The organism is Mesobacillus harenae (assembly GCF_013343715.1).
Lineage (GTDB): Bacteria > Bacillota > Bacilli > Bacillales > Cytobacillaceae > Mesobacillus_A > Mesobacillus_A harenae.
The window spans coordinates 171,912-229,582 of sequence record NZ_JABUNR010000012.1 but is presented as its reverse complement, the minus strand read 5'-3'; the positions used below and the strand labels follow the sequence as shown (position 1 = coordinate 229,582).

Annotated in this window: 54 protein-coding genes (1 of these 54 only partly in view); 3 read left to right on the top strand and 51 right to left on the bottom strand. The window is 43.3% G+C overall.

All coding sequences use genetic code 11. The features are described from left to right. The 25 genes from HRJ06_RS15795 to HRJ06_RS15675 form a co-directional block, all read right to left on the bottom strand. Positions 1 to 1,529 carry the 5' portion of a hypothetical protein gene (locus HRJ06_RS15795; protein WP_174733909.1) on the bottom strand. Its footprint begins 376 nt before the window's first position, so only the first 1,529 of its 1,905 coding nucleotides appear in the window; it begins with the start codon at positions 1,527 to 1,529; its stop codon lies beyond the left edge, outside the window. Between the two features lie 18 nt (positions 1,530 to 1,547). After that, positions 1,548 to 2,330, bottom strand: a complete 783-nt coding sequence (locus tag HRJ06_RS15790) for a ribonuclease HII (protein WP_174733908.1) — start codon at positions 2,328 to 2,330, stop codon at positions 1,548 to 1,550. A gap of 70 nt (positions 2,331 to 2,400) precedes the next feature. Then, positions 2,401 to 3,291: a ribosome biogenesis GTPase YlqF gene (ylqF, locus tag HRJ06_RS15785; RefSeq protein ID WP_174733907.1), complete on the bottom strand. Its 891-nt coding sequence runs from the start codon at positions 3,289 to 3,291 to the stop codon at positions 2,401 to 2,403. A gap of 67 nt (positions 3,292 to 3,358) precedes the next feature. Beyond that, a complete protein-coding gene (gene lepB / locus HRJ06_RS15780; RefSeq protein ID WP_174733906.1) occupies positions 3,359 to 3,910 on the bottom strand; it encodes a signal peptidase I in 552 nt (183 codons plus the stop codon). A 229-nt stretch (positions 3,911 to 4,139) separates the two neighbouring features. Then, positions 4,140 to 4,484, bottom strand: coding sequence for a 50S ribosomal protein L19 (gene rplS / locus HRJ06_RS15775; protein WP_174733905.1), 345 nt, complete (start codon positions 4,482 to 4,484; stop codon positions 4,140 to 4,142). 129 nt (positions 4,485 to 4,613) lie between these two features. Beyond that, positions 4,614 to 5,357, bottom strand: a complete 744-nt coding sequence (gene trmD / locus HRJ06_RS15770) for a tRNA (guanosine(37)-N1)-methyltransferase TrmD (RefSeq protein WP_242035269.1) — start codon at positions 5,355 to 5,357, stop codon at positions 4,614 to 4,616. Further along, on the bottom strand, positions 5,354 to 5,869 hold the full coding sequence (rimM, locus tag HRJ06_RS15765; protein ID WP_174733904.1) for a ribosome maturation factor RimM: 516 nt from the start codon (positions 5,867 to 5,869) through the stop codon (positions 5,354 to 5,356). The genes trmD and rimM overlap by 4 nt, the downstream gene beginning before the upstream one ends. A gap of 8 nt (positions 5,870 to 5,877) precedes the next feature. Beyond that, entirely contained in the window at positions 5,878 to 6,270 is a 393-nt protein-coding gene (locus HRJ06_RS15760) for a YlqD family protein (protein WP_174733903.1), read from the bottom strand. Positions 6,271 to 6,718: 448 nt separating this feature from the next. Beyond that, positions 6,719 to 6,949 (bottom strand): KH domain-containing protein, encoded by a 231-nt coding sequence (locus HRJ06_RS15755; protein ID WP_174733902.1) that lies wholly within the window; start codon positions 6,947 to 6,949, stop codon positions 6,719 to 6,721. 11 nt (positions 6,950 to 6,960) lie between these two features. Continuing rightward, a complete protein-coding gene (gene rpsP / locus HRJ06_RS15750; protein WP_174733901.1) occupies positions 6,961 to 7,233 on the bottom strand; it encodes a 30S ribosomal protein S16 in 273 nt (90 codons plus the stop codon). Positions 7,234 to 7,383: 150 nt separating this feature from the next. Next, positions 7,384 to 8,736 (bottom strand): signal recognition particle protein, encoded by a 1,353-nt coding sequence (gene ffh, locus HRJ06_RS15745; protein ID WP_174733900.1) that lies wholly within the window; start codon positions 8,734 to 8,736, stop codon positions 7,384 to 7,386. Between the two features lie 13 nt (positions 8,737 to 8,749). After that, on the bottom strand, positions 8,750 to 9,082 hold the full coding sequence (locus HRJ06_RS15740; RefSeq protein WP_174733899.1) for a putative DNA-binding protein: 333 nt from the start codon (positions 9,080 to 9,082) through the stop codon (positions 8,750 to 8,752). A gap of 117 nt (positions 9,083 to 9,199) precedes the next feature. Further along, positions 9,200 to 10,195, bottom strand: a complete 996-nt coding sequence (gene ftsY / locus HRJ06_RS15735; protein WP_174733898.1) for a signal recognition particle-docking protein FtsY — start codon at positions 10,193 to 10,195, stop codon at positions 9,200 to 9,202. Between the two features lie 18 nt (positions 10,196 to 10,213). After that, complete coding sequence (gene smc, locus HRJ06_RS15730; RefSeq protein ID WP_174733897.1) at positions 10,214 to 13,780, bottom strand: chromosome segregation protein SMC; 3,567 nt, start codon at positions 13,778 to 13,780, stop codon at positions 10,214 to 10,216. 20 nt (positions 13,781 to 13,800) lie between these two features. Continuing rightward, complete coding sequence (gene rnc, locus HRJ06_RS15725) at positions 13,801 to 14,580, bottom strand: ribonuclease III (protein WP_174733896.1); 780 nt, start codon at positions 14,578 to 14,580, stop codon at positions 13,801 to 13,803. 163 nt (positions 14,581 to 14,743) lie between these two features. After that, complete coding sequence (locus tag HRJ06_RS15720; RefSeq protein ID WP_174733895.1) at positions 14,744 to 14,977, bottom strand: acyl carrier protein; 234 nt, start codon at positions 14,975 to 14,977, stop codon at positions 14,744 to 14,746. A gap of 86 nt (positions 14,978 to 15,063) precedes the next feature. Next, positions 15,064 to 15,807: a 3-oxoacyl-[acyl-carrier-protein] reductase gene (gene fabG / locus HRJ06_RS15715; protein ID WP_174733894.1), complete on the bottom strand. Its 744-nt coding sequence runs from the start codon at positions 15,805 to 15,807 to the stop codon at positions 15,064 to 15,066. Then, on the bottom strand, positions 15,807 to 16,751 hold the full coding sequence (gene fabD, locus HRJ06_RS15710) for an ACP S-malonyltransferase (protein ID WP_174733893.1): 945 nt from the start codon (positions 16,749 to 16,751) through the stop codon (positions 15,807 to 15,809). Before fabD ends, fabG begins: the two co-directional genes overlap by 1 nt. Before the next feature lie 23 nt (positions 16,752 to 16,774). Next, the gene (gene plsX, locus HRJ06_RS15705; protein ID WP_174733936.1) at positions 16,775 to 17,776 is read right to left on the bottom strand and encodes a phosphate acyltransferase PlsX; all 1,002 of its coding nucleotides are present in this window, start codon (positions 17,774 to 17,776) and stop codon (positions 16,775 to 16,777) included. Between the two features lie 17 nt (positions 17,777 to 17,793). After that, entirely contained in the window at positions 17,794 to 18,357 is a 564-nt protein-coding gene (gene fapR / locus HRJ06_RS15700; protein WP_174733892.1) for a transcription factor FapR, read from the bottom strand. A 261-nt stretch (positions 18,358 to 18,618) separates the two neighbouring features. After that, complete coding sequence (recG, locus tag HRJ06_RS15695; protein WP_174733935.1) at positions 18,619 to 20,667, bottom strand: ATP-dependent DNA helicase RecG; 2,049 nt, start codon at positions 20,665 to 20,667, stop codon at positions 18,619 to 18,621. Next, on the bottom strand, positions 20,660 to 21,547 hold the full coding sequence (gene sdaAA, locus HRJ06_RS15690) for an L-serine ammonia-lyase, iron-sulfur-dependent, subunit alpha (RefSeq protein WP_174733891.1): 888 nt from the start codon (positions 21,545 to 21,547) through the stop codon (positions 20,660 to 20,662). Before sdaAA ends, recG begins: the two co-directional genes overlap by 8 nt. A 58-nt stretch (positions 21,548 to 21,605) precedes the next feature. Continuing rightward, positions 21,606 to 22,268 (bottom strand): L-serine ammonia-lyase, iron-sulfur-dependent subunit beta, encoded by a 663-nt coding sequence (sdaAB, locus tag HRJ06_RS15685; protein WP_174733890.1) that lies wholly within the window; start codon positions 22,266 to 22,268, stop codon positions 21,606 to 21,608. Between the two features lie 153 nt (positions 22,269 to 22,421). Continuing rightward, complete coding sequence (locus HRJ06_RS15680) at positions 22,422 to 24,104, bottom strand: DAK2 domain-containing protein (protein ID WP_174733889.1); 1,683 nt, start codon at positions 24,102 to 24,104, stop codon at positions 22,422 to 22,424. Between the two features lie 16 nt (positions 24,105 to 24,120). After that, positions 24,121 to 24,486: an Asp23/Gls24 family envelope stress response protein gene (locus HRJ06_RS15675; protein WP_174733888.1), complete on the bottom strand. Its 366-nt coding sequence runs from the start codon at positions 24,484 to 24,486 to the stop codon at positions 24,121 to 24,123. A 291-nt stretch (positions 24,487 to 24,777) separates the two neighbouring features. Between HRJ06_RS15675 and rpmB the strand changes: the two genes are divergently transcribed. After that, positions 24,778 to 24,966: a 50S ribosomal protein L28 gene (gene rpmB, locus HRJ06_RS15670; protein WP_174733887.1), complete on the top strand. Its 189-nt coding sequence runs from the start codon at positions 24,778 to 24,780 to the stop codon at positions 24,964 to 24,966. Between the two features lie 307 nt (positions 24,967 to 25,273). Here the strand turns inward: rpmB and spoVM are convergent, their stop codons facing one another. The 17 genes from spoVM to HRJ06_RS15585 form a co-directional block, all read right to left on the bottom strand. Further along, positions 25,274 to 25,354, bottom strand: a complete 81-nt coding sequence (gene spoVM / locus HRJ06_RS15665) for a stage V sporulation protein SpoVM (protein ID WP_003348972.1) — start codon at positions 25,352 to 25,354, stop codon at positions 25,274 to 25,276. A 95-nt stretch (positions 25,355 to 25,449) separates the two neighbouring features. After that, positions 25,450 to 26,097, bottom strand: a complete 648-nt coding sequence (locus tag HRJ06_RS15660) for a thiamine diphosphokinase (RefSeq protein WP_174733886.1) — start codon at positions 26,095 to 26,097, stop codon at positions 25,450 to 25,452. Between the two features lie 593 nt (positions 26,098 to 26,690). Continuing rightward, on the bottom strand, positions 26,691 to 27,335 hold the full coding sequence (gene rpe, locus HRJ06_RS15655) for a ribulose-phosphate 3-epimerase (protein WP_174733885.1): 645 nt from the start codon (positions 27,333 to 27,335) through the stop codon (positions 26,691 to 26,693). 2 nt (positions 27,336 to 27,337) lie between these two features. Continuing rightward, positions 27,338 to 28,219, bottom strand: a complete 882-nt coding sequence (rsgA, locus tag HRJ06_RS15650) for a ribosome small subunit-dependent GTPase A (RefSeq protein WP_174733884.1) — start codon at positions 28,217 to 28,219, stop codon at positions 27,338 to 27,340. A gap of 142 nt (positions 28,220 to 28,361) precedes the next feature. Next, positions 28,362 to 30,341, bottom strand: a complete 1,980-nt coding sequence (gene pknB, locus HRJ06_RS15645; RefSeq protein WP_174733883.1) for a Stk1 family PASTA domain-containing Ser/Thr kinase — start codon at positions 30,339 to 30,341, stop codon at positions 28,362 to 28,364. A gap of 4 nt (positions 30,342 to 30,345) precedes the next feature. After that, positions 30,346 to 31,095, bottom strand: a complete 750-nt coding sequence (locus tag HRJ06_RS15640) for a Stp1/IreP family PP2C-type Ser/Thr phosphatase (RefSeq protein WP_174733882.1) — start codon at positions 31,093 to 31,095, stop codon at positions 30,346 to 30,348. 4 nt (positions 31,096 to 31,099) lie between these two features. After that, positions 31,100 to 32,188, bottom strand: coding sequence for a dual-specificity RNA methyltransferase RlmN (gene rlmN, locus HRJ06_RS15635; RefSeq protein WP_174733881.1), 1,089 nt, complete (start codon positions 32,186 to 32,188; stop codon positions 31,100 to 31,102). A gap of 1 nt (position 32,189) precedes the next feature. Next, positions 32,190 to 33,542 carry a 16S rRNA (cytosine(967)-C(5))-methyltransferase RsmB gene (rsmB, locus tag HRJ06_RS15630; RefSeq protein WP_174733880.1) on the bottom strand — a complete coding sequence of 451 codons (1,353 nt, stop codon included), beginning with the start codon at positions 33,540 to 33,542 and terminating at the stop codon, positions 32,190 to 32,192. Further along, on the bottom strand, positions 33,532 to 34,488 hold the full coding sequence (fmt, locus tag HRJ06_RS15625; RefSeq protein WP_174733879.1) for a methionyl-tRNA formyltransferase: 957 nt from the start codon (positions 34,486 to 34,488) through the stop codon (positions 33,532 to 33,534). Before fmt ends, rsmB begins: the two co-directional genes overlap by 11 nt. After that, positions 34,481 to 34,969, bottom strand: a complete 489-nt coding sequence (gene def, locus HRJ06_RS15620) for a peptide deformylase (RefSeq protein ID WP_174733878.1) — start codon at positions 34,967 to 34,969, stop codon at positions 34,481 to 34,483. The genes fmt and def overlap by 8 nt, the downstream gene beginning before the upstream one ends. Positions 34,970 to 35,030: 61 nt before the next feature. Then, positions 35,031 to 37,445 carry a primosomal protein N' gene (gene priA, locus HRJ06_RS15615; RefSeq protein WP_174733877.1) on the bottom strand — a complete coding sequence of 805 codons (2,415 nt, stop codon included), beginning with the start codon at positions 37,443 to 37,445 and terminating at the stop codon, positions 35,031 to 35,033. Further along, entirely contained in the window at positions 37,442 to 38,653 is a 1,212-nt protein-coding gene (coaBC, locus tag HRJ06_RS15610; RefSeq protein ID WP_174733876.1) for a bifunctional phosphopantothenoylcysteine decarboxylase/phosphopantothenate--cysteine ligase CoaBC, read from the bottom strand. The genes priA and coaBC overlap by 4 nt, the downstream gene beginning before the upstream one ends. A 214-nt stretch (positions 38,654 to 38,867) precedes the next feature. After that, positions 38,868 to 39,083 (bottom strand): DNA-directed RNA polymerase subunit omega, encoded by a 216-nt coding sequence (rpoZ, locus tag HRJ06_RS15605; RefSeq protein WP_174733875.1) that lies wholly within the window; start codon positions 39,081 to 39,083, stop codon positions 38,868 to 38,870. A gap of 1 nt (position 39,084) precedes the next feature. Next, the gene (gene gmk, locus HRJ06_RS15600) at positions 39,085 to 39,699 is read right to left on the bottom strand and encodes a guanylate kinase (RefSeq protein ID WP_174733874.1); all 615 of its coding nucleotides are present in this window, start codon (positions 39,697 to 39,699) and stop codon (positions 39,085 to 39,087) included. 12 nt (positions 39,700 to 39,711) lie between these two features. Next, positions 39,712 to 39,975 carry an extracellular matrix/biofilm regulator RemA gene (remA, locus tag HRJ06_RS15595; RefSeq protein ID WP_174733873.1) on the bottom strand — a complete coding sequence of 88 codons (264 nt, stop codon included), beginning with the start codon at positions 39,973 to 39,975 and terminating at the stop codon, positions 39,712 to 39,714. A 57-nt stretch (positions 39,976 to 40,032) separates the two neighbouring features. Continuing rightward, positions 40,033 to 40,908: a YicC/YloC family endoribonuclease gene (locus HRJ06_RS15590; protein WP_174733872.1), complete on the bottom strand. Its 876-nt coding sequence runs from the start codon at positions 40,906 to 40,908 to the stop codon at positions 40,033 to 40,035. 200 nt (positions 40,909 to 41,108) lie between these two features. Beyond that, positions 41,109 to 43,787, bottom strand: coding sequence for a calcium-translocating P-type ATPase, SERCA-type (locus tag HRJ06_RS15585; protein ID WP_174733871.1), 2,679 nt, complete (start codon positions 43,785 to 43,787; stop codon positions 41,109 to 41,111). Between the two features lie 203 nt (positions 43,788 to 43,990). Between HRJ06_RS15585 and HRJ06_RS15580 the strand changes: the two genes are divergently transcribed. Beyond that, positions 43,991 to 44,188 carry a hypothetical protein gene (locus tag HRJ06_RS15580; protein WP_174733870.1) on the top strand — a complete coding sequence of 66 codons (198 nt, stop codon included), beginning with the start codon at positions 43,991 to 43,993 and terminating at the stop codon, positions 44,186 to 44,188. A 293-nt stretch (positions 44,189 to 44,481) separates the two neighbouring features. Further along, on the top strand, positions 44,482 to 46,194 hold the full coding sequence (locus tag HRJ06_RS15575; protein WP_174733869.1) for an Rqc2 family fibronectin-binding protein: 1,713 nt from the start codon (positions 44,482 to 44,484) through the stop codon (positions 46,192 to 46,194). A gap of 127 nt (positions 46,195 to 46,321) precedes the next feature. Here HRJ06_RS15575 and pyrE read toward each other — a convergent pair whose 3' ends face one another. The 9 genes from pyrE to HRJ06_RS15530 all read right to left on the bottom strand — a co-directional run bounded on the left by pyrE (position 46,322) and on the right by HRJ06_RS15530 (position 57,319). Beyond that, positions 46,322 to 46,945 (bottom strand): orotate phosphoribosyltransferase, encoded by a 624-nt coding sequence (gene pyrE / locus HRJ06_RS15570; RefSeq protein ID WP_174733868.1) that lies wholly within the window; start codon positions 46,943 to 46,945, stop codon positions 46,322 to 46,324. Continuing rightward, positions 46,942 to 47,658 (bottom strand): orotidine-5'-phosphate decarboxylase, encoded by a 717-nt coding sequence (gene pyrF, locus HRJ06_RS15565; RefSeq protein WP_174733867.1) that lies wholly within the window; start codon positions 47,656 to 47,658, stop codon positions 46,942 to 46,944. Before pyrF ends, pyrE begins: the two co-directional genes overlap by 4 nt. Next, positions 47,630 to 48,571 carry a dihydroorotate dehydrogenase gene (locus HRJ06_RS15560; RefSeq protein WP_197969980.1) on the bottom strand — a complete coding sequence of 314 codons (942 nt, stop codon included), beginning with the start codon at positions 48,569 to 48,571 and terminating at the stop codon, positions 47,630 to 47,632. The genes pyrF and HRJ06_RS15560 overlap by 29 nt, the downstream gene beginning before the upstream one ends. Further along, complete coding sequence (locus HRJ06_RS15555) at positions 48,568 to 49,344, bottom strand: dihydroorotate dehydrogenase electron transfer subunit (protein ID WP_422392737.1); 777 nt, start codon at positions 49,342 to 49,344, stop codon at positions 48,568 to 48,570. Before HRJ06_RS15555 ends, HRJ06_RS15560 begins: the two co-directional genes overlap by 4 nt. Next, positions 49,344 to 52,556: a carbamoyl-phosphate synthase large subunit gene (carB, locus tag HRJ06_RS15550; protein ID WP_174733865.1), complete on the bottom strand. Its 3,213-nt coding sequence runs from the start codon at positions 52,554 to 52,556 to the stop codon at positions 49,344 to 49,346. Before carB ends, HRJ06_RS15555 begins: the two co-directional genes overlap by 1 nt. After that, positions 52,556 to 53,641 carry a carbamoyl phosphate synthase small subunit gene (locus HRJ06_RS15545; protein ID WP_174733864.1) on the bottom strand — a complete coding sequence of 362 codons (1,086 nt, stop codon included), beginning with the start codon at positions 53,639 to 53,641 and terminating at the stop codon, positions 52,556 to 52,558. Before HRJ06_RS15545 ends, carB begins: the two co-directional genes overlap by 1 nt. Further along, positions 53,638 to 54,924, bottom strand: coding sequence for a dihydroorotase (locus HRJ06_RS15540; protein WP_174733863.1), 1,287 nt, complete (start codon positions 54,922 to 54,924; stop codon positions 53,638 to 53,640). Before HRJ06_RS15540 ends, HRJ06_RS15545 begins: the two co-directional genes overlap by 4 nt. Then, positions 54,887 to 55,828 carry an aspartate carbamoyltransferase catalytic subunit gene (locus tag HRJ06_RS15535; RefSeq protein WP_174733862.1) on the bottom strand — a complete coding sequence of 314 codons (942 nt, stop codon included), beginning with the start codon at positions 55,826 to 55,828 and terminating at the stop codon, positions 54,887 to 54,889. The genes HRJ06_RS15540 and HRJ06_RS15535 overlap by 38 nt, the downstream gene beginning before the upstream one ends. Positions 55,829 to 56,005: 177 nt before the next feature. Next, positions 56,006 to 57,319: a solute carrier family 23 protein gene (locus HRJ06_RS15530; protein ID WP_174733861.1), complete on the bottom strand. Its 1,314-nt coding sequence runs from the start codon at positions 57,317 to 57,319 to the stop codon at positions 56,006 to 56,008. Positions 57,320 to 57,671 lie beyond the last annotated feature (352 nt).

The window sequence follows — 57,671 nt, the reverse complement described above, 5'->3', positions numbered from 1 at the left end:
TGCTGAATAGGCCCAATCTCCTGGGACATCAGTTGGAAAGCTGTCAGCTTGTTAACTAGATTCTCTGCAGCTTCTCTTAAAGCCTGAGGCTGATGCATACCTTCATTTAAAAACTTTAGCAATAATGGCTTTAGGGTATCCTCTTGAATTTCGAATTCTGAAGTTCCTTTAAATGCCTGTAAAACAGCCTTTTCATGAGATAGCCCGAGTTTCACGATTATCTCTTTAAGGTGCTGAGTGAGTTCAGTTCCACCCTGATTTAGTTTTTGATTTAGCTCAGCCTGTGCGGAAATTTTAGACAGTAATTCGATGTCTTGGCGAGTAAACGCAGAGGGATTAGCTCTCCCATCATCAAGATGTGTTGCCGACTTTAAAAGTTCAGCCAGCCTCGCTTCAGCCATTGAGAAATCTCCTCCACTGAATTTAGTTATTACTTCAGGTATTAGGATGGTAGTATCGTTCACTGACTGGTTCGTCTGCAGGGACAGGAGCAGTTTAAGACTCTGCATCAACTTATTATCTCCTAGAGCTTTCTCAGGGTTTACACCTGCCTGAATTTGTTTGATCGCAGCTGCTATGGATTCAAGTTGATTTGAAGAGACCTTAGCATTTGCACCATAGTGTGATGAAATAAGATTTACAAGTTTTCCCAAATCTTTTTGTTCTCCATCTGCACTTATAGTGCTGAGAACCTGCAGGATTGATGAGGCTAAAGGGCTGTCTCCTTTGACTGCCTGCCCTGTACTGCTGGCATAATCTCGTATTAAAAGGCCGAAGAACTCTTGCTCGGTTATAGACCCCGGTAAAGCCCCTACCCGCTGGAGGAGAGGGAAAGCCCGGGGATCTTCTGTATGAAGCCATTGCTTCATCAGTTGAGCCAATGCTTCCCGGCCCACCTGGTCTTTTTGTGTAGCAATTATATTTCTTAGTAGAGCAGCTAATTCTACCTCAGTCTTTGAGTCGCCTTTTAAGCCCGAAACGATGCTGTCCATAAGCCCTGTGAACGAGCTGTTTTTTTGCCAGGCTTCCAAAGCAGATAATACAGACTTAGACAAGGGAAAGCCATTCTCAAACAACAGCCTTACTGTTTCAAGCCTTTTACTGGATGGCTCACCCTCATTGAGCCAGTTCGAAACCACAACAAGATGCTCCTTTGTTACTGGAAGCTGTGCTTTTAGAAAGAATCCGACCATTTCAAGATTTTTCTTCGATGGTTCTAGAAAAAACTCTTTAAGAATTCTAGCACTCGTCTCCTCCACAGTTTGGTGCCCTTTTGACAGCGCACCAACAAGCTTCAGCCTCGTCTTCCCTTCACCAGGCTGGACTTGAAACCATGAAAGCTTGTTGGCTGTCATTGGTGCTTCTAGCTGAGCGATTAATCGAGTGCTTCCAATTTGAAGCTCAGCAGTATTATCTTGGAATAATTTTGTTACTTTTGCCTGGATCATTTGACCTGGCCGGAGGCTAAGATGATTGAGCTGTTTCTGTTTTGATTGAAAGAGATTGTCAAATAATCCAGCTGTTCTCATACGACCCCGCCTTAAAGTTTATTTATTATTTATTTGTTCAGTCTCCCTGACCGGGGCAAAACTTTTTCGATGTAAGGGAGTCGCTCCGTATTCCTTTAGAGCAGTAATGTGTTCAGCAGTCCCATATCCCATATTTTTGGAAAATCCATATTCTGGATAATCAGCATCCACTTTCCGCATCAGCCTGTCCCTGGTTACTTTTGCAATTACAGAGGCAGCAGCTATGGAAATGCTTTTCGAATCGCCCTTTATGATTGCTTCAGAGGGGTAGGGCACCGTTAACTTGACAGCATCTATTAGAAGATAATCAGGCTGTACCTGTAAAGACGCCACGGCGGTAAGCATGGCTTTCTTGGAAGCTTCCAAAATATTAATCTGATCAATTTCCTCTGCATGAATCAAACTGATTCCCACTGAAACAGCATTCTCCATAATGTAATCAAAGTATTGGTTTCGTTTTAGTTCGGTTAGTTGTTTCGAGTCATTAAGTCCAGGAAGGTAAAAATCCTCCGGGAGGATCACAGCGGCTGCAGAAACAGGTCCTGCCAAAGGGCCTCTTCCTGCTTCATCAATACCTGCAATCATCTGAAAGCCTTCCTTTCTCAGCCGGCTTTCAAATTGGGTCATCTTAATAAATTTCTCCTCAACGGTTCTGGCAGCTTCCTGCTGATTTTCCCAGCGGGCAACCAGCCTCTGAGCTCCTTTGCGGCTGTCGGCCCGCAGTTCTTTAATCCATTCTAAGTCCGGTTTTGTTTTACTAAATAAACGTTGTTCAATTTCATCAATTGTCCACTTTTTCATCGAATTTCTCCTCACGTTACACCACTAATATTATATGTATCGGTTTATATGGCAAAAAATAAAGGCCCTATTAGGACCTTTCAACTGTGTCGGCTATTTGGTCATTCTGGGAAGCGGATTCAGGTCTTTCAAAGGAAAGCGGACCCATTTTCTCTGACCGGACTTCCCTGATAACCAGCTCTGCTACCTTGTCATAATCAACTTCTCCCCCGGAGATTCTGCAGCCTCTCAAAATGCCAATTTTATCAAACAAAACGGCGATATCTTCAGGGATTTCAGCTAACTTATACCGCTCCTTCAGCCGTTCAGGATAATTTTCCTCCAAAAATCTGAGCGCATATACTGCTATATCCTGCAAATTTAGAATCGTATCTTTAATAGCCCCCGTTAGCGCAAGCTTTAGACCGACGTTCTGATCTTCAAACTTGGGCCATAAAATCCCGGGTGTATCAAGTAATTCCATTTCTTTACCGACTTTAATCCACTGCTGCGCTTTCGTGACGCCTGGAGTATTTCCTGTTCTGGCAATATTCTTGCCAGCCAGACGGTTAATCAGCGTCGATTTTCCTGCATTAGGGATCCCAACGATCATCGCACGAATAGCCCTTGGCCTGACACCTTTTGCTTTCAGACGGTCAAATTTCTCTTTCAATACTAAATTCGCCTCTGAAACAATCTGTTTTAATCCCACACCAGCCTGAGAATTGATTGGAAGGGCCGTAACGCCCTTTTCCTTGAAATGCCTAACCCAAGCTGCTGTGACTCCCTTATCGGCCATGTCTGCTTTATTAAGCAGGACTACGCGCGGTTTATGCTGAATGATTTCATCGATCATCGGATTCCTGGATGAGTAAGGAATCCTTGCATCTACAAGTTCAAACACAACGTCAACTAGTTTTAACTTTTCCGTGACCTCTCTGCGAGCCTTGGCCATATGGCCTGGAAACCATTGGATCGTCAAAGCAGTCACCTCCCTATCTTATACTGCCTATGTACACGCCTTTTTCATGGCTATTGTACTCGGCAAATTAATCAATCATCCGAATGTCTTCAACAGGCCAGTATACGATTCTCGTTTTTCCGAGTACCTCTTCAATTGGAACTGTTCCAATATGACGGCTGTCCTTGCTGAATCTTCGGTTATCCCCCATGACAAATAAATGCCCCTCTGGCACCGTTTCCCTGCCGATCTTTTCCTCTAATGTAAACGGATCGGTTAACGGGCCATCGATGACCTGCTGTTTATATTCTGCCAAATAAGGTTCTTCATATGCTTCTCCATTCACATAAAGAGTATCGTCTTTATATTCAACTGTATCACCAGGCAGTCCGATTACTCTTTTTATGTAATCTTTATTTTCTGGAGCGTGAAAGACGACAATATCAAATCGCTCTGGCTCTCCGATCTTATAGCTCAGTTTATTAACAATCATCCGATCCTGGTTATGAAGTGTAGGCATCATAGATAAGCCATCTACTACAATTGGGGCAAACAAAAAGTACCTGATTACTGCTGCAAGCAAAACAGCAATCACAAGAGCTTTTGTCCATTCCCAAAGTTCATTCTTCTTTTTTGCCATCGTTTCCCCACCATTCTAAAGTAATGCTTCACTATAGCTTTATTTTACATAAGTTATCTATAATAAACACGATGGGAGCATTTTTTTAATAATAAATTAATAATATCAAGACTGTTTTTGGTTTTTTTAAAGTATGAAAAAGGAGCTTGACAGGCAAGCTCCTTTCATTGTATGCGCTATTAGTACCGGCTTTGTGTCCAGCAACTGAACGCTTACGCTTTTTGGCTTATTAGCGAATTTCTTTAATACGGGCTTTCTTACCGCGAAGGTTGCGCAAGTAGTAAAGCTTAGCACGGCGTACTTTACCGCGACGTATTACTTCTAAGTTCGCAATTTTTGGTGTGTGTACAGGGAATGTACGCTCAACGCCTACTCCGTAAGAAATCTTACGAACTGTAAAAGTTTCGCTGATTCCACCACCACGACGCTTAATCACAACGCCTTCGAATAACTGGATACGTTCACGAGTACCCTCGACAACTTTAACGTGTACACGTACAGTGTCACCAGGACGGAACGAAGGAAGGTCAGCACGCAGCTGGTCTTTTGTGATATCTTCGATTAATTTATGCATCGTTTTCAACTCCTCCCACAGATGCTCTTGCACATATTGTTATATGCAGCGGAACACCGTTATAACGACCAGACGAATGTCTTAAGTCACAAGAAGTATCTTACCATAATCCAAGGCCTACTGCAACAGCTATTCTTGCTGTTTTGCGATCTCGGCAAGCCACTTTTCCTGGTCTTTCGACAAATCTGCATCTTTTAGGAGGTCAGGCCGCCTTGTAAAGGTTCTCCTGAGCGATTCCTTAACTCTCCATTCCTCTATCAAGCGATGATTCCCAGACAACAAAACTTCAGGAACCTGCATCCCCCTGAATTCAGCCGGCCTGGTGTAATGAGGATGCTCAAGCAAGCCAGTGCTGAATGAATCCTGAATATGAGACTCCTCGCTGCCTAGGACACCTGGCAAGAGCCTGACCACACTATCAATCACAACCATCGCTCCAAGCTCTCCTCCGGTCAATACATAGTCACCAATTGATATTTCATCTGTAATCAAATATTTCCGGATCCTCTCATCATAGCCTTCGTAATGACCACATATAAAAATTAAATGCTCTTCATCAGCCAATTCTTCTGCTTTCTTTTGATTGTATCTTTCCCCTTGTGGACACAGAAGGATAATCCGCGGCGAACTCTCGGGTGATTTGGATTTCAAATCAGCTGCAGCATCAAAAATAGGCTGAGGCTTAAGCACCATGCCTGCTCCGCCCCCATACGGGTAGTCATCAACAGTTTGGTGTTTGTTGTCTGCATAGTCACGAAAATTGACAACATTGTAATCAACGGCGCCTTTTTCAGCAGCTTTTTTTAAAATTGAATGGCCAAACACGCCTGCAAACATCTCAGGAAACAAAGTCAGCACATCAATTTTCATCATGATAAAAGCCCTTCCATCGGCTCAATGATCACTTTTTGTTCTTCTATATTAACCTCTTTTACAATTTGATCTATATAAGGGATCAGGACATCTTTTTTGCCTGGAACCTTTACGACCCAAACATCATTTGCACCAGGGGACATAACCTCGGTGATCTTGCCGACTTCCTCTCCATCTAAAGTGAAAACCTGGCAGCCAATGATTTGGTGATAGTAAAACTCTCCTTCATTAAGAGTACCGAGCTCCGTGTTTGGCACCCTTAGCACTCCGCCCTTCATCTTCTCGACTTCATTAACATTGTTTAGCCCTTCGAATGTCAGCAAGTCAAAAGATTTATGGCTTCTATGGCTGCTTACAGTAAGCTCTTCCGGGTTTTTTCCATCTATGAATAAAGTCAGCTTGCTGCCTGGCTTATAGCGTTCCTCGGTAAAGTCGGTTATAGAAATAACCCGAACTTCGCCTTTAATTCCGTGAGTATTAACTACTTTTCCGACATTTAACCAGTTTTCCATTTCGTTTATCACCTCTCGCGAATTTCAGCCACAACGCCATCTTTAATAATAATCGTTTGGCTGCCAAGAAAGCTTTCCCAGCTGTCACCTACCTGTAGCTCTACCACAGCTTGAAGTTCCGTCTCTTTCAGCTCGCTCCCTAACGGTAGGATATGTAATTGTTCGATTTGAAAATCTATTAGCTTGCTTTTTTCTTCTTTTCCCCTGATCTCTTTATCATATTGCTTTATAGCAGCTTCTGCCTGGTGCTTGTTTGCTTTTTCAAACTTCTTCATGGCAAACTTCAGCTGGTCGCATTCCTTCTGAAGTTGAAACTTCCTGTTTTGGTAATTCTCAAGCAACGCTGATTTACTCGTTTCTGTGAGAATCTGCTTTACTATAACAGTTTGAAGTACTTTCACAACATCGCCTCCCTAAACGCATGGTGCGTTCTCAATTTGCTATGTCTCGGTACCTTTTAATGTTGTTATTTTTTTATAGAAAAAAAAGAAGGGTTTCCCCTCCTTCTTTCAAGATCAGCTTTGCACGCAGTCGGCGAGCGACGGACAGGATGTCCTAGTCAGGCGAGTGCCGCAGGACGCGGCAAGCTACGAGCGTGGCTTTTCTTTATTCAAGCTTTGCCTCCTAGAAACTCGGTAAACTTCAGCTCCTCCGACAGAAGCAAAGAGCGCTTCTTTGTCGGAGCCTCCAGTTTACTCGTTTCTGGACAGTCGGCTCAGCTTTTCTTGATCTAGCTTCAGCGCCTAGCCCCTCGAGACGCTTCGGTCCAGCTGATGAAGTCAAAGAACGACTTCACCCTCTGGCTCTCCAGCGCTTGTCGGGGCTGGTCAAGGCGCTTCAGCTTTTCAATCATTCAACGATTTCTAAGAAGATCTTCTTTTGCTGTGATGATCCTGCTGCGTAGACGACAGTTCTAATCGCCTTTGCAACGCGCCCTTGCTTTCCGATTACTTTTCCCATATCGCTCTTGCTGACTGAAAGCTTATAGGTAACGCGTTGATCCTCTTCGTGAACATTCACTTGAATATCTTCCGGAAAATCAACAAGGGGCTTAACAATCGTCAGGATTAAATCCTTCATTTCGGCCACAATTACTTGCCGTTTTTAGCGTTATGGAATTTTTCCATGATGCCTTGGTTAGAGAAAAGGTTACGAACAGTATCAGATGGCTTAGCACCATCTTGAAGCCATTTTAGTACCAATTCTTCGTTGATGTCTACAAGTGCCGGTTGAGTGATAGGATTATAAGTTCCTACTGTCTCAATATAACGTCCGTCACGAGGAGAACGAGAATCTGCTACAACAATACGATAGAAAGGAGACTTTTTTGCTCCCATACGCTTTAAACGAATTTTAACTGCCATTTTAAATAAGCACCTCCGAATAGTTTCACACAAGATAAAATAATATCAAAATGTATTAGTGTTGTAAAGGTTTTTTTCTTTACATATTAAAACATGTTTTTTCAGGAATTTCAAGTTGTGTTTAATAGTAAATATTTGGTAAACACCCGTTTAAAATGGATTAAACGGAAGCTTGAAACCACCTTTTTTCTTGCCCTTTTGCTGCATTCCAGTCATTTGCTTCATCATTTTCTTCATTTCCTCGAATTGTTTAAGCAGACGGTTGACTTCCTGAATAGAAGTTCCGCTTCCCCTGGCAATCCGTTTGCGCCGGCCTGAATTGATGATTTCCGGATGGCTTTTCTCATCCTTTGTCATCGATTTAATGATCGCCTCAACATGGGCAATCTGTTTTTCTTCAATCTGCAAATTATTAAGCCCTTTAATCTTATTAGCTCCGGGCATCATTTTAAGCAGTTCGTCCAACGGCCCCATGTTTCTGACCTGACCCAGCTGATCGAGAAAGTCATCAAACGTGAAGGAAGCCGTACGCATTTTTTGCTCAAGCTCTTTCGCTTTGTCCGTATCAACATTGGCTTGTGCCTTTTCAATTAAGGTCAGCACATCACCCATGCCAAGGATCCGTGAAGCCATTCTCTCGGGATGGAAAGCCTCGAGCGCATCCAGCTTCTCGCCGAGACCAACAAATTTGATTGGAGTATTGCTTACTGCCCGAATAGACAAGGCTGCCCCGCCGCGAGTATCTCCATCAAGCTTTGTCAGAACAACACCAGTTAAACCCAGCAGTTCGTTAAAGCTTTGAGCAACGTTGACTGCATCCTGACCGGTCATCGCATCAACAACAAGAAAAATTTCATCTGGCTTGGTCAATTCCTTGATGTCCTTCAATTCATCCATCAGCTTTTCATCGACATGAAGGCGCCCAGCGGTATCAATCAGGACATAATCATGGTGTTCTTCCTTTGCTTTAGCAATTGCCTGCCTGGCAATTTCAACAGGACTGACCTGGTCACCAAGTGAAAAGACCGGCATGCTGAGCTGCTTGCCCAAGGTTTCGAGCTGTTTAATTGCAGCAGGGCGGTAAATATCCGCTGCAACAAGCATTGGTTTACGATTGTATTTTTTCCGGAGCAGGTTAGCCAGTTTACCAGTGGTAGTGGTTTTACCTGCACCCTGCAATCCAACCATCATGATGACGGTCGGCGGGCGGCTGGAAGCTGCAATTTTGCTTTGTTCTCCGCCCATTAGTGCAGTTAATTCCTCTTTAACAACCTTGATAACCTGCTGTCCCGGCGTCAGGCTTTTCATTACCTCTTGGCCAACAGCCCGTTCACTTACTTTTTTAATAAAGTCTTTTACTACTTTAAAGTTAACATCGGCTTCCAACAGAGCGAGGCGAACCTCACGCATCATTTCCTTAACATCCGCTTCATTGACTTTACCTTTGCCGCGGATTTTGTTCATTGTATTTTGCAGTCGGTCGGCCAATCCTTCAAATGCCATTATATGCCGCCTCCTAATCTAATTTCTCAAGATCCGCCATTGCTTCAATCAGATCCCGGGTCACGGTATCATTATTGTCAAGCAGATCTTTCATTCTGCCAATCAGCTTGCTGCGCTCTTGAAACTTTTGAAATAGCAGAAGCTTCTCCTCGTATTCTTCAAGCATAGCTTCCGTCCGTTTTATGTTGTCGTAGACCGCTTGGCGGCTGACCCCATATTCTTCAGCAATCTCACCGAGAGAATAATCATCGAGGTAATAAAGAGACATATAGCTTCTTTGCTTAGGAGTTAACAACGCTTGATAAAAATCATAAAGATAATTCATTCGCATCGTTTTTTCAAGCATTGAAAGTCCTCCCCCTTGTTAAGTGAAAAGCCTTTACAAAGAAATAGTTTACACAGATTTTTTGTATCTGTCAAGGCAGCACCTTTACAGGTATTCCTTACCAGTCCCTTTCTCGGCCTATTCCTCAGCTTCACCTTTTTCTATATCGTCTGCAAAAAGTCCGTAAACATATTTCTCAGCATCAAATGGCTGTAGATCATCCATTTTTTCACCGAGACCCACGAATTTGACCGGAATATCCAGTTCTTTTCTAATGGCGAGCACGATTCCGCCTTTAGCTGTACCGTCTAATTTTGTGAGTACGATCCCGCTGACATCTGTTGCTTCTTTGAATGTCTTGGCCTGTATCAAAGCATTTTGTCCCGTTGTTGCATCAAGGACTAAAAGAACCTCATGAGGAGCTCCAGGAATTTCCCGTTCAATGACTCTTTTCACCTTTTCAAGCTCTTTCATCAAGTTCACCTTATTTTGCAAGCGTCCTGCTGTATCGCATAGTAAAACATCCGCCTTGCGGGAGCTGGCTGCTTTAACTGCATCATACATTACCGCAGCAGGATCAGATCCTGCTGCTTGTTTAATGACTTCCACACCGACTCTTTCGCCCCATACCTCAAGCTGTTCTATAGCACCAGCACGGAATGTGTCGCCGGCTGCCAGCAGGACTTTTTTGCCCTCTGATTTAAAAGAGTGGGCGAGCTTTCCGATTGTGGTCGTCTTCCCGACTCCGTTGACACCCACAAACAGAATAACCGTTAAATTGTTTTCTTGGATATTTAGTTCGGAAGACGCATCACTGCCTCCCTCATAAATCTCTACAAGCTTTTCCGAAATAACCCCATGAACCTCATTAGGGTCCGTTATATTGCGGCGCTTGACCTCCATTTTCAGTTCTTCAATTAAATCCATCACTGTATCGAAGCCAACATCTGCCTGGATTAAAATTTCTTCAAGTTCTTCAAAAAAGTCTTCATCAACTTTCCGATATCTCGCCACAAGATCATTCAATTTTCCAGAAAAATTACCCCTTGTTTTCGTTAGGCCATCTTTAAACTTTTCCGTAACAGTCTCAGTTTGAGTTGTAAACTTTTCTTTAAGCTTTTTAAAAAAACTCATTCTTTCACTTCCTTTCTATCATGATTTGACTAGTTCTTTTGTTTCTTCAAGACGCACTGAGACAAGCTTGGACACACCTGACTCCTGCATCGTTACCCCATACAGCACATCTGCCTCTTCCATCGTTCCTTTGCGGTGGGTAATCACTATAAACTGAGTGCCTTCACTGTAACGCTTCAAGTATTGGCTGAAACGGTAAACGTTCGCTTCATCGAGTGCGGCTTCCACTTCATCCAGAATACAAAACGGGACCGGCCTTACCTTCAGGATCGAGAAAAGCAGGGCTATCGCTGTTAGTGCTCGCTCTCCTCCAGATAACAACCCTAAGTTCTGCAGCTTTTTTCCTGGAGGCTGGGCGACAAGTTCTACCCCTGTATTTAAAAGGTCGTCTGGCTGGGTAAGCCGAAGATCAGCACGCCCGCCCCCAAACAGTGCCTGAAACACAGTCTCAAAATGAGAGCGGATCGCTTCAAACGTCTGCTGGAAGCGCCTCGTCATTTCGACATCCATCTCCTGAATGACCAGATATAATGTGTCCTTCGCTTCTTGGAGGTCAGTTTTTTGTTCAAGTAAAAATTCATAACGTTCCGAAACACGCTCATATTCCTCAATGGCACCTAGGTTAACCACTCCAAGCTCATCAATCGATAGCTTAATCAATTTTACTTTTTTTGCTGCTTCATCAGCTGGAATCATAAGCGGATACTGTTCCTTAGCCGCTTCGTAAGTGAGCAGGTATTCTTCACGCAAATGACTGAGGCGGTTGTCAAGTTCTACATCAAGCCTGTTTAGCTTTACTTCTTCGTCTTTAAGACTTTCTGTCATCCCTCTATGCAGGCGCTTGAGCTCTTTCACTTCAAGCTCTTCATCTGCAAGCTTGCTTTGCAGCTGAAGCCGCTCTTCTCGCCTCATTGAAATAAGATTAAGTGTCTCCGTTTTATCAGCAAGCTTTTGCTGGGCAGCTTGTTCTAGCAATGACTCGCCAGAAAAGCTATCGGTCATTTCTGAAGATAGGAGGTTCAAATCTTCCTTCTGACTGTTCCAGCTTTGCTCACGTTCTTCGAGTTCCTGCACTGTCATTGTCAGCTTTTCGTTTGCATGAATCAGCTGCTCTTTTTTTGCTGCTAACGAAATTTTATATTCGCCAATAAATTGGGTCAAAGTTTCTCTTGAACTGGTATCCTGATTTTTCTGCTCTGTCAGCCTGGCCATTTCTTCATCAAGTTTTGCCAGTTCATTTTGGTACTTTTGAAGCGAAAGCGTGAGCTGCTGTTTTCGGGAGGCCATGTTTTCCTTTTCTTCAGAGAACTGGGCCATTTCCAGGTCATAAACAGATAATCGTTCATTGACATTTTTTACTTCAATGTCAATCTCACGCAGATCCCCTTTTAACGCTTGTTCCTTTATCCGAAAGTCTTCGCCTTGTTTACGAAGATCCTCTAGATTGGTCTCTCCTTGGAACAATTCAGCTTTTAAGGCTCTTACCCGCTCCTCCAGCTTGGCTGTTTTCGTTTCCATATCAGCCAGCTTCACTGTAAGATCATCAAGCTCTCCCTTACGGCTAAGCAATGAATTGTTTTTTTGTTTAACGGCTCCACCTGTCATAGATCCCCCAGGATTGACGATGTCACCATCCAAGGTAACAATTCGTGTCCGATACTGCAGCAAGCGAGCCAGTTCATTTGCTCCCTTAATATCACGGGCAACCAGAACATTGCCCAACAGGTTTCTAATTACTTCGACAAACTTGTTCTCATACTCAACTAAATCAGCTGCAACACCGATAAAAGCAGGGTTAGTTTGAGCTGCACTGAGCTGTGAGCCGCCAAGAAATTTGCCTTTCATAACATTTAAGGGCATGAAAGTTGCTCTGCCGAACCGATTCTGTTTCAGAAATCCAATTGCCGTTCTCGCATTTTCCTCTGTATCAACGACAATATTCTGCATCGCCCCGCCCAAAGCGATTTCAAGTGCAACCTCGTACTGTTTAGGCACCTTGACTAGCTCTGCAATGGCTCCTTCAATCCCTTTTAAGCGTGTTCCTCTTGCTTTTAATACTTCCTTGACACCCTGGAAAAAACCAGAATAGTCTTCTTCCATCTCTTCAAGCATTTCTTTTCTGGACTTAGCCTGCTGAAGAAACTGGTAAGCCTGGTACAAAGTTTTTTCCTGCTTTTCATATTGATTTTTCAATGATTCTAGCTTCCGCTGTTCTTCATAAAAAAGCTTTGCCTGATTTTCCAGATTAAACTGGGCTGCTTCAAGCAGACCGGCAATCTTTTCGCGTTTCTTGGCAATTTCTTCTCTCAACGTTATATATTTGCTATTCTCACCATCAAGACGGGAGCTTCTGGCAGACTGCTGTTCGGTCTGCTGGGTAAGGTAACCCAACTCGTTTTTAGCGCTTGCCTGTTGGTTTAATAGTTCTATATAATCACCCTTTAGCGCTTCCAGCAGTTCATCAGCATCTTCGCTAAATAGCTTAAGCTGGGCTTCTTTTTCTTTAAGTACCTTCCCAATTTCTGCCGCTTCTCCGTCCAGCTGTGCAACCACCTTTGCCTGCTGGGTTCGCTGGGTTTGCAGAGCTGTTATTTTAACCGAAAGCTCTTCAATATTTCGCTCTAACTGGGCTTTATTATGGGAGGCGTTTTTCTTTCGCTCTTTCAAGACTTCCTTTCGTCCTTCAAGCTTCTCCAGCTCTTCACTCGCATGCAAAAGAACTGTTTGGAGATCACTGACTGAATCATCAAGAGCCGCTAAGTGGTCCCGAAGCCTTTCAATTTCAGCTTCCTTTTTCTGCAGGCCGGCTGAGAGCCGTAATTCATCGGCCTTGTGATTGTCGAACTGGCCGGAAAGGTGCTCCCATTTGGCGTGAAGCTCTTCAATTTCATAGGCGGTCAGCGCTACTTCAATTTTTTCGAGCTCTTCTTTTTTCTCCAGAAAATCTTTGGCCATTGATGCTTGAATTTTTAATGGCTCAACCTGTGTTTCAAGCTCATGAATGATATCTGTGACCCGGTTCAAGTTTTCTTGAGTTTCAAAGAGCTTTGCTTCTGCCTTTTTCTTCCTCATCTTATATTTCAGGACACCGGCTGCTTCTTCAAAGATCGTCCTTCTCTCTTCCGGCTTACTATTTAGGATTTCCTCTACTTTACCTTGGCTAATAATGGAAAAAGCTTCTCTGCCGAGGCCTGAATCCATAAAGAGGTCAATAATATCCTTAAGCCTGCATGACTGTTTATTGATTAGAAAGTCACTTTCTCCAGACCTGTACACTCTTCTTGTTACACTTACTTCGTTAAAATCAATCGGAAGAGACTGATCCTCGTTATCAAGGGTCAGTGTCACTTCCGCAAAATTTAATGGCTTTCTAGAGTCGCTTCCGGCAAAGATGATATCTTCCATTTTTGCCCCGCGCAGTGACTTAGCCGATTGTTCTCCGAGAACCCACCTGATTGCGTCGGTAATATTACTTTTGCCGCTTCCATTAGGGCCGACAACAGCGGTGACGCCTGGGACAAAATCGACAGCAATTCGTTCCGCAAACGACTTAAAGCCGACTATATCTAAACGTTTAAGAAACACTTTTTGCTCTCCCTTTCGAGTTATAAAATATCATGATTGTCTTGGTCTTTGGTGACTGCTTGCAAAAGTGTTTTAAGCTTGTCCAGTGCCATTTGGGCTGCATGCTGCTCTGCTTCTTTCTTTGAACGGCCAGTGCCCGTTCCCAGGTCTTCTCCACTTAAATAAACTCTTGATTCAAATTCCCTATTATGGGCAGGTCCTTTTTCTGTTAAAATTTTATACTCGAGAATGCCGGCTCCGTCCCGCTGAACCAATTCTTGAAGCTGACTCTTAAAATCCATCACATGAGAAAAAGCACCATCATCAATTTTCGGATAGACCACTTTTTCTAAAAATGAGGTAACCGTTTCTAGTCCTTTATCTAAATATAATGCGCCAATAAACGCCTCAAAAACATCTGCAAGGAGTGCAGGTCTTGCTCTTCCACCTGTCATTTCCTCACCCTTGCCAAGAAGAACAAGCTCTCCAAATTGAAGTTCATTAGCAAACGCAACAAGCGAAGGTTCACATACGACAGCCGCACGCAGCTTAGTCAGCTCTCCTTCAGTCATCATTGGATATTTTTTATATAAGAATTGGGAAACAGTTAACTCCAAAACAGCGTCTCCGAGAAATTCAAGCCGTTCATTATCCTCATACGGCCTTCTGCGATGCTCATTCACATAGGATGAATGGGTAAAAGCCTGCTTTAGCAGTTTTTCATTTTCAAAGACAATTCCCTGTTTAGCCTGGAATTCTTTGAACTTGGTTTCTTTAGCGCGATTTATTCTTTTATCCTTCTCATTACCATTCTTGCGCATAGTGACTCCACCTTGATCAAAAATTTACACACTACTCTAGTTTACAAAAAAAACACAGAAACGCAAAGAAGCCTTTTTAAAAAAAGACCCTTTAACGGAAAAAAGTCTTAGCTACAGAAGAAAGCCCCGTTATAAAAACGGAGCTTTTTAAACAATCCAACAGTTACACTTGGCTATTTATGTAATTTACAGCATCACCAACTGTAGAGATTTTCTCAGCATCATCATCAGAGATTTCCATGTTGAACTCATCTTCTAATTCCATAACCAACTCAACTACATCAAGGGAATCAGCACCAAGGTCATCTTTGAAGGATGCTTCAAGTGTTACTTGAGACTCATCTACTCCTAAACGATCAACAATGATCTTTGTTACACGTTCTAAAACGTCTGCCATGCTCGTTCACCTCCCCTCAAGCCATTATAGATGATTTCTGTCAAATAATAAATGGATTAGCTATTTTTTCGATCGGCAGTTCGATGCTACATCACCATGCCGCCATTAACATGCAGCGTCTGGCCTGACATATAGCTGCTGTCCTCAGAAGCAAGAAATACGACTACTTTGGCAATATCGCCTGGTTCCCCGAAACGTGCAAGCGGAATTTGCTTGAGCATTTCCGTCTTAACCTCTTCTGTCAGCTTATCTGTCATATCTGTTGTAATAAACCCAGGAGCGACAGCATTAACCGTTATGCCTCTTGGAGCAAGCTCCTTAGCAGCTGTTTTAGTCAATCCGATCACACCGGACTTGGCAGCTACATAGTTTGCCTGGCCCGGATTTCCGCTGACACCGACAACCGATGAAATATTAATAATTCTTCCGCTTCGCTGCTTCATCATTTGTCTGCTAACAGCCTTTGTACAGAGGAACACGCCTTTCAGGTTTGTATTGATCACATCGTCCCACTCAGACTCTTTCATTCTCATTAGCAGATTGTCCTTCGTAATGCCGGCGTTGTTAACAAGAATGTCCAGCCTGCCAAAACGATCGACCGTTTCCTTAATCATTTCTGCTACTGCATCTGCATTAGCGACATCACCTTGGATGGCAGCGGCTTCTCTGCCCAGCGACTTAATTTCGTCTGCAACTTCGTTCGCTTTTGCCTCACTCCCAGCATAGTTGACGACAACATTAGCGCCTTCCTTTGCAAGTTGAAGTGCGATCTCTCTTCCAATTCCTCTGGAACCACCTGTAACAAGGGCAACCTTACCTTCAAGCTTCATTACACTTCCTCCTTTAAAACCGCAATTGCAGCCGAATAGCTTTCCTGATCAAAGACCGGCAATGTCTTGACAGTGCGGTCCACTTTCTTTACCAGACCTGATAGGACCTTCCCTGGACCAATTTCAATGAAAGTATCGACACCTGAATCAATCATCGTTCTTACCGAATCTTCCCATAACACAGGCGAATAAAGCTGTTCAATGAGTTTTTGCTGAATATCCAAAGCTGATTGCATAGGTTTTGCCGTAACATTCGCAATGACCGGTATTTCGGCTTCTTTTATGATGATGTTGTCCAGAACAGCTGCAAACTTATTGGCTGCAGGCTTCATCAGCGCCGAATGAAATGGCCCGCTGACCTCGAGCGGGATAGCCCGTTTCGCCCCTGCCTCCTTAGCGGCAGCACCGGCCAGTTCGACCCCTTCCCTCGTGCCAGATATAACAATCTGACCAGGGCAATTCAAATTTGCAAGCTGAACGGCGTGGCCGCTCTCTGAGATTCTTAACGTTACTTCCTCTAGCTTTACTCTATCAAGTCCTAGGATAGCTGCCATTGCTCCTTCACCATTCGGAACAGCCTCTTCCATCAGTTCGCCTCTTCTGCGTACTGCTTTTACACCATCCTCAAAGGAAAATGCACCTGAAGCAACAAGCGCAGTATATTCACCAAGGCTGTGGCCCGCGACAAAGTCAGGCTTAATTCCGGACTCTTTAAACAGCTGCAGAATTGCTATACTCGCAGTTAATAATGCAGGCTGTGCATTTGACGTTAAGGTTAGCTCTTCCTGCGGTCCTTCGAATATTAAGCGGGTCAGCTGATCTCCAAGGGCTTGGTCAGCTTTCGAAAAAATATTTTGGACATGTTCATGCGAGTCAGCCAGCGTTTTTCCCATTCCTACTGATTGTGATCCCTGGCCGGGAAACAAAAAAGCTATCTTTCCCATGATTAATTTCCCCTTTGTCCTGTTTATTGACTGATGTTTACCGGTTCTGTTTCAACCGCTTTTTTTATTGTTTCAGAAACATTATTCTCTACCATTTCTCTTGCCTGGCGAATCGAATTAAAAACAGCATTTGCATCTGAAGAGCCGTGTGCTTTAATAACAGGAGCCTTTAACCCGAAAAGGCCTGCACCGCCGTATTCTGTATAATCCATTTTATTTTTCAGCTGAACAAGATCCGGTCTAAGAACAGCAGCTGCCATCTTGCTTTTAAAACTTGATGTAAGGGAGGATTTTAGCATCTTAAAAACAGACATAGCCGTTCCCTCAATTGTTTTAAGCACCATATTACCAGTAAAACCATCGGTAACAACTACATCAGCAACACCTTCTAGCAAATCACGGGCTTCTACGTTGCCGATAAAGTTGATGTCTGCTTTCTCCAACAGGTCATAAGCGCTTTTGGTAAGCTCATTGCCTTTTTTCTCTTCCGTTCCGATATTCAATAGTCCTACTCGCGGTTTTTGAATTCCCCTGACCTTTGCTGTATAGATTGAGCCCATTAGTGCGTACTGCAGTAAATGTTCTGCTTTCGCGTCAACATTCGCTCCAACATCAAGCAGCAAAAATCCTTCTCCTCCGATTGTCGGAAGAGTGGGAGAGAGAGCAGGCCGCTCAATTCCGTCAATTCTGCCAACTATAAACAATCCTGCAGCCATCAATGCTCCTGTATTTCCTGCTGAAATACAAGCGTCCGCTTTCCCATCCTTTACGAGCTGTGCAGCGACCACCATTGAAGCGTTTTTTTTGCGGCGAACGGCTCTAACCGGCTCGTCTGTACTAAGAATCACTTCGTCTGTATGGATGATTTCAATATTTTTATCGCTGGATAAATGTTCTTTTATCTTACTTTCATCTCCAACCAGCGTTATATGTAAGTTCTCGTAGGTTTCTACAGCCTTAACTGCTCCTAAGACTATTTCTCTGGGGGCGTTGTCTCCACCCATAGCATCAATGGCTAGTCTCATCATATTCACCCTTATATTTATTTTTTAGAACGGTACATATCAAAATTGCCTTTAAACACGAGTTCACTATTTACGTAGCTATTAACTTCAACATTAGTCCGCCCAGTCTCTTCACTGATTTCGGTTACTTTTGCTTTCGCTATAATCCGTTCATTGAGTTTGACAGATCTCGTAAACTGTATATTGGCTTTCGCTGTTAGCGCTAGCTGATCATTTATGACAGCTACGGCGAGCGAATTTGCCTGGGCAAATAAATGATGCCCTCTCGCTATTTGGTTTCTGATGAATACATGTTCCTCTTTTACATCAAAAATCGAAATGGCACTATCATCAAGCTCAATATCGATAATTTCACCGATAACCTCTTCAAGCGGAAGCGATTTTACTTCATCCTCAAATCGCTTTTCAGCTACATGCTTTATTCTTTCCCTTAGTTCCGGAATAGATAGCTCAAGGCGGTCAAGTCTAATGGTCTGAATGCTGACCGAAAACTTATCGGCAAGATCTTCATCCGTTATAAAAGGATTGTCTTTTATGGTATCCGTCAGCAGCTGCTGACGTTCTTTTTTTGTTCGCTTCATCGTTAGATAACACCGTCCGTGATATTAAGACTAGGTACTAATAGTAGTATATAGATAAAAAAACTTGATTGCAAGAAGAAACTTAATGCTTAATCGAGGGAAAAGACACTCGATTTATTTAATCAAAGGTAAAAAATACTAGACGTTAACTGTTTACACAATAAGTCTAATCAAAGGTAAATACTGGTCTTTTTTAAAATCAAATCCCTATTAAACCACAAGCGGCAAAAAAAGAAGCAACTGCATGCTTCTTTTAGCTAATCAGTCTAGTTTTTCTCCTTTAAGCGCCCCGTTGGAAGCAAGGTAGGCCCGCAGTGGTTCATAATCGGGTGAGCTCCAGAATGCTTCTGACTGGATCAACTTAGTTGCATCGCTTCTCGCTGTTTCAAGAGCCCGGTAATCATGAACCATATCAGCCACTTTAAATTCAGGCAGACCACTTTGTTTTTTGCCAAAAAAATCGCCAGGGCCTCTTAGTTCTAGGTCTTTTTCACTGAGAACAAAGCCATCGTTTGTTTCTGCCATAATCCGCATTCTTTCCTTGCCAACTTCTGATTTTGGATCTGCCAGTAGAATACAGTAGGACTGGTCACTTCCCCGTCCTACGCGTCCACGAAGCTGGTGCAGCTGGGATAAACCGAATCTCTCTGCATCATAAATCACCATAACCGTGGCATTCGGAACATTCACGCCAACCTCCACCACTGTCGTCGATACGAGCACCTGAACTTCATTACTACTAAACTCCTTCATGACACTGTCCTTTTCATCTGAACTGAGCCGGCCATGCATGAGGCCAACCTTGTACTGGTCTGCAAAATGCATCGACAGTGTGATATGGACATCGATCGCATTCTGGACATCCAGTTTTTCTGACTCCTCAATTAAAGGACAAATTACATATGCCTGCCGTCCCTGCGCTAATTCTTTTTCCATAAAGCCGAGAACCCGGTCAAGCATATCATGCTTAGCCCAGTACGTTTCAATCATTTTCCGGCCAGCTGGCATTTCATCGAGCACCGACACATCCATTTCCCCAAACACAGTGATAGCGAGGGTTCTTGGAATCGGAGTAGCCGTCATAAATAACACATCAGGATTTTCGCCCTTTTCTCTTAAGACTCGACGCTGCTCGACGCCAAACCTGTGCTGTTCATCAGTAATGACTAGCCCAAGCCTTTTAAAATGGACCTCATCCTGTATTAATGCATGGGTTCCGATTAAGATATGTGTTTCCCCTTCGGCCAGGCTTGCAAGGATTTCTTTACGCCGCTTGCCTTTTACGGAACTTGTCAAAAGTTTTACGGTTATTGCAAACGGTTCAAGCATTTGTTTTAAGGACTCCGCGTGCTGCTCGGCCAAAATCTCGGTTGGTACCATTAGTGCTCCCTGAAATTCTGCTGTAACAGTGGCATATAAAGCGATTGCAGCAACTGCCGTTTTTCCTGATCCAACATCTCCTTGTAAAAGCCGGTTCATTCGATAGGGCGTTTTCATATCAGCCATAATTTCATTTACCACTCGTTTTTGTGCGCTGGTAAGAGGGAAGGGGAAACTGCCGATAAATTCTTTGACCTTTTCAAGATCATATTTTTGAATAATCCCTGGAGTCTGTTCTCGCTCTATTTTTCTTAAAGCCTGCATTTTCAATTGAAAAAGCAGGAATTCCTCATACACGAACCGCCTTCTCGCCTGTTTCATATCCTCAGAGGATAGAGGGAAATGCATGGATCGGATGGCATCACGCCGCCCAATGAGCTTATATTGCTGTAAAAGTGACTTTGGAAGAATTTCATCTATAGAACCATGAAACTGTGAAAAGGCATTTTTAATAATTCGCCTTAAGCCTTTTACACCCAGTTTTCCCTTTACAGCATATACCGGTTCAAAATCGCTCCCAGACGAAGCTGCCCCTGTTTTTATTTCGGTAGCTGTGATAGTAAGTTTATGCTGATCCCACTTTCCCGAAACAGAAACAGTATCATTGATTGAAATCTTCTGCTTCAAATAAGGCTGATTAAAAAACACAGCCATAACCAAATGCCGCCCGACAAGAAGCCTGACCGTCAGGCGAGATTTCTTTTTGCCATAATAGACAAGGGAAGGTTCACTATGAACCTTCCCCTCTATCGTCACCCTTTCTCCATGCTTTACTTCTGCAAGGTCACGCAGCCGATAGTCTTCAAAGCGATAAGGGAAGTGTTCGAGCAAGTCCTTTACTGTGTATAAATTCATGTCAGCCAGCTGCTCTGCAAGCTCCTCGCCGACACCTTTAATTGCAGTTATAGATTGATCTAATGGTTCAATCACGTTTATCAAGCGACATACCAAATATTTTGGCCTCCAGCTCACGGCCTGTCGGTGTTGCCGCTAACCCTCCCTGTGCTGTTTCTCTTAATGCAGAAGGCATTGTCTGGCCAATTTTATACATTGCATCGATTACTTCATCACATGGTATCCTGCTCGTAATCCCTGCTAAGGCCATGTCAGCAGCAACCATTGCATTTGCCGCCCCCATTGCGTTTCTTTTGACACAAGGGACTTCAACAAGACCGGCCACAGGATCACATACAAGTCCAAGCATATTTTTCAACGTAATTGCCATCGCCTGGGCACTTTGTTCTGGCGTACCGCCAGCCATTTCTACGATTGCAGCAGCAGCCATCCCTGAAGCTGAACCCACCTCTGCCTGGCAGCCCCCAGCTGCACCAGAGATAGATGCATTGTTGGCAACAACAAAACCGAACGCTCCAGCAGTGAATAAGAATGCGACCATTTCTTCCCGAGTAGGATTTAATTTATTTTTAACAGCAAAGAGCGTGCCTGGCACCACACCGGCTGATCCCGCTGTAGGTGTTGCGCAAATTGTCCCCATTGCAGCATTAACTTCATTCGTAGCTACAGCTTTACTAACTGCATCTAAAATGGTTTCACCTGAAAGGAAATTTCCTTTTTCAATATATTGCTGAAGAAGGACTGCGTCTCCTCCCGTTAATCCGGAATGGGACTTTACACCTTTAATTCCTTTTTCCACGGCTTGTTCCATGACAAGCAAATTCCGATCCATATTGGATAGAATATCTTCTCGTGACCGGCCCGTGACAGATACTTCTTGTTCAATCATAATTTCGGAAATTTTTTTGGATTGGCTTGTTGCGAGCTCTACTAATTCGGCTACATTTCTAAACATTGCCGTCTCCCCCCTCTTGATGAATACAGAATGTAAGCGGTGTCATATTTTTACGATATCAATCAACGATTTTGGTCACCTGAGTAATATTTTGGAGCTGCTCTACTTCTTTCAGTACTTTATCATCGATATTCTGGTCCACTTCGATAGTCATCAACGCTTGCTTACCTTTTTCCTTGCGGGAAACTTCCATATGCCCGATATTGATTTCATGCTTTGCAAGAATTTTAGAAACAGCTGCTATTGCGCCAAAACGATCATCATGAACGACAAGGATCGCAGGGTGGTGTCCAGAAAGCTTTAATTCAAAACCGTTAAGCTCAATGATTTCTACCTTTCCTCCGCCTATAGAAATCCCGACAAGCTCTAATTCACTCTTTTCGTCCCCTGTTGTGATTCTTACTGTATTCGGGTGGTCAGTCACGGCATCCTCTTCTGTGAATTTAATCTTCATACCAGCCGCTTTTGCGATTTTGACGGAGTTAATAATTCGCTCGTCAAACGTATCAAAATCGAGCAGCCCTCCCACAATTGCTACATCTGTACCATGTCCGCGGTAGGTTTTGGCAAAAGAGCCATAAAAGGATATATCAGCCCACTTTGGCTGACGGCCAAAAAGGCTTCTTGCGATTCTCCCAATCCTGGCTGCCCCGGCAGTATGAGAACTTGATGGACCGATCATAACGGGGCCAATAATATCAAAAACACTTCTATATTTCATGCCAACGTTCCCCCTTTGAATGCAGTCTCTGTTTTAAGGCACTTTAGGCCACAATGAAATAGAAGGGGCTGCCCCCTTCTATTCGTGACATACTATGAATTTATTATTAGAATGCTAATTTGTCCAGTTTAAACTTTTTCCGGTTTCGCAGCCTTACTCTATTGCAAAGATAAGTGCATATAGGGGCTGTTCGCCGTTATGGACTTCAACTTCCACGTCCGCGTACTTTTCTTCAACAAACTCAACCAAAGAGTCTACCTCTTCTTCAGAAGCATCTTCTCCTCTTAAGATCGTCAGAATCTCGGAATCTTCATCAAGCATCGATTTTAGAAGTTCCTTAGCAGCAGTCACTTTATCTTTATCTTTAATAATAATCTTTCCGTCCGCAATTCCCATAAAATCATCTTTTTCAATTTCAAGGCCATCAATGCTTGTATCCCGGACCGCGAAAGTTAGCTGTCCTGTTTTAACAAGCTTCAGCGCATCGGTCATTGCTTCCTCATTCACCTGTAAATCTGCAGAAGGATTGAAAGATAGAAGAGCAGTCATTCCCTGAGGAACCGTCTTTGATGGAATAACAACGACGTCTTCTTCAGCAACCTCAGCTGCCTGCTGGGCAGCCATGATAATATTTTTGTTGTTCGGTAATATAATAACCTTCTTCGCATTCACTTCTTTAATTGCCTTAACGATATCCTCTGTGCTCGGATTCATTGTCTGGCCGCCCTCGATGACGGAATGAGCGCCAATGCTGCGAAATAGTTTTGCAATCCCGCTTCCCATAGAAACGGTCACAATACCATACTCTTGCTTGGTTTTCTTTTGAGACATTTCTCCCGTACGAAGAGGTGTATGTGCCTCACCCACAATACTGGAATGCTGTTCTCTCATGTTTTCTATTTTTAAGTTAATCAGGCTGCCATATTTTTGGCCATACGAGAGTACATCACCAGGATGCTCCGCGTGTATATGTACCTTTACGAGCTCTTCGTCTGAAATTACAAGGAGAGAATCTCCGTAATTACTTAAATCCTGACGGAATTGCTCTTCAGAAAATGTTGTTTTTCCCAGCTTCTCAGGATCAATCTTCACCATGAATTCTGTGCAATAGCCAAATTCAATGTCAGCTGTGTTCATATGGCTTTGTACACTTCTATGGTGCTCTGCACTGACCAAATCAGTCATATTAGGCAGATTAGATGGCGAATCAGGAAGTTTTTCTCCCTTTAATTCAGCCAGGAATCCTTCATAAACGTAGACAAGGCCCTGCCCGCCGCTATCCACGACACCTACTTCCTTTAAAACAGGGAGCAAGTCAGGAGTACGGTCCAACGAAGCTTTAGCTTCTACAAGGATCTCTTCAAGCAGCAAAATAATATCTTCTTGTTTCTTAGCGGCTTGTACCGCTTTCCTGGCAGAGTCCTTGGCAACAGTTAGGATTGTTCCTTCTACAGGTTTCATTACAGCTTTGTAGGCTGTTTCAACGCCAATCTCTAAAGCTGCTGCAAATTCTTTTGACGATATAGTCGGTTTGTTTTCAATTGCCTTGGCAAACCCGCGGAAAAGCTGAGACAGAATTACCCCTGAGTTTCCGCGCGCGCCCATCAGCAGCCCCTTGGCCAAAGCTGTACCAACCTTGCCGATGTGCTCCTGAACATTGTTTTTTACTTCCTTGGCACCGGAAGTCATCGATAAATTCATATTTGTTCCGGTGTCTCCATCTGGAACAGGGAATACGTTAAGCGAATCGACAAACTTGGCATTTGCTGATAAATGATTTGCCCCTTGGATGATCATCTCTGCAAAACGCTTTCCGTCTAGAACTGTAATTGACACAAATCTTTCCTCCTCACTACGGGTTCGTAACACGAACACCCTGAACGTAAATATTTACCGATTCTACGGCTAATCCAACGGTTTTATCAAGAGTATACCTAACTTTTGATTGGACGTTGTGAGCAACCTCGGAAATTTTCGTTCCATAGCTGACAATAATATACATATCAATATGTACGTCTTCTTCATTTTCCTGGCGAACGATAACACCGCGAGTGAAATTCTCTCTGCGTAAAATATCGGTTAACCCGTCTTTGATCTGATGTTTGGAAGCCATTCCGACAATTCCGTAACAGTCGACCGCAGCACCGCCAGCAATCGTAGCAATGACATCATTGGATATATCAATTTGTCCGTACTTTGTTTTGAGTTCGATGGACATGAACAGTTCCCCCTTTGAAAAATTGCTCTTGACTATAGCCATTTTACTATAAGCCAGTCAATTTTGAAAGTCATACTCTACCAACTTAATATTGAGCTATATGCGAGGTTATATGTCAAGGTTTTTTTCTTGAAAGCTTTGTTTCTCTCCTATTGCATTAAAAATCGTTGTGTGATAAATTATTAAAGTATGTTTCGAATGTCAATTATGCGCGATAATAATCGATTGCTTTGACAAACAGGCAACTCATATTAAAAGATTGAGTTTTCGGTAGTAAGGAGGGAAATATAGATGCCACGTAAATGTGTTGTAACTGGTAGATCAACTCGTTCTGGAAATGCACGTTCCCACGCAATGAATGCTACAAAGCGTACTTGGGGTGCTAACCTACAAAAAGTTCGAATCCTTGTTGACGGCAAACCTAAACGTGTTTGGGTTTCAGCTAGAGCTCTTAAATCAGGAAAAATCGAACGCGTTTAATAATGTTTGAAATGCGGAAGCGCCAAAATCAGTCCGGACTGCTAAAAGCCAGGGCCTGAGAGGCGCTTTTTTCTTTTTTTAAAACTTATCAATTAGCGTTCCCATTATTTTATTAATTAACTAATAATTTATGTTCGGATCACTGTACAAAGACTTCGGTTGGATTGTGACAGCAGAGTACCCTTCTATCGAACCAATACCCTCGGCAAAACAAAACACCCTGAAGGTTCAGGGTGCCAACACATACAAAAGGTTGTCTTGCTCAAGAAAAATGGAATATAAATAGATTGCTTTTGATTTGCTTTATTTATCCCTTTTTAAATGCACCTAACATAGCCCTTACAAGGCCCCCTAGAAACTTGGGCAGCTTAATCGTATAAAACTTCATAATGTCCCTCCTCATCATCTCGCACAAATCCTGCCGCAAAATAACCTCGCTTTACTATCCTATTCATTAATTTCGGATATTTGCTTAAGATTTTTTTAATCGGAGCTTCTTACCACCATTAATATGCCTTCCGAAAATGAAAAAGTACCATAATCGCTAATAAGTTCATTACTTATACATAGCGTGGAACTAAGTGGAACATGGTGATCAGTCAAAGGATATTTGAGATTAGTAAGCGTCAGCCCGCTGACAGAAGTTAGGACAGGGAAAAAAGAAACATATTTTTTTTCAGGCATGAACTTTATTTGATGAATTCCGGGTGTAACCAGGTAAACGATATTATTTCGGTCAATTAGTTCAATAGGGATATAGTTTTTTTCCAATATTGGTCTCAATTGAAGGGATAGACCTGCAAACATATGATCTAGACGGCCGCCAGTACCACCGAAAATCCGGATGACTTCCGGCTTTTTCTTCAACGCCCAATCTAAAGCGAGCTCCAAATCTGTTTCATCTTTTTCTGGCTTAAACTTTTTGAACATTATACCGTTTTTTTCAATTTCCATCAGCTCCTCGGCAGAAACTGAATCAAAGTCCCCAAAAGCATAGTCAGGCTTGATACCATTGGCAAGCAGCGTATAGACTCCTCTATCTGCGCCGACCCACAAGCATGATTCCAAGTCATACTCGGTCAAATCGGGAAGCAATTCCACAGGACCGCCTGCTAAGATATGAATTTTCATAAAAAACCCCTTTCAAACTAAAGGCTGAAGCGGCTTGCCAGCCCCGACAAGCGCTGGAGGACCTGAAGATGAAGTCGTTTTTTGACTTCATCAGCAGGGCCGAAGCGACCTCGAGGGGCTAGCCGCTGAAGCTGGATAAACAAAAGCTGAACCGACTGCCCAGAAACGAGAAAACTGGCCGACTTAGAAAGCCACGTCCTGTGGCGGCGTCGGCACTTGTACATCCTGTACTTCGGAGACTCCGACAAAAGAAGCGTTGTTTGCTTCTGACGGAGGAGTTGAAGTTTCTCGAGTTTCTAGAAGGTGAAGCTGGATAAACTTAAAGCTGAACCGACTGCCCAGAAAGGAACAAAAGCGCAAGCGCCCGTTTAGCGACGTATGGACTGGAGCACACCGACTGAGATATAGGAAACACGAAGAGCGGATGCGATTCGATGTTGACTTATCGTAGAGAGGTAGGCGAAGTACACTAGTCGCTGGGCGCTGGAGCTGGATGAAGACAACGCATACGATTATCCACAACTTGGTTTTTTTATAGTCTCCTAAACAACAACAGAAAAAGCCAGCCATTACGCAGCTGACTTTTGTAAGCATTAGCTCTTTAAAACAGATATAGCTTTCTCACGGTCTTCTGCATTGTAAATAGCTGATCCGGCTACGAGAACAGTTGCTCCCGCTTCCACACAGAGACGAGCTGTTTCCTCGTTCACTCCTCCATCTACCTCGATGTCTATGGTTACATTATTTTCATCGGCCATTTTTTTAACCTGTTTGATCTTCTCAAGGACAGACGGAATAAATTTTTGTCCTCCAAATCCTGGATTAACGGACATCAACAGCACCATATCCACATCTGAAATAATGTGTTTGATAGCTTCAACCGGTGTCGCAGGGTTCAGTACTACCCCTGCTTTCACTCCAAATGATTTAATATAATGGATCGTCCGGTGAATATGAGGTGTTGCCTCAACATGGACAGTCAGATAATCTGCACCAGCCTTAGCAAATGCTTCAATATATTGGTCCGGATTCTCGATCATTAAATGGACATCCAAAGGGAGCTTTGTAATGGGCCGGATTGCTTCTACAATTAAGGGCCCAATCGTAATATTTGGAACATAGTGCCCGTCCATAACATCCACATGTATGAAGTCAGCACCGCCACGCTCGACATCCAGGATCTCCTGTCCGAGTTTCGCGAAATCCGCGGATAGAATTGATGGGGCAATCTTTACCATAATTAGTACCTCGGCTTTCTATCTTTTATTTCTTGAAGAAATTCTTTGTAATGTTTATAACGGTATTTAGGGATCTCCCCAGTGTCCACTCCAGCCTTTACAGCGCACTTTGGTTCAGCTATGTGCTGGCAGCCCCTAAATTTGCAATTTTCACTCGCTTTTTCAAACTCTGGGAAACAATAGTTTAATTCTTCTACTTCAATTCCCGTAAACTCTAAGGAGCTAAAACCGGGTGTGTCTGCCACTAACCCATTTCCAACTTTTATGAGTTCCACATGCCTGGTGGTATGCTTTCCACGGCCTAGATGGCTTGAAATATCATCTGTCTTTAAATCCAGATCAGGGCGGATAGCGTTCAGCAGTGATGACTTTCCAACTCCTGACTGGCCTGCAAACACAGATATTTTTCCGTCCAATCGAGGGAAAAGCTCCTCTATTCCAGCATCGGTTTCTGAGGAGGTCATAATAACCTCATAGCCAGCCTTTTGATAGTCTTCCACATACGAATTAAGTTTTGCTAGCTGTTCACTGTTTATTAAGTCTATTTTTGTTATACAAATGATAGGCTCAATTTGATTGTATTCAACAAGCACAAGGAACCTATCAAGTAATGTGGTGCTAAACTCTGGTTCCAATGCGGAAAAGACAAGGATAGACTGATCTACATTCGCTATAGGAGGGCGAACCAGCTCATTTTTCCGATCCCTTACTTCCAAGATGTAGCCTTCTATGTCGTTTTCAGCTTGAAAAACAACTTCATCACCAACAAGAGGAGTTATTTTGTTTTTGCGAAAGACCCCCCGGCCGCGGCATTGGGTAATGCCATCCTCGTTCAACACATAATAAAATCCGCTCAACGCTTTAATGATCTTGCCTTCTGGCATAGCAGCACCCCTGTGTATAAGATTCTTTAAATTAATCCAAGCAGATGGCACCTAAGCTGGATCTAGCTGTCTAACTTGAGTTCTATAAACAAAGCGAAGTTCTTTTCATTCTTAAAAGACACTACAGCAGTATTATTCTTACTTAATCTTCGGGGTAAGGGATAACATCCTCATCTATAACACTGTTATCACGAATAATTCTGTATCCAGCCCGTCCCCCAAACGGTATTTTAAATTCGAGGATTCTTTTTTCTGTTTCGGTAATAAAAAAGGTATCGGCTGGCTCAGTCATGCTGCGGTTCATATCTTCTATATAAATCCGGATCTCCTGAGGCTCACCTTCAAGTGTTGCATCATAGGGAATTGTCACTTCCTCCGTGACATCCTTTGGAGGAATTTCTTCTTTCCCTTTGGATATAACCACCTCGACTGTACTGCCTTTTTCCAATTCAGTACCTGGTTCAGGATTTTGTGAAATAACCAGACCTTCCCCAATCGTATCGTGATACTCTTCTTGCGCAACTACAATTTTCAAACCGCTTGTTTCTTCATAATCTTGAAGACCTTTTTCATTATTTCCAGTCAGGTCCTTTAGCTGAATGCGTGCGGGGCCTTCACTGACAGTGAATTCAAGTACGGTTTCTTCTGGGACAACCTCTTCTCCTACAGGTGGATATTGCTCCAAAATGGTTCCCGCTGCACTCTCATTGTGTTCTGTCGTTTTTCTTATATCCTTGAAGTTCTTATTTTCTAATAGCCTGATAACTTCTTCATAGTCACGGCCCCTGTAATCAAGGAGCTGGTACCGTTCTTTTCCTGTGCTGATGTATAGATTTATTTCCCTGCCTTCTTTAGCAAATCTGCCGGCTCCTGGATCTGTTTTAATGATTAGGCCTTCAGGCACTTCTTCATCCGTTACTCTGATTCTTTCTCCGATCACGAACCTTGCTTCCATAAGATCCGTTACTGCTTCTTCTAACTCAAAGCCTCTTACATCAGGAACTGCAACATCTTTAGGTCCAAAAACATCAGGCAGCACAGTTAAGAACAAAATTCCCAACAGAGGAATAAAAATAAATATGGAGAAGAGAATAATCGGCCATTTCCACTTTTTTTTGGTCTTGTTCTTACTTTTCTTGCCCGTTTTTTTTACAGCTCCGGCGGAATCGGAATTTTGACCGGTATTGCTGTGGACAATGGTTTCATCTAAATTACGCAATGGTTTATCATCGGTGATGACTGGGATGGCTTTCGTTGCTTCTTCATCTACCGGAATGACAAATTTAGACTCATTTAACCGGTTAGTGTCGAGCGCAGATCGAAGATCATCCTCCATTTCGTATACACTCTCATAGCGATGAAAAGGGTCCTTTGCGGTCGCCTTTAGGACTATATTTTCGACGCTCTGAGGAATATGGGGATTCCACCGTTTCACACTTGGTGTTTCAGATTGCAGATGCTTTAAAGCAATTGACACGGCAGACTCACCTGAAAAAGGAAGCCTCCCTGTTAAAAGTTCAAACATAACAATACCTAGCGAGTAAACGTCTGATTTTTTATTCGCCATGCCTCCCCTTGCTTGTTCAGGAGATAAATAATGTACAGATCCAAGAACAGAATTAGTTTGCGTTATACTTGTAGCACTCATAGCCATAGCAATTCCAAAATCTGTAATCTTCACATTACCCTGTGGATCTATTAAAATGTTTTGCGGTTTAATATCACGGTGCACAATATGGTTCTGATGGGCATGCGATATGCCAGAGGTAAGCTGCTTCATGATGTCTAGGGTTTCTTGAACAGGGATAGGAGCTTTCTGTTGTATGTATTGTTTGAGGGTTTGACCATCAACAAATTCCATCACTATATAGTACAAATCGTCCTCTTCGCCAACGTCATAGATGCTGACTATATTCGGATGAGCCAGGCTGGTCGCCGATTGAGCTTCGCGGTCAAACCGTTTAATGAATTCCTCGTCATTGGCAAAGTCAAGACGAAGCATTTTAACGGCTACATCCCGATCCAAAATCATATCGTGAGCTAAATAGACGTTCGCCATTCCTCCTCCGCCAATCATATCAAGGATTTTATAGCGACCGCTTATTCTTTTTCCAATGATCATGACTTCACCTGCCCTCGCTTTGGTCTAGGTGTTCCAGGATCGCAAGGGTAATATTGTCCTCGCCTCCGTACTGATTGGCAAGTGCGATTAATTCAGCACCTCTGTCTTCAAGCGGGGATGTTTGAGACAGGACCTCTTCCATTTCTGTTTGGGCAACCTTATTCGACAAACCGTCTGAACATAACAACAATAGATCTCCCTCTTCAAACATGATCGTTTTAATATCCATTTGAACGGAGTTTTCTGTACCTAGCGCTCTCAAAAGGACATTTTTCCGAGGGTGATGCTCTGCGTCTTCTCTAGAAATCTGGCCTGATCTAACAAGCTCATTTACTAAGGAATGATCCTCTGTCATCTGCTGAAAACCGGCATCGTTTTTAATATAACAGCGGCTGTCCCCAATATTTGCAACCACCGAAAACAACTCCGTCGTGATAACAGCCACCACTGTAGTACCCATACCCTCACATTCCTTATTGTTTTGGGCATGCTCAAACAAAAGACTATTAACCTTGTTAATTGACTCTCTCAGCCATGATTCTGCGGATTCAGCTGTTTGTATGTTCGATGTCTCCTCCCAGAATGACTGCAGGCTCTTAGCCGTTAAATCACTCGCAACATCGCCGGCACGGTGGCCGCCCATGCCATCAGCAACGACGGCAAGGCGGTGTCCATCCCGATTAAGATATACTCCTCCATTGTCTTCATTATGAAGACGAACCTTTCCCTTATCAGTCATGAAAACAGCTTTCATTCTGTCACCTCGTCTCTTCTTTTCTTTCTTTGGCCCGAAGCTGTCCACATGCTGCCTCAATATCATGACCTTGCTCACGACGAATTGTAGCGTTTACGCCGAGATCCTTTAATGTACGTTCAAACTTGAAAATTTGGCTCTTAGGTGTCCTAACATAGTTACGCTCAGGCACATAGTTTACAGGAATCAAGTTGATATGACATTTTACTCCTTTGACGAGCTTCGCAAGTTCTTCTGCATGCTCAACCTGATCATTTACTCCACCAAACAAGCCATATTCAAAGCTGATTCTTCTGCCTGTTTTGTCAATATAATAACGCACTGCGTCCATTAGGTCCGGGAGCTTATAAGCCCTGTTGATCGGCATTAATCTGCTTCTGAGCTCAGAGTTTGGTGCATGAAGAGAGATAGCAAAATTGATTTGCATTCCTTCATCAGCAAACTGGTAAATCTTAGGGATGATACCACTCGTTGAAACAGTTATATGGCGAGCTCCAATATTCAGAGCCTTGTCATGGTTAATAATTTTCAAAAATGACATCATGGCGTCATAATTATCGAACGGTTCTCCAATTCCCATTATAACAACTGAACTGACACGTTCATCTGTTTTATCAAGGGTTTGTTGTACTTTTACGACTTGAGCAACGATTTCTCCTGCTTCTAAATTTCTCTTTAAGCCCCCAAGGGTTGATGCACAAAACGTACAGCCAATTCGGCAGCCTACCTGAGTGGTTACACAAACAGAATTTCCGTACTCATGCCGCATTAAAACTGTTTCTATTGAAACACCATCCTGGAGTTCAAATAAAAATTTGATCGTCCCATCTGATGAAGTCTGCTCTATAATGGTTTTTAAAGAAGTCATAGTGAAATTTTTCTCTAGTTTATCTCTTAGAGACTTAGGTAAATTGGACATATCTTCAAAAGAAGTGACCCTTTGTTTGTAAAGCCATTCAAAAATTTGTTCAGCACGAAACGCCTTTTCGTTGTGCTCGGTTAACCATTGCTTTAGTTCCTCTAATTGAAGAGTGTAAATTGATGGTAGTTTCGTTGTGTCGGCTGTATTGTTCTCGGTTGTTGTTAATTCCATACTACTCCACCTTCTTTCTTAGACAAGCGATATAAAATCCGTCAGAACCGAAGTCCTGGGGAAGGATTTGCAAATTAAATCCTTCTATTAACGGTTGAATCGCTTCTGGCATCCTCTTTTTAAAAGATAAATCTCCTTCAAACTGAGGATGATTTGCTAAAAACGCTTCGACTACTTCATTATTTTCTGCCTTGTCTACAGTACATGTACTGTACACTAAAATACCACCATGTTTCAATAGCGGAGCTGTTGCCTCCAGCAGCGAAAGCTGGATAGTTTGAAGCCTGTCCAGATCCTCTTCCCGTTTTGTATATTTCATATCAGGTTTTCTACGCATGACTCCCAGGCCTGAACACGGAGCGTCAAGTAGGATCCGATCAAATGTTTCATTTTCAAAATGTTCGGTTGCTTTTCGGCTGTCCAATTGCATGGTTTGAATATTAGAAAGACCCAGCCTGGATGCATTCATGTCAATTAGCTTAACTTTGTGCTCATGAAGATCCAGAGATATAACTCGGCCAGTGTTTCCAAGCCTCTCGGCGATGTGAGTCGACTTTCCTCCTGGCGCTGCACAGGCGTCAAGGATTTCTTCTTTAGACTTAATCCCCATTGCATATGCTGTAAGCATGGAACTTTCATCTTGAATGGTTAAGTGACCATCTTTGAATAATTGGGAATTGGCAAGATTACCTTTGAGACATTTGATAGCTTCAGGAATGATGGGACTCGGCTCAACTAAATATCCCTCTTCCTCAAGCCTTTTTATACACTCTTCCCTCGTTGTCTTTGTTACATTCACTCTTGCTGTTTGAAGAGGTGCTGTCAAATTTAATTCGCACATTTCCTGGGCACGATCGTAGCCAAACTGACCGACCCATCGTTTTACCAGCCAGACAGGATGGCTGGTTGACACTGAAAGACGCTCAATTGGATCCTCAATCGTTCCCACATCAGGCAATCCTGTTCTCTGGATACTTCTTAAAACTCCGTTCACTAGGCCAGCAGTCCCTTTATGACCGCGTTTTTTTGAGATTTCTACTGCTTCAAAAATAGCGGCCCTGTCGGGAATTCGGTCCAGATAAACCATTTGGTAAACAGTAAGTCTTAATAGCTGAAGCACCCAGCTTTCAAGTTTTTTGTCATTTTTGATAAAACCTTTTAGAAAGTAATCAAGCGTCATTTTTCGCTGTAAAGTACCATAGACTAGCTCAGTTAGCAATCCGACATCTTTTGGGTTGATCTGGTTTTTCTTAATTTGGTTGTTAAGTAAGAGATTACTGTATGACTGGCTTTTTTCAATCGTTTCTAATAATTCAAGTGCAACTTCCCTGACATTTTTCGCGTTACCCTTCATGCTTTGCTCCTAACTGTGTTCCTGTTGTGACGGACGAACCAGCACCACGCAGGAATTCTCCAGCAACCATCCGTTTTTTTCCAGAAGGCTGGAGCTCCGTGATTTTGATGGCAGTCTGGTCTCCTGTTGAAACCACTATTCCGTCCTCTTCAAGTGCATAAATCATTCCGGGATCTCCCAGCTTTCCATCTTGGACTTTGTCTGCTGACCAGATCTTAACCGTTATACCATCTAAAGTCGTATAGGCGACAGGCCAGGGATTTAAGCCTCTAATATGATTAAAGATCTGTTCACCAGGCATTGACCAATCTATTTTTTCCTGTTCTCTTTTAATATTCCAAGCATAGGATGCTTTATTATCATTTTGGGGAACAGCCTTAATTTTTCTCTCGAGAAGCTTGGGAAGTGTTTCTGACAGAAGGTCTGTTCCAGCCTTGCTTAACTTATCGTGGAGCGTTCCAACTGTATCTTCTTCTGTGATCACAACCTCAGCTTGAGTTAAAATGTCACCTGCGTCAAGCTTTTCAACCATATACATGATTGTTATCCCTGTTTTCTTCTTCCCCTCTAAAATTGCATAATGGATCGGTGCTCCTCCGCGAAGCTCCGGAAGCAGCGAGGCATGGACATTAATACAGCCATACTCGGGAGCTTCAAGCAGCTCCTTAGGAAGAATCTGTCCAAATGCAGCTGTTACAATTAAATCTGGTTTTAAAGTGAGTATTTTATCAAGTTCATCCTTTTCACGGATCTTTTCCGGCTGATAAACAGGTATACCCAACTCTACAGCTGCCTTTTTGACCGGCGGAGGTGTAAGTACACGCTTTCTGCCAACTGGGCGGTCAGGCTGTGTAACGACCGCCATTACATCATAGCCTTCTTCCACCAGCTTTTTAAGAATCGGTACAGAAAAGTCTGGAGTCCCCATAAAGATAATTTTAGTCATTCAGTTCCAACCCTTCTAATTCTTTTTCGTCAAGGTACCTGATTACCTTTGATGTAAACAGAATTCCATGCAAATGGTCAATTTCATGGAGGATAGCCCTTGCCAAAAAATCTTCCGCTTCGATGGTGAAGGGCTTACCACTGCGATCCTGTGCTTTCACTTTAACCTTCATCGGACGTGTAACCTCTCCGTATAGGCCCGGAAAGCTTAGACACCCCTCAGGTCCAGTCTGTTCCTCGTTCTCTTCCAGTATGACTGGATTAATTAGCTCAATTGTACCAGATTCATCATCTATATCGACAATCGCTATTTGCTTTGCAATCCCAATTTGCGGTGCCGCGAGACCGACTCCGTCGAATTCTATCATCGTATCATACATATCTCCCAAAAGCTTAGCCAGCTTTTTGTCAAAAACCGTTACTGGTTCACATTGCTGTTCCAAGACATCGGCAGGATAGGTGATTATTTTTCTTACTGCCAAAATATTGCCTCCATCTATTCCTTATCTAGATTTTTCGCCAATTAAAATAAGCTCATACCCATCACATTAAAATATATGGGTTCAAATCCACTGAAATTTGTAAACCTCCAGAAGCAGTCTCTTGCTGATACCTGTCGAGCACTGTTTTTAACGCTTCATGAAGTTCAGGTTCCCGTTTGTATTTTATCAAACATTGGTAACGATATCTATTATTGATCCGCGGAATCGGTGACGCAACCGGTCCCAGGACAACTGCTGCATTAGTCAGACGAGATTGAATATAACTTGTAATTTTTTCTGTAATCGATACAACCTTCATAAGCTCTTCATGACTTACAGTTACTAAGGATAAATAATAAAAAGGGGGGTATTGATGCAACTTCCTAATCATCATTTCTCGCTGGTAAAAAATATTATAATCCTGGCTGGCCGAAAGCTCTACACTGTAGTGCTCTGGAGAATAAGTTTGGATAACAACCTCCCCTTCAAGCTCATGGCGTCCAGCTCTGCCGCTGACCTGAGTAAGGAGCTGAAAGGTTTTTTCCGAAGATCTAAAGTCAGGCAGATGAAGCATCGTATCAGCCGACAAAACGCCGACAAGTGTTACATTAGGAAAATCCAATCCTTTGGCAATCATCTGGGTACCAAGCAGAATATCTGCTTGACCTTCTTGGAATACGGTCAGCAATTTTTCATGGGCACCTTTCCTCCCAGTCGTATCCACGTCCATCCTTACAACCCTAGCCTCTGGCAGTAAGCGGGCCAGCTCTTCTTCAACCTTTTGAGTACCAGTTCCAAAATAGCGGATATGCTCACTTGTGCATTCAGGGCATGTTTTTGGCACCTTATCTTCGTGTCCACAATAATGGCATTTCATTTCTTCATTGGACCGATGATAGGTAAGCGTAATATCGCAGTTAGGGCAATTCATTACAAATCCACAGTCTCTGCACATAACAAATGAAGAATGTCCTCGTTTATTAAGGAATAAAACGGATTGTTCTCCTTTATCAATCCGGTCCTTCAGCTTTTCAAACAGCTTGATCGAGAACATCGACCTGTTTCCTGATCTTAGTTCTTCTCTCATATCAACTATATCAACAGCTGGAAGGTCACGGTCATTCATTCTTTTTGACAGCGTAAGCAAAGTGTATAATCCTTTTTGAGCTCTCGCAAATGACTCAAGCGACGGCGTTGCACTTCCTAGAACGACTGGGCAGCGGTGATGGAGAGAACGCTGGATCGCTGCATCTCTAGCATGGTACCTTGGATTTTCTTCCTGTTTATAGCTTGTCTCATGTTCCTCATCAATAATAATAATTCCGATATTTTTGAATGGCGCAAAAACCGCTGATCGAGCTCCAACGACAACCTTGACTTCCTGGCGCTGGATTTTTCGCCATTCATCATATTTTTCTCCGGCAGAAAGACCACTGTGAAGGACAGCTACCAAATCGCCGAATCGCTCTTTAAATCTTGTGACCATTTGCGGAGTCAGCGCGATTTCAGGTACAAGCACAATTGCTTCCTCGCCTTTTTCCAGTACCCTTTGGATAGATTGAAGATAGATCTCTGTCTTGCCGCTGCCTGTTACCCCATATAACAAGAAAACTCCTTGTTTTTCGGCTTCAATCGAACCTAGAATCGGGCCAATAGCCTTTTCCTGTTCTTCAGTAAGCTGAAGAAATTCCTTTTTCTCAAAAGACTTGGCTTCAAATGGATCACGGTAAACCTCTAAATCCTGCTCAACTAGCCATTCTTTCTTTACCAAGGCTTTGATGGTAGACGCAGAAGTTCCGAGGGCAGCCACAATCTGTCTGAGTTCAATTGGTTCAGGATTATCTATGAAAAAATCAAGTACAGCTTTCTGACCTTTTGCCTGGGCTGACAAGGTTTCAATTACGGCTGCCAATTCTTCCTTAGGGATAGCTGGCGAAACATGTTTGAGACGTTTCTTTTTTACTCGTTCCTTCACCTCATAGATCACTTCGACTGTTCCTTTAGCTGCTTCTTTCTGCAGCAATGGAACGAGCCCCTCCGTTTGAGCTGCTTCCCATGTACTACTCATGCTTTTACTAAAAAACAACTGCAATGGTCCAGGTAAACTAGCTTTGTTGGTTTTCTCTGATAATACGATCTTTTTTTCATACTTCGCTTTTAAAGCAGCAGGAAGCATTGCTTGGAAAGCTGATATTTTGTAGCATAAAGTAAAATCCGTTAACCATTCACCAAGCGTTAGCAGCTCTTCATTTAAAACAGGGACAAGATCCAACAGTTCAGAAATCTGCCTTAACTTTTGAAAATCAGATTCCTTTTTTATTTCCACGACAAACCCCTGAATTTTGCGAGGCCCGAACGGAACAATAACTCTCATCCCGGGCAGCACGGCCCCCTTTAGTCCCTCAGGAATTTTATAATCAAAGGGCTTGTCCGTCTGTTTGGCTGGTACATCAACAATCACACTTGCTATATTCATTTTAGATCATCCTTTTTAAGAAAAAGGACGGTTTCGGACAGCAGTTTTCGGGCGACCTCTCGTTTTGACATTAGAGGCAGATTAACTGATGTTCCGTCTTTCTTATAAATTGTAACTATATTAGTGTCAGACCCAAAACCTGCACCTTTCTCCTTCACATTGTTTGCAACAATCATATCCGCATTTTTCTTAACTAATTTTCCGCGTGCATACTCCTCGACGCGGTCGGTTTCAGCAGCAAATCCCACAAGAACTTGATGGGTCTTTTTTTGGCCAATTTCAAAGAGAATATCTTTTGTACGTTCAAGCTCAATTGCTTGATCATCATTTTTCTTTTTTATTTTATGATCATAAACGAACTTAGGCCTGTAATCGGCGACAGCAGCAGTTTTAATGACAATATCCGCGTCTTCAAATTCAGCCATCACTGCATGATACATATCATTGGCACTCTCTACAGAAACAAGCTTTACACCAGCAGGCACTGCGATGCTGACAGGACCAGAAACAAGCGTTACATCAGCTCCTAGTTTCACAGCTTCCTCAGCGATTGCGTAGCCCATCTTTCCGGTACTATGGTTCGAGATGAATCGGACAGGATCAATCTTCTCTCTAGTCGGTCCTGCTGTTACAATCACTTTCTGGCCGCTTAACATCCGATTATCCTCTTTGAAAAACTCCGTCACTAACGCAACAATCGTTTCAGGCTCCTCAAGCCTGCCTTTTCCTACATACCCGCACGCAAGGTAACCATCGCCAGGCTCAATAAAATGGCAGCCCATTTCCTGAAGGGTGTTCATGTTCCTGATAACCGCAGGATGATTGTACATATGAACATTCATCGCCGGGGCAATCCAGACTGGTGCTGTGGCTGCTAAAAGAGTAGTTGTAATCATATTATCGGCAATGCCGTTAGCGAGCTTCCCGATTATATTTGCCGTAGCAGGAGCGACTAGAATAAGATCTGCCCAATCCGCTACATCTATATGGGCAATCACTTTGGGATTTTTTTCATCAAATGTATCGGTATAGACTTCATTCCTGGATAAGGACTGAAAAGTCAATGGAGTAACAAATTTCCCTGCAGATTCACTCAAAAGGACTTTCACTTCGGCCCCAGCCTGCGTTAATTTACTAGTTAGCGCAGCTGCCTTGTATACGGCAATACCGCCTGATACACATACTAAAATTTTCTTTCCGTTCAACATGGCATGAACCCCCGTTTGTTGTTCAATGGCTTTCTTCTTCATTATGCAAGAACGGCCGCTTTTTTTCATCTATTTCGGCATCGATTTATTATTTCTAGCGCCAATTATTTTATTGTTTTCTATTGTTTCAAGAAAAATAAAAATAACAACCTTATAGAAAGGTTGTTATTTCATCATAAAAATTATGACCGCCAGAATGGCTTTTTACTTAATTTTACTCCTCGCCTTCAAGGCTTGGTGCAAGACGGTAATGCAAACGTTCAGCATTGATTTCTTCAAGTGCTTTACCGACGTATTTATGGGAAACGTACTTATCCAACCTTGGGTTAAACGTAACCTGCATGCTCCGTGCCCGTTTAGCGGCAACAGATACTAATGAGTACTTTGAATCAATCTTAGTTAATAATGAATCGATTGAGGGATTTAGCAAATTAATCGACCTCCAGCATTTTTTTATAACGATGTTGTACTCTTTCCCTGCGGCAGTGTTCCGCCACCACAATGGATTTAATCCGTTCACAGGCCAAGTCGACCTGGTCGTTCTCTACTACAAAATCATATAAGTCCATCATTTCAATTTCTTCCCTGGCTGTCAACATTCGGTTGTTAATTAAATCTTCGGTTTCTGTGCCTCTTGTTACGATTCGGTTCTTTAATTCAGACAAACTTGGCGGTGCAAGGAATATAAAGAGACCTTCAGGAAACTTTTCACGAACCTGCCGGGCTCCCTGAACTTCAATTTCCAAGAAAACGTCCTTTCCTGCGTCAAGCGTTTCTCTTACATAGTCAACAGGAGTGCCATAATAATTGCCGACATACTCTGCAAACTCTAGGAGTTTATCTTGCTCAATAAGTTTTTCAAAGGTTTCTCTTGATTCAAAAAAGTAATCAACCCCATGAACCTCACCTTCTCTTGGCGATCGTGTTGTCGCTGAGATTGAATATTCAAAAGAAGTATCTTCTTGGGTGAAAATCGCTTTTCGCACCGTGCCTTTTCCAACTCCAGATGGGCCAGAAAGAACAATTAACAGTCCTTTTTCATGCATGTTAAAAAACTCCTACCCTTCATCCATTATTTCGTCACGGTCATTTAATCGGGCAGCTACTGTTTCCGGCTGGACTGCCGAAAGAATTACATGGTCACTGTCCATTACAATGACAGCACGTGTTCTTCTTCCATAAGTGGCATCAATTAGTGAACCTCTGTCCCGGGCATCTTGAATAATTCTTTTAATTGGAGCAGATTCAGGACTTACAATTGAGATAATACGGTTAGCGGAAACAATGTTTCCAAAGCCGATATTAATTAACTTTATGGCCATGATGGTCCCCCGATCATCAGTTATTTATTTTTGCCGAATCAGCGGCTTTCTAAACGGTTATTCGATATTCTGGACCTGCTCTTTTACTTTTTCAATCGTGCTTTTCATTTCCACTACCCCACTAGCAATGGCCGAATCATTGGCTTTTGAACCGATCGTATTCACTTCTCTGTTCATTTCCTGAAGAAGGAAATCGAGCTTTCGTCCAACCGGCTCCTCTTTCTGAAGTGTTTTTAGAAACTGGCCAATGTGGCTGGAGAGTCTGATCAGCTCTTCATTTATATCAGCTTTTTCTGCAAAAATAGCTACTTCCGCTAAGATACGAGCTTCGTCCAAATGGCCGTTCAAAAACTCTGACATTCGTTTCTCCAGCCTTGTTTGATATTGTTCGATTACAAGAGGGGCAAGATCTTTAAGCTTATCTATATGATTACTAAGCAGATTTATTTGTCCTGAAACATCCTTTTCAAGTGCTTCTCCCTCAATGACACGCATCTGCTGCAGCTGCGACGCGGCATCTTCCACGGCTGAAAGCAGGAGGATAGAAAGTTCTTCATTCCCTGCTTCATTTTCTTCGATCGTGATAATTCCTTCGCCGCTGATAAGCTCCCGGATTGAGACTTCTCCAGATAAGTCATACTTCTCTTTTATCTTCGCTATGTATTGATAATATTCATCTAGCAGACTCCAATCGATGTTGACACTCCGGTTGACAATTCCTTCCCCTTCTAGTGTCACGAAGACCTCTGCTCTGCCTCTATTGATAAATTCCCCAAGCTTTTTTTTTACCTTATCTTCCATTTTCAGAAGCTGACGGGGCATACGAATATGATATTCACAAAAGCGATGATTTACTGTTTTTACCTCAACGGTCACAGAAAACCGCTCAGATTCAGCTTTGCTTCTTCCAAATCCAGTCATACTGACGATCATATATGACACATCCCATTCTTAAGAAAGTCGAAAATCGCATTGATGTTTATAATGTACAAACCCTTACTACCTACACATTATATAGATGGAAAGTAGTTTGTGCACTTTTTAACTATGCTAATCCCGGCCATCTGGAGATATCTATTCAAATAAAGAAGGTAATAGAGACTTCTCTATTACCTTTTGGATTATATCATATTTTATTTTGATTTTCTTGCCAAAAATGACCCTGCTAGTAAAAAAGTAGGAATTGAGGCCATTCCTGTTATTAAAAACCAATCTACAGGAAGGATGGCAACCGTATGGAAAACTGGCTGCAGCGGCGGAAAATAAATAACAACCAGCATGAGTATTAGCGAGGATATAACAGCCCATACTAGATACTTGTTTCCAAACGGGTTTCTAGCAAATACCGATTTTTCACTTCTGCAGTCAAACACGTGGATGAGCTGCGCCAATACGAGCGTTGCAAATGCAATTGTTTGGGCATAGGCAAGATCATCAGGATTACGATAATACACGGTCATGAACGCAATTAAGGTAGCTAATCCAATTAGAAAGCCCCTGGAAATAACCTTCCAGCCAAGTCCTCTCGAAAAAACTCCTTCTTTCGGACTTCTCGGAGCTCTTTTCATAACATCATCCTCAGGCTTATCCAGTCCTAAGGCCATCGCCGGCAGCCCGTCAGTGACAAGGTTTACCCATAAAATCTGGATTGGAACTAGGGGGAGCGGCAGGGCAAGAATCATGGCAAACAGCATCACTAAGATTTCTCCGACATTTGAAGCAAGCAAATATCGGATAAACTTTCTAATATTTTCATATATATTTCGGCCTTCTTTAATTGCTGCTTTAATGGTTGCAAAATTATCATCAAGCAGGACCAAGGAAGAAGCTTCCTTTGCAACATCTGTACCCGTAATCCCCATTGCTATACCAATATCGGCCGCTTTTATTGCCGGTGCATCATTAACACCATCTCCAGTCATAGCGACAATATGACCTTTATTCTGAAGCGCTTGAACGATCTTTAATTTATGCTCTGGTGATACCCTGGCAAATACAGAAACATCATCGACGATATCTTCAAGTTCTTCGACTGACATTTTTGATAAGGTGTTTCCGTCCAGCACTTTACTATCTTTTGTATAAATACCAAGTTGGCCGGCAATTGCCTTTGCTGTGATTAAATGGTCGCCTGTAATCATAACCGTTTTAATTCCAGCTTCCCGGCATTCTTTTACAGCTGTTTTCGCTTCTGGCCGAGGAGGATCGATCATTCCTTGCAGACCGATAAAGATTAAATCTTTCTCGGCTTCTTGCTCTTGAAGAATGATTGTTCCAGAAGGGATTGGCTTAAACGCAATTGCAATTGTCCGGAGTGCTTCGGATGCCAGTTGCTCGATTGCCCCCTGAACGTCATCTCTTAATTTGGTTGAAAACTGCGCTTGTCTGCCATCCCAAAGGATTGATTTACTCACACCAGTTAGTACATCAGGTGCACCCTTTGTAACAACAAACTGTCTTCCGCCTTCATCCTTCACAATAATGCTCATCATTTTTCGTCCAGAATCAAAAGGAAACTCTTTAACAATCGTAAATTGGTTTGTTAGAGCATCACGGCTGTACCCAGCCTTCATAGCAGCTACAAGCAAAGCTCCTTCTGTAGGGTCCCCGTTAATGACATACTCTTTATTTTTATAGGAAATGGCTGAATGATTACAAAGCATTCCAAACGACAACAATTGCTGCAGAGCTTTTTCACTAGCCGGCTGGACCATCTCTCCCCCAGAATAGAAGTTTCCTTCTGGTTCATAGCCTCCGCCGCTTACAGACCATACTTTCCCTCCGCTCCAAAGGTGAGTAACCGTCATTTTATTCTGTGTCAAAGTACCTGTTTTGTCTGAGCAAATGACTGAAGCGCATCCGAGTGTTTCCACTGCAGGCAGCTTTCTGACAATAGCATTCTGCCTGATCATTCTTTGTACTCCTAAGGAAAGTCCTACCGTTACAATAGCAGGCAAACCTTCAGGTATCGCTGCTACAGCAAGCGAGACTCCTGCTAGGAACATAGTATATAAATCATGGCCCTGAAGAATCCCTACTAAAACAACTAACAAGGTTAATAGCAGGGCTGCAGAAATCAAAATTTTACCTAATTGTTCAAGCCTTCGCTGCAGAGGGGTTTCTGTCGTTTGAGCATTTTGCAGCAAATCTGCAATTTGGCCCATGGCAGTTTTCATCCCTGTTGCCACCACGACTCCCGTTCCGCTTCCTCTTGTGACCATCGTTCCCATAAAGGCCATGTTTTCCATGTCCCCTATTCCGGGACTTTGCATTTCAAGAGGCTCAGTAAACTTTTGAACCGGTAGGGATTCACCAGTTAAAGCTGATTCTTCAATTTCAAGGCTGTTTGTTTCTATTAATCTAACATCTGCTCCGATACGGTCTCCATTAGTAAACTTCAGAATATCGCCTGGAACAATTTCTTTTGAGGGTATCTTAGTCCAATTTCCATCCCTCAACACATTAACCTGAGGAGCAGACAGCTCTTTTAGAGCATCCAGCGATTTTTCTGCCTTTCTTTCCTGGAAAAATCCAAGGACCCCGTTGACAATCACAATAGCGATAATCGCAACCGCATCAATTACTTCACCAAGAAGACCGGATATTAAAGTAGCCGCTAACAGGACAAGGACCATAAAGTCTTTAAATTGGCTAAAAAATAAGAGTAAAGCGGACTGCTTTTCTCCTTCCTGTAGCTCATTATAACCATGCTGATTTTTGCGGCTTTTCACTTCTGCTTCCTTTAATCCTGCTGATAAATCTGTACCTAAGGCCTTTTCTACATCTTTTTCTCTCATTTCATGAAACTTCATCCGGCCATCTCACTTCCTCCTTTTGTTTTGAACAAGAGTTGTCCTCACCTAAAGAAAGCTTATTCAGACATGTCCAAAAAAATGCTATGATAAACTAGAAAAGCGGAAAAGCCAGTACAGCCCCGAAAAGCGGTGGAGGGCCTGAGGGTGAAGTCGCTCTTTGACTTCATCATCAGGACCGAAGCGCCTCGAGGGGCTTGGCTTTGGAGCTGGACAAAGAAAAGCGGAGCCGACTGAACAGAAACGCAGAAACTGGAGAATCCGACCAAGAAGCGGTCTTTGCTTCTGCAGGAGGAGTCGAAGTTTCAGAGTTTCTAGGAGGCGCAGCTAGACAGAAAAGCGGAAAAGCCAGTTCAGCCCCGAAAAGCGGTGGAGGGCCTGAGGGTGAAGTCGCTCTTTGACTTCATCATCAGGACCGAAGCGCCTCGAGGGGCTTGGCTTTGGAGCTGGACAAAGAAAAGCAAAGCCGACTCGAAACAAGCACAGCTTGTTTCTGCGAGGATTACTCTCAGAAGCTATTCCTTAGTGAACAGAAACGCAGAAACTGGCTGACTAGAACGCCACATCCTGTGGCAACGTCGGCATTAGGACATCCTGTCCGTCAGAAATTCCGGCCAAAGAAGCGCTTTTTCTCAAAAAATACTGCTTACTAAGCAAACCCCCTATAAATAATTAAGAAAAAGGTGAGTCCTAAATGTCATTTGATGGTTTATTTACAAGAGAGATGACCTATGAATTATTAACGAAGTTAAAAGGCGGAAGAATAAGCAAAGTTCATCAGCCCTATAAAAATGAAATTATCCTGATTGTCCGCGCAAACGGGGAAAACCATAAGCTGCTCCTTTCTGTACATCCGAGCTATGCACGAGTTCAGCTGACCAATGAATCGTACGGGAACCCGAGCGAACCGCCAATGTTCTGTATGCTGATGAGAAAGCACCTTGAAGGCTACATACTTGAAGATATTTATCAGGTTGGCATGGATAGAATCATTGTGTTAGAAGTCAAAGGCCGGAATGAGCTCGGCGACCTCTCCTATAAACAATTGAATATCGAAATTATGGGAAGGCACAGTAACATCATTTTGATTGATAAACAGCGGAATATGATTCTTGACAGCATTAAGCATGTCTCATTTGCTGTTAATACCCATCGCGCCATCCTCCCTGGCCAGGAGTATATTTTGCCTCCGCAGCAGGACAAGATGAACCCTTATGAAGCCGGAGAGCAGGACGTTTTGCAAAAAATAGATTTTAATGCAGGAAAACTGGACAAACAGCTCGTCCAGCAGTTTGCAGGAATTTCACCTCTTTTAGCAAAAGAAATTGTCCACCGAAGCGGCATTGCCAACAGAATGACTCTTCCGAAAACGTTCCAGGGAATTCTGAACGAACTAAGTAAGCATCAGACAAACCCATCCATTACATTGGGTTCCAACAAAGAGTCCTTTTACATGCTGCCGCTTGAGCATCTTAAAGGTTCTGTAAAATCATTCGAATCTCTTAGCCTTATGCTTGACCGATTTTATTTCGGAAAAGCCGAACGCGATCGTGTTAAACAGCAATCTCATGATCTTGAGAGGTTTATTCAAAATGAACGAGACAAAAATGTTAAAAAAATATCAAAGCTTGAGGATACATTAGAGGAAGCAAGAAATGCTGAAAGATTTCAGCTATTTGGGGAACTATTAACAGCAAATTTATTCGCCGTTAATAGAGGGATGAAGGAAATCGAAGTGGTTAATTATTATGATGAGTCAGGGGCTTCAATTAAAATCCCACTGGATCCTCAAAAAAGCCCGTCTGGCAATGCCCAGAAGTATTTTTCCAGATACCAAAAAAGTAAAAAGGCGTTAATTATTGTAACAGAGCAGATCCAGCAGGCAAGGGAAGAGGTTGCTTACTTTGAATCTTTATTGCAGCAGCTCGAATCTGCTGCACCACAGGATATTGAGGAAATTCGTGAAGAGCTTATCGAAGGAAAATATCTAAGAGAGCGTAAAAAACGGTCCAAGAAACCAGCTAAACCAACCAAACCAGTTCTGGAGAAGTACCGGTCTTCCACTGGGATTGATATTCTTGTCGGAAAAAATAATAAGCAAAATGACTATTTAACAAATAAGGCTGCCAGCAGGGATGATATCTGGCTGCATACGAAGGATATACCTGGTTCTCATGTTGTGATTCGAGATTCAAATCCCGATGAAACCACAATTCTTGAAGCAGCATCACTTGCAGCCTATTTTAGCAAAGCCAGAAATTCCGGTTCCGTACCTGTAGATTATACGAAGGTCCGGCATGTTAAAAAACCAGCTGGAGCAAAGCCCGGTTTCGTCATTTATGACAACCAGCAAACAGTTTATATAACTCCTGATGAAGAAACCGTTCTAAGCCTAAAGGGAGATTAAAAGGCTGACTCAAAAAGTGTCATGATCCATGACCTTTTGAGTCAGCCTCTTTTTTTGTTTTTGCCAAAAATATTGACTAATTACTGTCCTATTGGTTTTAAAGCAGTGAAGATTTGACTAAACGCAACTAATTTCCCCACACCAGCGGGTTGGATTTCCATTCCATCAGCTTTGCTTTTTCGATTGAACCGATATATTCTTTTTCTACTGCTGCTTCAGCAAGTGTTGAAAAGTCGGTCAAACTAACCGTTCTAATGCCTGCCTCACTCAGCCTTTTTGTCCCGCTCTCAAGCTCGTATGTAAAAATTGAAACAACGCCTAATACTTCACAGCCTGCCTCCCTAAGTGCTTCAACCGCTGTGATAACACTTCCCCCTGTGGAAATTAAATCTTCCACGACTACGACTTTCTGCCCTGGTGCCGCTACTCCCTCAATCTGATTGCCTTTCCCGTGACCTTTTGCAGAGGATCGAACATAGCACATTGGAAGATTAAGGCGTTCACTTACCCAGGCAGCATGGGGTATTCCAGCTGTCGCTGTTCCTGCAATTAATTCAGCCTCAGAAAAATGCTGGTTAATGAGTTCCTTAAGGCCACCAGCAATTTCATTCCGAACGCTGGGATATGACATTGTTAACCGGTTATCACAGTATATAGGAGATTTAATTCCTGAAGTCCATGTGAACGGATCATTCGGCTTCAGGGCAACTGCCTCTATCTCGAGCAGGCGGTATGCTATTAGCTTCTTCATACAATCGCTCCTTCCCATAAACTCTTAATCGTTTGATAGCTTTCTACTGGCTGCTCAGCTCTAGTAATGGGCCTCCCAACTACAATTGCTGACACGCCAGCTTCCCTCGCAAATTGCGGTGTAGCAACTCGCTTCTGGTCCTGTGTTGCCTCCGCTGCCAAGCGAATGCCTGGGGTCACTGTAAGGAAGCCACTGCCAACCTCTGTGCGAATCATTCCTGCCTCCTGAGGAGAACAGACAACACCATCTAGACCAGCTGCTTTCGCTAATTGAGCATAATGTAAAACTGAACCTTCTAGCGGAACACCAATTAGTTGCTCTTCCTGCATCTGCTGTTCAGATGTGCTTGTCAATTGGGTAACAGCAATACAGTGAGGCCGTTTGGTTCCTGCTGGAGTTCCCTGTTCCAAACCTTCAAGCGCAGCCTCCATCATTGCCCTGCCGCCAGCGGCATGAACATTGACCAGATCACAGCCGAGACGCGCAAGACCTTTCATTGCACTCTTTACTGTATTGGGGATATCATGGAGTTTTAGATCCAGAAATACTTCAAATCCCCTCTCTTTTAGGCCCGCAATTAGAACAGGGCCTTCTTGATAGAAAAGCTCCATTCCTACTTTGACGAATAGTTTCTCAGTTCCAAAAGGGTCTAAAAAGGCATTAACCTCGGTTCTCCCAGGGAAATCAAGCGCGATTATAAGTGAGTTTTTCATTAGCTTTCCAGCTCCTTCCCATGCATTCCGATATATGGCCAAACCCCAATTCAGTCAATAAAGCTGGAAGCCGATCAATGATGTTGGGACATACCAAAGGGTCAACGAAGTTTGCAGTTCCTACTGCTACGGCGCTTGCACCCGCATAAAAGAATTCAATTACATCTTCAGCCGATTGTACTCCGCCCATGCCGATAATCGGGATTGAAACCTGCTGGCTTACATCGTGAATCATGCGAGTTGCGACTGGCTTGATCGAAGGGCCAGATAAGCCTCCGGTTTTATTCGCTAAAATTGGCTTGCCTGTTTTTAGGTCAAGTCTCATTCCAAGAAGGGTATTAATCATCGTTAAACCGTCTGCGCCGCCCGCCTCGACTGCTTTAGCAACTTCGACTATATTAGTCACATTAGGTGAAAGCTTTACATAAACAGGGACTTGCGATACCGCTTTTACCTTCATGGTAAGCTCTTTTGCCATTTCGGGTACAGTCCCAAATGCAATTCCGCCTGTTTTAACATTCGGACAGGAAATGTTCAGTTCGAGTGCATGCACATTGGGTGCTTTCGATATTTCTCTTGCTACCTCGATATAGTCTGTTTCAGTCGAGCCTGCTACATTGGCAATAATAGGTGTCTCAAATTGCTCTAGCCACGTAAGCTCCTCACCAAGTACTTTTTTCAACCCCGGATTCTGAAGACCAATCGCATTCAGCATTCCGGCTGGCGTCTCGGCTACTCTTGGTGTAGGGTTACCAAATCTCGGTTCTGGGGTTGTCGCTTTAATCATTATTGCGCCAAGACGATTCAAATCATAAAACTGGCTATACTCCCTGCCAAATCCGAAACAGCCAGACGCGGGCATCACTGGGTTTTTCAAGCTGAGGCCTGGCAACTCTACCTGAAGCATACTCATAAAATTACCTCCCCTGCCCGAAAAACTGGGCCATCACTGCAGACCTTTTTATAAGAATGGCCTTCAGGATCTTCTGCTGTATGGCAAACACAGGCAAAACAAGCCCCAATTCCGCAACCCATCCGTTTTTCTAAGGATAAAAATGCTTTTTGACCTTTGTGGCTTGTTTCCAATGCTTTAAGCATTGGAATAGGGCCGCATGCATATAGAACGTCCGCGAGTATGCTTCGACTAGTGAGAACATTAGTTACAAACCCTTTCGTTCCTAAGGAACCGTCAATAGTTGCCACATAGGTCTCGCCCAATTGCGCAAACTCTTTTTCATAAAATGCCGCACTTGCCGACTGAAAACCAAGGACCGCTATTATTTTAATTCCTTTGGCAGTCAGCTGCTTTGCAAGCTCGTATAACGGAGGTATACCAATTCCACCGCCAACAAGGAGGGCTGTATCACCGGCTTCCGCCTCTTCTACTGGGAAACCGTTTCCTAGCGGACCAAGGATATCCACACCGTCCCCAGGCTTTTTTTCGGCAAGAAGCTGTGTGCCCCGCCCCTCAGCGCGATAAATCATCGTAAATTGGCTTTCAGACGGATTTATATTCGCTACACTAATCGGCCTTCTTAAAAGAGGTTCTGCGCCTGCTGTCACTTTAACATGAACAAATCGGCCAGGCTGGGACATCTCGGAGACAAGCTCCCCCTTAAGAGTGAGCTCGAAAATAGAATCGGCAATCTGCTCCTGTGACACCACGGTACAGATTTCATTTTTAATCATACTAAAGCCTCCTCAGGCCTTTTTAGAGGATGACCCATAGCCTCTGCAGAAAAAGTCATTGATTCTATTACTCTTAATATCGCTTCAGCTGTATCTAGTGAAGTTAGGCACGGTATGCCATTTTCTACTGATTCTCGGCGAATTCGGAAACCATCCCTTTCAGGCTGTTTGCCTCTTGTAAGGGTATTGATGATAAAGTGCGCTTGACCGTTGCGAATCACATCTAACAAATTAGGTCCTTCAGAGCCGATTTTTCCGATCACCTGGACGGGGACCCCTGCTTCTTTCAATGATTTCGCAGTTCCACTCGTAGCCATTAGGCTGTATCCAATGTTTACGAACCGCTTTGCAAGCGTCAATGCTTCTTCCTTATCTTTATCGGCGACCGTCAACAATACCGTTCCATACTCCTGAATCTTCATGCCCGAAGCGATTAGCCCCTTGTAAAGAGCCTTTTCAAGAGTCGTATCTTTTCCCATTACCTCTCCGGTAGATTTCATTTCAGGTCCGAGTGTTATATCAACCCGGCGAAGCTTCGCGAATGAAAAGACCGGAACCTTTACAAATACACCTTCCTTCTCTTCAACAAGCCCTGGTTGATACCCTTGTTCAGTAAGCGACTGGCCAAGAATAACTTTTGTTGCAATTTTGGCCATCGGCACGTTTGTAATTTTACTTAAAAACGGGACTGTCCGGCTGGAGCGTGGGTTAACTTCCAAAACAAATACATCTTCATTTACAACGACATACTGGATGTTTAGAAGTCCGAGAATGTTTAAGCCTCGTGCAAGCTTTTCAGTATAGGAAATTAGTTTTTGCTTTACTTCGTTTGAGAAGCTTTGCGGCGGATAGACCGCGATCGAATCTCCAGAGTGTACCCCAGCGCGCTCGATATGCTCCATGATGCCAGGGATCAACACATCAACCCCATCAGATATTGCATCTACCTCTACTTCTTTTCCTGTTAAGTATCGATCAATTAAGACAGGATGAGCTGGGTTAATTTTGACAGCATTCTTCATGTAAAGAAGCAGTTCTTCTTCTTTATAAACAATTTCCATTGCTCTTCCGCCAAGAACATATGAAGGGCGCACGAGAACGGGGTAACCAATATTGCGTGCGATTGCCACAGCTTCATTGACAGATAAAGCAGTCTTTCCTTGTGGCTGCGGAATCTCAAGGCGGGATAGAGCCTGTTCGAATTTATCTCTGTCTTCTGCACGGTCAAGGTCTTCTAGTGAAGTTCCCAGTATTTTAATGCCTCGTTCAACCAATTGAGCAGCTAGATTAATAGCCGTTTGCCCGCCAAACTGAACGACCACTCCAATTGGATTTTCGAGGTTAACAATGCTCATGACATCCTCAATTGTTAATGGCTCAAAGTAAAGCTTATCGGAAATACTGAAATCAGTTGAAACCGTTTCAGGATTGTTATTAATGATGATTGCCTCGTAGCCCGCTTCTTTAATGGCTGTGACAGAATGAACGGTTGCATAATCAAATTCAATCCCCTGCCCGATACGGATTGGTCCTGAACCAAGGACAATCACACTCTCCCGTGCTGTTACAACGGATTCGTTTTCATCCTCATATGTTCCATAAAAATAAGGTGTTTCAGACTCGAATTCAGCAGCGCACGTATCAACCATCTTATAGACAGGAATTAAACCGGCTGCTAAACGCCATTCATACACTTTGTCTTCTGTTGTATTCCATAGCCCAGCTATTACACGGTCAGCAAAACCTTTTTGCTTAGCTGCTTTGCCTGTTTCCAGGTCGAATGGCTTTTTAGCAATCTCTTGCTCAAATAAAACGATTTGTTCCATTTTATAAAGGAAGAAAAGATCAATTTTGCTCCAGTCATGCAGTGTTTCAATGCTGATCCCTCTCCTGAATGCTTCACCAAGGTAAAACAGTCTTTCATCGCCAGCCTTTGTAATTCTTTTTTCCAGCAGGCTATCACTGATTTCTTCACTCCCAGCTAGTTCCAGATGGTAAACATCTGCTTCAAGGGAGCGAATTGCTTTTAAAAGCGATTCTTCAAACGTTCTGCCAATCGCCATAACTTCCCCTGTTGCTTTCATCTGTGTTCCCAGAGATCGATTGGCCGATTCAAATTTATCAAAAGGCCAGCGCGGGATCTTCGTAACAACGTAATCAAGTGCAGGTTCAAAGCAGGCATAAGACTTGCCCGTTACAGGATTCAGCATTTCATCAAGCGTTAAGCCCACGGCTATTTTAGCAGCCAGCTTGGCTATCGGATATCCAGTCGCCTTAGATGCAAGCGCAGAAGATCGGCTCACACGAGGATTAACTTCAATAATGTAATAATTGAAACTATCAGGATCGAGAGCAAGCTGGACATTACAGCCCCCTTCAATCCCAAGGGCACGGATGATCTTTAAGGATACATTGCGAAGCAGCTGATACTCCCGATCACTTAAGGTTTGGCTAGGGGCAACAACAATTGAATCCCCAGTGTGAACTCCAACAGGATCGATGTTTTCCATGTTACAAACAACAATTGCATTATCGTTAGCATCCCGCATTACTTCGTACTCAATTTCCTTATAGCCTGCAATGCTTTTTTCCAGCAGGCACTGTGTTACTGGGCTGCTCTTTAGCCCGCCAGCCACTATCTCGAGCAGCTCGCTTTCATCGTGGCAAATTCCTCCCCCTGTGCCTCCAAGAGTATAGGCAGGCCGTACAATAACTGGATAACCCACTTCAGCCACAAATTGCAATGCTTCCTCAACTGTATGAATGATTTCACTATCAGGAACTGGTTCACCAAGCTCATTCATCAAGTTTCTGAAAAGATCACGATCTTCTGCTTTTTCAATAGCATCCAGCTTGGTTCCTAGAATTTGGACACCACATTCAGCCAAGACGCCTGATTTCGCAAGTTCTACTGCCAAGTTAAGACCCGTCTGTCCACCAAGAGTAGGCAGAACAGCATCTGGGCGTTCCTTCCTGATAATCCTGCTGACAAATTCGACAGTAAGAGGTTCAATATACACTACATCAGCCATCTCGGCGTCTGTCATAATCGTAGCAGGGTTGGAGTTTACAAGAATAACTTTGTAGCCTTCTTCTCTAAGGGCAATACAAGCCTGTGTGCCTGCGTAATCAAATTCAGCTGCCTGCCCGATTACAATCGGTCCTGAACCAATTACTAGAATACTGTTTACATCTATACGTTTTGGCATTAGACTGCACCTTCCCTTTTCTCGGATTCTATCATACTCAAGAATTTGTCAAACAGGCCGTTTGCATCTTCGGGTCCAGGTGAGGCCTCCGGATGGTATTGAACAGTAAAGGCTGGCACATCAAGGTGAGCCAGTCCTTCAATTGTTCCATCGTTCAAGGCCAGGTGTGTCACCTTCAAACGGGTGAAAGAAACAGATTCCTCGTCAACCGTGTAACCGTGATTTTGGGAGGTAATTGCAACCTTTCCTGTTTGTAAATCTTTTACTGGATGGTTTGAGCCTCTATGGCCAAATTTCATTTTTTCTGTGTTGGCTCCACAAGCTAAAGCAAATAGCTGGTGACCAAGACAAATGCCGAAAAGGGGAACTCTGCCAAGCAGCCCTTTGATCATACCAACCGCTTCCGGAACATCTTTCGGGTCTCCTGGTCCATTTGAAAGCATGACACCATCAGGGCTTAAGCTTAGGATATCCTCAGCTGTTGAGTTAAACGGCACAACAATCACATCACAATTACGATGGTTTAGCTCTCGTAAAATCCCATGTTTCATGCCGAAATCAACTAAAACAACCCTAAAGCCTCTTCCTGGACTTGGATAAGCAGTCTTTGTAGAGACTTGCTTAACCTGATCCTTGCGGAGTTTTGTAGCTCTCAATTTTTCAATGATTACTTCCGGGCTTTCCCCCTCACTGCAAATGGCTCCTCTGAGAGTTCCGTATTTGCGGATAATTTTTGTCAGTTTCCTAGTATCAATACCGGCGATGCCAGGTATATCTTTTGCAGTGAAAAAGTCATGCAATGACTGTTCACTGCGCCAATTCGATGGATATTCTGCAGCTTCTTTTACGATCAAGCCCTGAACAGCAGGGTGAATGCTTTCGAAATCATCACGGTTAATCCCATAGTTTCCAACTAGCGGGTAAGTTAACGTTACAATTTGACCGCAGTAGGAAGGGTCTGAAAGAATTTCTTGGTATCCTGTCATTCCCGTATTAAAAACAATCTCTCCAATTGTACTTTTACTGCTGCCAAACCCTTTTCCTATAAAAACAGTGCCGTCCTCTAAGATAAGCTGTTTCTTCATGCCTTGACACTCCCTTTGCTCCATACTATTTTGCCCTGTGCAATTGTTAAAACTGGCCAGCCTTTGCAAACCCATCCTTCAAAAGGTGTATTTTTTCCTTTAGAAAGAAAATCTGCGGGGTCAATTGCCTGCTCATAGCTGAGGTCAATCAGCACAAGATCTGCAGACATTCCGGCACCCAGCTTGCCGAAAGGAAGTCCAAACGTTTCAGCAGGCTTTTTTGTTAAAAGGTCGATAAGCTGTTTAAAGGTTATAATGCCTTTCTTAACCAAAAATGTATTTAGAAGTGGGAACGCTGTTTCTAAACCCACAATCCCAAACGGAGCCAGCTCCATTCCTTCCGCTTTTTCATCCTGGCTGTGGGGAGCGTGATCTGTGGCAATGAAATCAATTGTGCCATCCAACAGGCCAGCAATCAGTGCTTCCTGATCTGCCTTTCCTCTTAAAGGGGGGTTCATTTTAAAATTCGTGTTATTTCCAGTTATATCGTCCTCGCAAAGTAATAAGTGGTGCGGAGTAACCTCTGCAGTAACTTTAATGCCGGCCCGCTTGGCATCACGGACTGTTCTAACTGATTCCTTCGTACTAATATGGCAGACATGATAGTGGCAGCCTGCTGCTTCAGCGAGAAGGACATCTCTTGCAATATGTACAGATTCACAAACAGAAGGTATACCGTTTAAGCCTAACTGCGCGGAAACTTTTCCTTCATGAACTGATCCTTTATTGATTAATGTGTTTTCTTCACAATGTGCTACTACAGCCATATCAGCTTCGGCAGCTCGCTTCATCGCTTCAAGCATCATTCCAGCTGACTGAACCCCTACCCCGTCATCAGTAAAAGCGAAGGCTCCGTTCTCTTTTAACACTACAAAATCAGTAAGTTCCTTGCCGGCTTCCCTTATTGTAATAGAAGCATATGGCAAAACACGGACAGCTGCAGTCTCTTCGATCCGCTTGTTTAAAGCCTCGAGGTTTTCCTTTGTGTCCGGTACCGGCCTTGTATTTGGCATGGCAGCAATTGTAGTAAATCCTCCTTTTGCTGCTGCTAAGGTACCGGTTGCGATGGTTTCCTTGTGCTCTCCGCCAGGTTCTCTTAAATGGACATGCAAGTCTACAAAACCTGGAGATACAAACCGGCCTTCAGCTTCAATCACTTCGTCTGCAGCTCGGTCTAACTCGTTTCCCACCTCGGAAATTTCGTTGCCTTCTATATAAATGTCAGCCTTGGTAAAACTTCCTTCCTCAGTAAGCAACAGGCCATTTTTGATTAAAATTGACATAATCTACTCCTCCTTCAACGTTTTCGAGTGCTCTTTTTAGGACAGCCATTCTAACATAGACGCCATTTTGCATTTGCTTAAAAATCCTTGACCGGTCACATTCCACTAGACAGTCAGAAATTTCAACACCACGGTTAACAGGTGCAGGGTGCATAATGATGCTGTTTTTCTTCATCTTTCGTTCCCGGTCAATGGTTAAGCCATACTGTTGATGATAGCTTTCCTTTGAAAAGCTTCCTCCTTCTTCATGCCGTTCGTGCTGGATCCGAAGCAGCATGACCACATCTGAGGTTGTTATTGCCTTATCAATTGCTTCAAATCTGCAGCCTTCCGGTACATCTCTATGATCAAACCAAGCCGGAGGACCAGAAAAAACTACTTCTGCTCCTAGCCTTGATAGTGCATCAGCATTGGAACGAGCGACACGACTGTGGCGAATGTCGCCAATAATGGCTACCTTAAGGCCTGAAAAAGTGTTAAATTCTTGTTTGATTGTTAATAAATCAAGCAGGGATTGTGTTGGGTGGTGGCCGCAGCCATCACCGGCGTTAATAATCGGAATCTGGATACGTCCGCACAATTCTTCAAAGTAGCGATCTACGCTGTGCCTGATTACGACTGCGTTTACTCCAATAGAATCTAAGGTTCTTATCGTATCGTACAAAGTTTCTCCCTTGAGGACACTGGATGTCTGCACCTCAAAAGGAATGACATTCAAACCCATTTTTCTTTCCGCAACTTCAAAGCTTACTTTTGTTCGTGTGCTAGGCTCAAAAAACAAATTCGCTACGAAGGTCTGCGAGTTTGGCTGCCATACCTTACCATCCGCAAATTCTTGAGCATCTCCGATAATATTCTGAATGTCTGATACCATAAGATCCGTCGTCGTTAATAAATGATTCACTTCACAACGCCCCCTGCTTGGATTTAAATTCTCACAAAAAAACACCCGGACACAGTGCTCCGGGTGTAAATCTTCAGCAAACTAGCCGAAATGATTCATTAAAAGAACCACACTTCGGTTTCCGTTTGCTGATACACCCTTTCAGTCTCTCTGTACTGCTTTTAAAAGGTGGATATGTTATTTTTCAGTTTCTGCTAGTTCTGATAAATCTGATTCATTATCCTCTCTAGGAAGCACTAGGTTTAAGACCACACCTACAATTGCAGCAAGTGCCATTCCAGATAATTGCAGCTGGTCAGATACCTTTATAAACGCTCCGCCTACACCTATGACGATGATAACGGATGAGATGATCAAGTTTCTTTTAGAGCCAAGGTCGATATTATTGTCAATCAGCATTCTTAATCCACTTGATGCAATAATCCCGAAAAGGAGAATGGAAACCCCGCCCATGACAGGCGTTGGAATCGATCCAATTAATGCCGTGATTTTTCCGATAAAGCCAAACATGATTGCAAGCACTGCTGCTCCACCGACTACAAATACACTGAACACTCTTGTAATCGCCAAAACCCCAATGTTCTCTCCGTATGTTGTATTTGGCGGCCCGCCAATTAGCGACGCTATAATTGTTGCGACACCATCTCCTAAAATCGAGCGGTGCAGGCCAGGTTCTTCAACAAAATTTTTCCCGACTACTTTGCTTAACACCATCTGATCACCTGTATGTTCAGCAAGTGTGACAATCGCTACTGGTACCATAATTAAGACAATTTCCCAGGAAAGCGACGGTGTATAGTGAGCAAATGGGATTAAGAATCCAGGCCTTTCGAATATGTCTGCTGCGATAACTCCGCTAAAATCAACGATTCCTGCGAAGAAGGCAATGATATATCCGCCGATAATCCCTGCCAGAATAGGAATAAGTCCGAAAAAGCCTTTTATAAAAATGGCACAGGCAACGGTAATTGCCAGTGTTGCTAATGCGACTAAAAAGTGAGTATTGCTATAAATCAAATCTTGCGGGGGTGCACCTGGGTTTTCATACATGGCCATATTTACTGCTGTGCCTGCCAAACCAAGACCGATAACAATAATGACAGGTCCGACGACGATTGGAGGCAGGATTCTCATAAGCCATTTTAAGCCAAACTTAGATATTAAGAGAGCTACAACCCCGTAAACTAGTCCAGCGAGAAAACTTCCGACCATCGCAGCCTCGGGCCCGCCTAGGCTTTTAGCCGCAATGATCGGGGCTATGAAAGCAAAGGAGGAACCAAGATAAGCTGGGATTCTCCCTCGTGTAATCAGGAGGTAGGCAAGCGTCCCGAGTCCGCTTGAGATTAGGGCCACACCTGGGCTGAGGCCTACCAGAAAAGGAACAAGAACCGTTGCTCCAAACATTGCGAATAAATGCTGTAAACTTAAGGTTAACCATTGCCCTGCAGGAGGGATATCTCGTACATCTAACACCATATTCTCATTCTTCATTATAAATACTCCTTTCTAAGAAAAGCACAAGCGTCTTGGACAGCCCCGACAAGCGTCTTGGACAGCTGATGAAGTTGTTCTTTGATTTCATCAGCTAGGCATCTACCTGAAATGGCTTCTTTGCAGCCTTGCGACGCGGCCTTTGGCCGTGAGAGCAGGACTACCGGGGGGGTTCCTCTAGTGATGCATTAGGGACTCGAGCTGCTCCGAGCCTATCGGCTCCTCGCAAGATACTCTGGGTGAAAACTGGCTAGGCGCTGGAGCTAGACGGCAGTCAATTTTCATTTTTCTTTTTTAAAAAACCTCTTTGCAGCTGGCGCAAAGAGGCAAACGCATGCAAGGGTAAGTGCAT

What these genes read in the sequence shown, in the direction of transcription:
- HRJ06_RS15790 (WP_174733908.1), bottom strand. Translation starts at nt 2,330, where the DNA reads ATGAAAAAGTGGACAATTGATGAAATTGAACAACGTTTATTTAGTAAA.
- lepB (WP_174733906.1), bottom strand. Translation starts at nt 3,910, where the DNA reads ATGGCAAAAAAGAAGAATGAACTTTGGGAATGGACAAAAGCTCTTGTG.
- rplS (WP_174733905.1), bottom strand. Translation starts at nt 4,484, where the DNA reads ATGCATAAATTAATCGAAGATATCACAAAAGACCAGCTGCGTGCTGAC.
- trmD (WP_242035269.1), bottom strand. Translation starts at nt 5,357, where the DNA reads ATGATGAAAATTGATGTGCTGACTTTGTTTCCTGAGATGTTTGCAGGC.
- rimM (WP_174733904.1), bottom strand. Translation starts at nt 5,869, where the DNA reads ATGGAAAACTGGTTAAATGTCGGAAAAGTAGTTAATACTCACGGAATT.
- HRJ06_RS15755 (WP_174733902.1), bottom strand. Translation starts at nt 6,949, where the DNA reads ATGAAGGATTTAATCCTGACGATTGTTAAGCCCCTTGTTGATTTTCCG.
- rpsP (WP_174733901.1), bottom strand. Translation starts at nt 7,233, where the DNA reads ATGGCAGTTAAAATTCGTTTAAAGCGTATGGGAGCAAAAAAGTCTCCT.
- ffh (WP_174733900.1), bottom strand. Translation starts at nt 8,736, where the DNA reads ATGGCATTTGAAGGATTGGCCGACCGACTGCAAAATACAATGAACAAA.
- HRJ06_RS15740 (WP_174733899.1), bottom strand. Translation starts at nt 9,082, where the DNA reads ATGCTTGAAAAAACGATGCGAATGAATTATCTTTATGATTTTTATCAA.
- ftsY (WP_174733898.1), bottom strand. Translation starts at nt 10,195, where the DNA reads ATGAGTTTTTTTAAAAAGCTTAAAGAAAAGTTTACAACTCAAACTGAG.
- rnc (WP_174733896.1), bottom strand. Translation starts at nt 14,580, where the DNA reads ATGCGCAAGAATGGTAATGAGAAGGATAAAAGAATAAATCGCGCTAAA.
- HRJ06_RS15720 (WP_174733895.1), bottom strand. Translation starts at nt 14,977, where the DNA reads ATGGCAGACGTTTTAGAACGTGTAACAAAGATCATTGTTGATCGTTTA.
- fabG (WP_174733894.1), bottom strand. Translation starts at nt 15,807, where the DNA reads ATGAAGCTTGAAGGTAAGGTTGCCCTTGTTACAGGTGGTTCCAGAGGA.
- fabD (WP_174733893.1), bottom strand. Translation starts at nt 16,751, where the DNA reads ATGGGAAAGATAGCTTTTTTGTTTCCCGGCCAGGGATCACAATCAGTA.
- plsX (WP_174733936.1), bottom strand. Translation starts at nt 17,776, where the DNA reads ATGAGACTAGCCATTGATGCTATGGGTGGAGACAACGCCCCCAGAGAA.
- fapR (WP_174733892.1), bottom strand. Translation starts at nt 18,357, where the DNA reads ATGAAGCGAACAAAAAAAGAACGTCAGCAGCTGCTGACGGATACCATA.
- sdaAA (WP_174733891.1), bottom strand. Translation starts at nt 21,547, where the DNA reads ATGTTTAGAAATGTAGCCGAATTAGTAGAGCTCGCAACAAGCCAATCC.
- sdaAB (WP_174733890.1), bottom strand. Translation starts at nt 22,268, where the DNA reads ATGAAATATAGAAGTGTTTTTGATATTATTGGCCCCGTTATGATCGGT.
- HRJ06_RS15675 (WP_174733888.1), bottom strand. Translation starts at nt 24,486, where the DNA reads ATGTCCATCGAACTCAAAACAAAGTACGGACAAATTGATATATCCAAT.
- rpmB (WP_174733887.1), top strand. Translation starts at nt 24,778, where the DNA reads ATGCCACGTAAATGTGTTGTAACTGGTAGATCAACTCGTTCTGGAAAT.
- spoVM (WP_003348972.1), bottom strand. Translation starts at nt 25,354, where the DNA reads ATGAAGTTTTATACGATTAAGCTGCCCAAGTTTCTAGGGGGCCTTGTA.
- HRJ06_RS15660 (WP_174733886.1), bottom strand. Translation starts at nt 26,097, where the DNA reads ATGAAAATTCATATCTTAGCAGGCGGTCCTGTGGAATTGCTTCCCGAT.
- rpe (WP_174733885.1), bottom strand. Translation starts at nt 27,335, where the DNA reads ATGGTAAAGATTGCCCCATCAATTCTATCCGCGGATTTCGCGAAACTC.
- rsgA (WP_174733884.1), bottom strand. Translation starts at nt 28,219, where the DNA reads ATGCCAGAAGGCAAGATCATTAAAGCGTTGAGCGGATTTTATTATGTG.
- pknB (WP_174733883.1), bottom strand. Translation starts at nt 30,341, where the DNA reads ATGATCATTGGAAAAAGAATAAGCGGTCGCTATAAAATCCTTGATATG.
- HRJ06_RS15640 (WP_174733882.1), bottom strand. Translation starts at nt 31,095, where the DNA reads ATGAAAGCTGTTTTCATGACTGATAAGGGAAAGGTTCGTCTTCATAAT.
- rlmN (WP_174733881.1), bottom strand. Translation starts at nt 32,188, where the DNA reads ATGGAATTAACAACAACCGAGAACAATACAGCCGACACAACGAAACTA.
- rsmB (WP_174733880.1), bottom strand. Translation starts at nt 33,542, where the DNA reads ATGAAGGGTAACGCGAAAAATGTCAGGGAAGTTGCACTTGAATTATTA.
- fmt (WP_174733879.1), bottom strand. Translation starts at nt 34,488, where the DNA reads ATGACTAAAATTATCTTTATGGGGACTCCAGACTTTTCTGTACCGATT.
- priA (WP_174733877.1), bottom strand. Translation starts at nt 37,445, where the DNA reads ATGAATATAGCAAGTGTGATTGTTGATGTACCAGCCAAACAGACGGAC.
- coaBC (WP_174733876.1), bottom strand. Translation starts at nt 38,653, where the DNA reads ATGTTGAACGGAAAGAAAATTTTAGTATGTGTATCAGGCGGTATTGCC.
- gmk (WP_174733874.1), bottom strand. Translation starts at nt 39,699, where the DNA reads ATGCATGAAAAAGGACTGTTAATTGTTCTTTCTGGCCCATCTGGAGTT.
- remA (WP_174733873.1), bottom strand. Translation starts at nt 39,975, where the DNA reads ATGGCCATAAAGTTAATTAATATCGGCTTTGGAAACATTGTTTCCGCT.
- HRJ06_RS15590 (WP_174733872.1), bottom strand. Translation starts at nt 40,908, where the DNA reads ATGATCGTCAGTATGACTGGATTTGGAAGAAGCAAAGCTGAATCTGAG.
- HRJ06_RS15585 (WP_174733871.1), bottom strand. Translation starts at nt 43,787, where the DNA reads ATGAAGTTTCATGAAATGAGAGAAAAAGATGTAGAAAAGGCCTTAGGT.
- HRJ06_RS15575 (WP_174733869.1), top strand. Translation starts at nt 44,482, where the DNA reads ATGTCATTTGATGGTTTATTTACAAGAGAGATGACCTATGAATTATTA.
- pyrE (WP_174733868.1), bottom strand. Translation starts at nt 46,945, where the DNA reads ATGAAGAAGCTAATAGCATACCGCCTGCTCGAGATAGAGGCAGTTGCC.
- pyrF (WP_174733867.1), bottom strand. Translation starts at nt 47,658, where the DNA reads ATGAAAAACTCACTTATAATCGCGCTTGATTTCCCTGGGAGAACCGAG.
- HRJ06_RS15560 (WP_197969980.1), bottom strand. Translation starts at nt 48,571, where the DNA reads ATGAGTATGCTTCAGGTAGAGTTGCCAGGCCTCAGCTTGAAAAACCCA.
- carB (WP_174733865.1), bottom strand. Translation starts at nt 52,556, where the DNA reads ATGCCAAAACGTATAGATGTAAACAGTATTCTAGTAATTGGTTCAGGA.
- HRJ06_RS15545 (WP_174733864.1), bottom strand. Translation starts at nt 53,641, where the DNA reads ATGAAGAAACAGCTTATCTTAGAGGACGGCACTGTTTTTATAGGAAAA.
- HRJ06_RS15540 (WP_174733863.1), bottom strand. Translation starts at nt 54,924, where the DNA reads ATGTCAATTTTAATCAAAAATGGCCTGTTGCTTACTGAGGAAGGAAGT.
- HRJ06_RS15530 (WP_174733861.1), bottom strand. Translation starts at nt 57,319, where the DNA reads ATGAAGAATGAGAATATGGTGTTAGATGTACGAGATATCCCTCCTGCA.